We start from the raw sequence: 48,148 nt of genomic DNA, 5'->3' as shown, positions 1-48,148 counted from the left end.
CGGTGTCGACAACACGACCGCTGCTGATGGTGGTGATGGTGGCGACGGTTATGACGCTGCCTCGGATCCGGGTGCGGCTGCTGGTGCTGATGGTGGTCATGGTGGCCGCGGTGGTGACGCCGGGTCGTATGGCGATGGTGGTACCGGTGGTGCCGGTGGCAGTGGTGCTGCGGGTGCCGATGGCCTCAGCGGTGTGACTGCGGGTGAGTCCGGTCAGGACGGCCAGGTCGGTGGCGCTGGTGGTGACGGTGGTGCCGGTGGTGCCGGTGGCACGGTCTCCGGTGATGCCGGCTCCGGTGGCGCCGGTGGTCACGGTGGCGATGGTGGTCATGGTGGTGCTGGTGTGGCCGGTGCCGATGCGGTGACTGCCGGTGGTGACGGGCAGGCCGGTGGCCATGGCGGTACCGGTGGTGCCGGCGGCAACGGCGGCAACGGTGGTGCTGCGGGTGCGGTCTTCAACGGCAACGCGGGTGTCATCGGAGCCGGCGGCAACGCCGGTGACGGCGGCAACGGTGGAACCCCCGGTGACGGTGGCGACGGCGCGGACGCGTCCACGCCGGGCGGCGCCGGTGGCGACGGCGGTAACGGCGGCAACGCCGGGTTCGGTGGTGCCGGTGGCACCGGAGGCACCGGTTCGACACCGGGCGCAGACGGAGCCAACGGCCTGATGCCCACCGGCACGCACGGCAGCGGCGGCAACGGCGGTGACGGTGCGGACGCGATCACGTTCGGCAGCACCGGCGGTGCCGGTGGCCGAGGCGGCGACGCCGGCAACATCGGCAACGGCGGCCACGGCGGTGACGGCGGCAAGGGTGGTACGGGCGCGGCCGGGGTCAACCCCGCGACTGGCGGATCGAGCCCCACGGCGGCGGCCGGCGGTAACGGCAGCAACTCCGGCAACAGCGGGTCCGTCGGCACCCAGAACGGTGGGGCCGGCACCGCTGGCAGCAACGGCAACAACGCCAACAACGGTGGCCTGCAACAGGCCGGCGGCACCGGTGGCAACGGCGGAGAGGCCAGGGCCGGCGCCGGCGACACCAACGGTGGCGCCGGTGGAGCCGGCGGCACCGGCGGGATCGGGGCCGCGGGCGGCACCCGCGGCGCGGGCGGGCTTGCCTACTCGGGCACCACCAACCAGACCTCACGCGGTGGTACCGGTGGTACCGGTGGCACCGGAGGCATCGGTGCCGCTGGAAGCACAGGCGGTGCAGGCGGTGCGGGCGGTGCAGGCGGAGCCGGCGGGTCGATCTCCGGCGTCGGCGGCAACGGTGGTATCGGCGGCGTGGGTGGTAACGGCGGTGCCGGTGCCACAGGCGGACGCGGTGGCACCGGAGGCGTCGGAGGTGCCGGTACGAATATTGTCGTGTTCGGTCTCTCTGCCAGGGCTTACGGCGGAGCTGGTGGTACCGGTGGCAGAGGTGGTACTGGTGGCGCAGGTGGTGCTGGTGGTACCGGCGGCCAGGGCGGTGCTGCTGGCAACGGTGCGAGCGGCGCAGGTGTGGCCGGCACCGGCGGTGCTGGCGGCACTGGCGGCACCTCGGGCAACGGCGGCGCCGGCGGCAATGGCGGCACCGGAGGTAACGCCACCAACAACAGCAACGCCACGGTGGGCTCGGGCGGTGTGGCAGGCTCCGGTGGTGCCGCCGGGACTGCAGGCTCCGGCGGTGCCGGGGGTGCGGGCGGTCTGAACGTGGACGGCTCGTCTGCGGATTCCGGGAACTCGGGCGCCACGGGCGGCACGGGCACCGGAGGTGCGGGCGGCGTCAACGGTGGTTCGGGCTCGAAGGTCTGAGTCCTTCTCGCAGGTGCCAATCGGGGCGCTGGGGCGCGATCATGGATCGCGCGCCAGCGCCCCGCGGCCGTTCTAGCCTCGAAACATGGAAGAGCTCTCAGAAGATGTGACCGCGTTCCTGTCCGAGGGCACCCGGACCGGCAAGTTGGGCTGGGTCGCGGCCGACGGCAGACCACTCGTCGCCCCGGTGTGGTTCATCGTCGAAGGCAACCAACTGGTGTTCAACACCGGAAGGGACACCTCCAAAGGCCGTGCGCTGCAACGCGACCCGCGAGTGACACTCTGCGTTGACGACCAGGAGCCCCCGTATTCGTTCGTCCAGGTGCAGGGCATCGCCTCGATGAGCGAGGAACCGGATGACCTGCTGGGCACCGCGACCAGGATCGGTGGCCGCTACATGGGTGTCGATCGCGCGCAGGAGTACGGGCAGCGCAACGGAGTGCCCGGTGAGTTGGTCGTGCGGGTGACGCCGACGAAGGTCCTCAAGGCCTTCGATGTCGCCGAGTGAGCCTCACGCCGCGAGGCGCGCCGCCAGCACTGCGTCGTAGCGGTCGAGCACGGTGGCCGCGACCAGATTGTGCGAGCCCAACGGTTCAGCCATCACATGTCCATGCGCGGAAGCGAATTCGGCCACCCGGTCGGTGATCACACCATGTGCCAGGAACCACGGGGCGATGACGATCCGCTGCGCACCGGTGGCGGACAACCGCATTGACGCCTCGGCGAGGTTGGCCGCGGGTCCGGTCGCGAATCCGACCCGCGTGCCCGTCCACCTGGTGCCCGACCGGAGAAGACGTGCCACGGCTTCGGTGCGCGCATTGGCCCGGGGATTCGAGGAGCCGACGGCGACCACGAGCACCCCGACGTCACCGTCGTCGGCCGACACCCCGGCCTCACTCAACCGGTGCCGCAGCACGGTCAGCAGCGCCGGATCCTCACCCAGCACCGCGGCCTGCTCAACCGGAGCGGCGGAGGACGCGATCATCCCGGGGATGTCGACCCGCGCGTGATAGGCGTCGGCCAACAACAGGGGAGTGACCACGGCCGGTGCGGACAACGAGCCCAGCACCTCGGGCAGCCGCGGCGCGTTCTGCTCGCAGAAGGCCACCCGCACGTCAAGGTCCCCGCGCAGGCGCCGGATGCGCCCGGCGATCGCGTGCACGACAGCCGACGAACGCGGGTCCGCGCTGCCGTGGGCGGTCAGGACCAGCGTCACGAGGCGTGCAACCCGCATTCGGTCTTGGCCTGGCCGGCCCAGCGTCCGCTGCGCGGATCGGCGCCGGGCAGCGGTTTCGCGGTGCACGGCTTGCAGCCGATCGACGGGTAGCCCTCATCGACCAGCGGATTGACCAGGATGCCGTTGGCGTCGATGTAGGCCTGCATCTGCTCATCGGTCCAGGCGGCGATCGGGTTGATCTTCACCAGGCCGAACGCCTCGTCGAAGCTGATCAGTGGTGCGTTGGCCCGGGTGGGCGCCTCGACGCGGCGGATGCCCGTCACCCACGCCGAGTAGCCGCTCAGCGCCTTCGACAGCGGTTCGACCTTGCGCATCCGGCAGCACGCCGCGGCGTCGCGGGCGAACAGGTCCTTGCCGAACAGCGAGTCCTGTTCGGCCACCGAGGTCTCCGGCGTGACATTGACCACGTGAACGCCGTAGACGGCCTCGACCGCGTCGCGGGTGCCGATGGTCTCGGCGAAGTGGTAGCCCGTGTCCAGGAACAGCACGTCGACGCCGGGCCGCACCTTGGCGGCCATCTCGACTAGGACCCCGTCCTGCATGTTCGATGCGACCACGTAGGAACCGGCGAAGTTCGCGTCGGTCCAGCGCAGCAGATCCTCGGCGCTGGCGTCCTCGCCCAATTCCGCAGCGCCTCGTGCGGCCAGGTCTCGCAGGTCGGCTTCGGTCATCAGCACCCCTTCGGTCATCGCAGGTCGGCTTCGTCGGCTCGAACCGCCCACTGGGCGAAACGCTCGCCGTCCTCGCGTTGTTTCACGAAGTTGCGCACCACCCGCTCGATGTAGTCACCGAGTTCGTGGGAGAGCACCTTGTGCTGGCGCAGCTTGCGGCCGAAACCGCTGTCCAGGCCCAGGCTGCCGCCCAGGTGCACCTGGAAACCCTCCTCGGGACCGTTGCCCTCGTCGACCATCTGTCCCTTGAACCCGATGTCGGCGATCTGGATTCGTGCGCACGAGTTGGGGCAGCCGTTGATGTTGACCGTGACCGGCACGTCGAGGTCGGCGTTGATGTCGGCGAGGCGCTGCTCCAGATCCGGCACCAGCGACTGAGCCCGCACCCGGGTCTCCGCGAACGACAGCTTGCAGAACTCGATTCCGGTGCAGGCCATCAGGTTTCGGCGCCAGTGCGACGGAGTCGACGGCAGACCGAGCGCATCCAGGCCGGCACGCAGTTCGTCGAGCTTCTCATCGGGGACGTCCAGGATGATCAGCTTCTGGTACGGCGTGAACCGGATCCGGTCGGAACCGGCGGCCTCGGCCAGGTCGGCGACCTTGGTCAGGATGGTGCCGGACACCCGGCCCGCGATGGGGGAGACGCCGACGGCGTTCAGCCCGTTCTTCAGCTTCTGGACACCGACGTGGTCGATCGGTCGGGTGACCGGGGTGGGCGCGGGACCGTCGATCAGCGGTCGCTTGAGGTACTCGGTCTCGAGCACCTCGCGGAACTTCTGCACGCCCCAGTCCTTGATGAGGAACTTCAACCGGGCCTTGGAGCGCAGGCGGCGATAGCCGTAGTCGCGGAACACGCTGACCACGCCCTCCCACACGTCGGGCACCTCATCGAGGGGCACCCACACGCCGACCCGCTGGGCGAGCATCGGATTGGTGGACAGGCCGCCGCCGACCCACAGGTCGAATCCGGGACCGTGCTCAGGGTGCACGACGCCGATGAACGCGACGTCGTTGACCTCGTGCACCACGTCCTGCAGACCCGAGATCGCGGTCTTGAACTTGCGCGGCAGGTTGGAGTACTCGGGCTTGCCGATGTAGCGCTTGACGATCTCGTTGACGGCGGGGGTGCCGTCGATGACCTCGTCCAGCGACTCACCGGCCAGCGGCGAACCCAGCACGACGCGGGGGCAGTCGCCGCAGGCCTCAGTGGTCTGCAGACCGACCTCGTCGAGCCGACGCCAGATCTCCGGCATGTTCTCGACCTCGATCCAGTGGTACTGGACGTTCTGCCGGTCCGAGATGTCGGCGGTGTCGCGGGCGAACTCGGTGGAGATCCCGCCGAGGGTGCGCAGCGCGGCCGCGCTCAGGGCGCCGCCGTCGCTGCGGACCCGCAGCATGAAGTAGGAGTCCTCGAGCATGTCGGTGTTCTCGTCACCGGTCCAGGTGCCGTCGTACCCGGGCTTGCGCTGGGTGTAGAGGCCCCACCAGCGGAAACGGCCGCGCAGGTCGCCCTTGTCGATGGACTCGAAGCCGCCGGGGGCGTAGATGTTCTCGATCCGTGTGCGCACGTTGAGCGGGTTGTCGTCCTTCTTGGCCTGCTCATTGGCGTTGAGGGGCTCGCGATAGCCGAGCGCCCACTGACCTTCGCCGCGCGGGCGTTTTGCGGGACGAGCGGCCTTGGGTGCTGCTTCGTGGGTGTCTGTCATGGATAGCTCCTTATGGGGAGCCGGCCTGCGGAGCGCGCGTCATCACCGGGGGCTGGCCGGTGGCGCAGATCCGGGGCCAGCTGAAGTGCTTGGTGGGCAGGTCTCCGATATCAACGCATCGTCAAGGCAGACAACAACAGCTGCAGACCCGCTTGAAATCGACGTGCCGGCGTGCCACCAGGGCAACGCGGCGGGTCTCAATGCGGTCGGCAGTCACGCGGCCATTGTGCCACGGACCCCCACTGACCTCCGAATCCGGCCAGATTTGCGCTCACGATGAGCACAACTCGGGTCTGGGACACTGGGGGCATGGTGACGACGCAGGAGCGCGCGGGCGCTGAGCCCGATTTCGCGCTGACCCCCACTGGGCAGTTCGGGGTCTACGTGCACGTCCCCTTCTGTGCCTCACGGTGCGGATACTGCGACTTCAACACCTACACGCCGGGCGAGCTGGGTGGCGCCACACCCGCCGGGTGGCTCGAGGCGCTGCGCAGCGAGCTGGCCCTGGCCGCGCGGCGGCTGCCCGCCCCGACGGTCGACACGGTGTTCGTCGGGGGTGGCACCCCATCCCTGCTCGGCGGCGACGGTCTGGCCGACGTGCTCGACGCCGTCCGGTCCGAGTTCACCCTCGCTGCCGACGCGGAGGTGACCACCGAGGCCAACCCGGAGTCGACGAGTCCGGACTTCTTCACCCGCCTGCGCACCGCGGGCTACACGCGGGTGTCGCTGGGCATGCAGTCCGTCGCGCCGACGGTGCTGCGCCTGCTGGACCGGGTCCACTCCCCGGGGCGCGCCCTGGACGCGGCGCGGGAGGCGCAGGCCGCGGGCTTCGCGCACGTGAACCTCGACCTGATCTACGGGTCGCCGGGGGAGAGCGACGACGATCTGCGCCGATCGGTGGACGCCGCGGTCGGCGCCGGAGTCGACCACCTCTCGGCCTACGCGCTGGTGGTCGAGGACGGTACCGCGCTGGCTCGCCGGGTTCGCCGCGGCGAGGTCGCCGCACCCGACGAGGACGTCCTGGCGCGCCGCTACGAACTGCTCGACACCTGGCTGGCCGACGCCGGGTTCACCTGGTACGAGGTCTCCAACTGGAGCAGGCCGGGCGGCGAGTGCCGGCACAATCTGGGCTACTGGAACGGCGGCCAGTGGTGGGGTGCGGGTCCGGGCGCGCACGGCTTCGTCGGCGCCACCCGGTGGTGGAACGTCAAGCACCCCAACGCGTATGCCGCCTCGGCGGACAGGGGCGAACTGCCGATCGCCGATTTCGAGGTCCTCGCCCCGCGGGACCGGCACGTCGAGGACGTGCTGCTGCAGATCCGCCTGCGCTCGGGCCTGCCCCTTTCGCTGCTCGACGCCGACGAAAAGGACCGGGCCGAATCTGCCGTGGCCGCAGGACTTCTGGTGCACAACGGCCCCAACCTGGTGCTCACCGATCGGGGCCGGCTGCTCGCCGACGGCGTGGTGCGTGACCTGCTGGCGGACTGACCCGCCTCACACCGACGCGCCCTCCTCCTCGGCGGCAGTCGAGATCTCCTCCTCAAGCAGTTCGACGATGCGCGCGGTGACCGCGGCAGCGGTCGGGTGCTCCCACAGCAGCGTCGGCGGCAGCGCGAGGCCGGTCTGCTTCTCCAACTGACGTCGCAGTGCGACCGTCATGATCGAGTCCACCCCGATCTCCACCAGGGGCAGTCTGGTGTCGACGTCTTCGGCGGGCAGGCCCAGTTCTCCTGCCACCGCGGTGAGCACCTGCTGCGCGACCCATTCCTCGGTGTCCACGTCACCGGGGCGGGCGGGTGTCGAAACATCCTCGCAGTCAGCGGAGTTCGATGCCGTCGCGGCGACGTCGGCCAGGATCGGCACCGACACCGCGCCGGGCAGCACGGGCAGCACCACGGGGTTGGCCTCCCCGGATCGCATCGCGATGTCGAGAGCGCGCAGGGCGTCGTCGGCGCCGATGGTGTCCATCCCCAGCGCGTCCAGCTGCGCTGCGACGTAACCGGAATCCGAGCCCATACCCAGGCCCCGCCAGGCGGTCCAGGCCACGCTGGTCGTGGTGTCGCCGAGCGCGCGACGGTGCCGGGCGAGCCCGTCGAGGAACGCGTTGCCGCAGGCGTAGGCGCCCTGGCCGGGGAAGCCGGCCAGATATCCGCACGACGAGTACAGCACCATCCAGTCCAAGCGCCCGGGCGGGAACATCGCATGGAGGGTGAGCGCGCCGTCGACCTTGGGACGCATGGCCATGGCGATCTCATCGATTCCGGTGTCGGCCAGCAACACCCCGGCCTCCACGCCCGCGGCGTGCACGACGCCGCGCACCGGGGGCAGCTCCGCCAGGACCGCGCTCAGTTCCTCGGCCGCGGTGTCGGCGGCGATGTCGACGGCCGCGACGTGCACCGACACGCCCCTCTCCTCGAGTGCACACACAGCGCGGATCTGCTCCTGGTCGGCCGCGGCGGCCCAGGCCGACCGCGCCGGCAACCCGGACCGCGACACCAGGACCAGTCGCCGGGCACCCAGGTCGGCGAGGTGCTCGGCCAGGCGCAGGCCCAGCACGCCGGTGCCGCCCGTGATCAGGTAGGTGCCCGCCGGCGAGCACGCCAGGGGTGTTCCGCCCGCGTGCGCGACGGTGGATAGGCGCGCGACGAGGGCGTCCTGCCCGCGTACCACCACGACTCCGTGCCCGGGCAACTCGGAGACCACACCCAACGGCAGGCGGTCTGAATCCAGGTCGAGCACGCCGCCCCACAACAGGGGATGTTCGGCCGCCGCGATTCGGGTCAGGCCCCACAGCGGTGACCGCGCCACGTCCGCGCCTTCGTGGACGCCGCGGGTCAGTGCCCAGATTCGTCCCGAAAATCCCTGCTGTAGAGCGGTTTTGAGGGTGGTCAGGACCACCTCGACGGAGTCGAGCGGGGAGTCCGCAGCCGACGGGAGCACCAGCACGACGCTGTCGGGCCCCACGTCGGTGGGCAGCGAGTCGGGCGTGCACATCAGATGGCGAACCCCGGCGGCGTCGAGTTCGGCCCGGCACCAGGTGCGCACGGCGTCGTCGCCGCCGACCAGAACCACCGTGTCCGGACGCGCCGAGGCGTCGTAGGGCATCGCCCGCCAGTCGATCCGGTGCACCATGCGGCCGACGTCACCGCTGGTGTTCTCGAGCTCCTCGAACGTCATGCCCGTGATGGACGCCAGCGGTGTTCCGGTCAGGCCCGCGATCAGGACGTCGGTGCAGGTGCCCTCGGGGCGACGGCGGACATGCAGGAGAACCGAATCCGACGGGGCGGCGAGGATGTCGACGCGTTCGATGCGGGCGGGCATCCGCAGCTTCGGCGGTCCGTCGAACACCGCCGAGGCCACCGATGTCGCCGCGTCGAGGAGCCCCGCCCACGTCGTGGGAGTGGATCCGTCGGCTTCGGCCCGCACCTGGGCGAGGAACTCACCGTCGCCGCAGCGCAGGTCGACGACCTCCCAGCCGAATCCCATCTCGGCGACGCCGAGCGTTGCGAGCTTGTCCACCACGCTGTTCGGCGGCAACTGGTCGGTGCACCGGGCGCGCACAGCGGCCTCGTCGAGTGCGGGGACATCGAGGGCGGGGGAAGCCGCGGCGACCGCGGTGCTGTGCGTGAGCCAGCCGCCGGTGCCCGGTTCGTCGTCGACCAGGCGCGTGGAGATCGCCAGCGCGCGGTCCTGCAGCACCACCTGCACGTCCCGGGCGCGGCCCGGCGCGACGGGGGTGCGCAGATGCACATCGGCGATCGGGCCCTGGGCGGCGGTGACGAATGTGTTGAGCAGCACCGCGGCCGGAATGATCTCGGTGCCCTGCACGGGGTGGTTGGCGGGGTAGGGCCGCGTGGACATGTCCAGCCGGGTCTCCCAGACCTGGGCGGGCACCGCCCCGGTGACGTGCAGGCGGCCGCCGAGCAGTGTGTGGCTGTCGACGTCGTGCACGCCACGCCCGGCGGGCGGAGCGCTTGGCGTGCGCCAGAATTCGCGATGCTGCCACTGCGTGCCCGGCAGGTCGGCCCAGGCCGATGAGGTGGTGAATCCGTGCCGGACCGGGGCGCCGTGGCAGTGCAGTGCGGCGACCGCCGCCGCGACGGCGCGCCGCGCCGGCTGGTCCCGTCGCAGCACGCCGACCACGGCGTGCTCGTCGACGCCGAGGTGCAGCAGGGTCTCGACGATCGAGTGTGACACCACGGGGTGGGCGGAGACCTCCAGGAACAGGCGGTGGCCGTCGTCGGCGGCCGCCGTGACGGCCTCGGCGAAGCGGACCCGGTCGCGCAGGTTGGCCACCCAGTAGGCGGAGTCGCGCGGTGCCGTCGACCGCGGATCGGGCAGTGCGGTGGTGTAGAGCGGGACCTGTGCGGGCCGCGGCGGCGGCAGGGCGCCGGTCAGCCTCGCGAGGTCGGTGGTCAGGGAATCCATTGCGGGACTGTGGAATGCGACGTCGGTGCGCACCCGGCGCACCACCAGGCCGTCGGCGCTCCACCGCGCGGCCACCTCGTCGACGGCTGCGGCAACGCCGGAGATCACGGTCGATGTCGCCGATGCGCTGATCGCGGCGACGACGTCGGTGCGGTCACCCAACCGCTGCGCGACCTCGTCGAACGACCACGGCACCAGTGCCATGGCGCCCTCACCCATCACCCGCCGGAACCCGCGGGCCCGGTAGCAGGCCACGGCGGCGCCCTGCGCGAGATCGAGTACACCCGCGGTGACACAGGCCGCGACCTCGCCGACGGAGTGGCCGATCACCGCGGCCGGGGTGACACCACGGTCGCGCAGCACTGCCGCCAGGCCGACCTGCATCGCGAAGGTCAGGGCCTGCACGCGGTCGGTGCCGCCGAGCTCACCCGTGGTCAGCGCCTCGCGCGCCGAGAAGCCGAGTTCGGCACCGAAGATCGGGTCGATCACGTCGAGCACCGCCGCGAACGCGGGCTCAGAGGCCAGCAGTTCCCGGCCCATGTGCGGCCAGTGGGAACCGTGGCCGGAGAACACCCAGACCGCGCCCTGCGACGCCGCGGGCACCGGCGTGCCGCGGACCACCGCGGGGTCGCGACCCTCGGCGGCCAGCACACCGAGCCCATGACGAAGTTCGCCGGCGTCCTCGGCGATCACGGCCGCGCGCACCGGTTCGTGGCTGCGTCGAACCCACTGTGTCGCCGCGATCTCCTGCAGCGGTGGCGCCGCATCGTCGAGCCGCTCGGCCAACGCGGCGGCCTGTGCGGTCAGGCGGGCCTGCGACCGTGCCGACACCGGAATCACCGCTGGCGCGGCGGATGTGGGGGACACGTGCCCCTGGGCGGCCGGAGCCTCCTCGAGCAGCACGTGCGCGATCGTGCCGCCGTAGCCGTAGCTGCACACCGCCGCACGGCGGGGACGGTCGGTGCGGCGCGGCCACGGCTGGACCTCCACCGGTACGCGCAGGCCACTGGCCGCCCAGTCCACCGCGGGCGTGAGCGTGCGCACCCCGGCGGTTGGCGGGATGGTCTGGTGATGCAGCGCCAGCACGGCCTTGATCAGTCCGACGACACCGGCGCCACCCTCGAGGTGACCGGTGTTGGGTTTGACCGAGCCGACCAGCGCCGGATCGCCCTCCGGCCGGGCCGCGCCGTACACCTCGGACAGCGCCGCGATCTCGACGGGATCGCCTGTGGGAGTGCCTGTTCCGTGCGCTTCGAGGAAGTCGACGGTGGCCGGGTCGACACCCGAGGTACGGCACGCCAGGCGGAACAGGTCCGCCTGGGCCGCACCGTTGGGGGACATGATGCCCACGGTCCGGCCGTCCTGCGCGACGGCACCACCGCGGACCACGGCCAGCACCCGGTCGCCGTCGCGGAGCGCATCCTCGAGCCGTTTGAGCACGACCACCGCGGCACCCTCGCCGCGGCCATAGCCGTCTGCGGCGGCGTCGAAGGTCTTGCACCGGCCGTCCGGGGCGGTCGCGCCCGCCACGTCGAGCACACGGGTCAGGCCCGGGCCGATCAGCGCGCTGACCCCGCCGGCCAACGCCAGCGAGGTCTCACCGGCACGCAGCAGTTGGCAGGCCTGGTGCACCGCGACGAGCGAGGCCGCGCAGGCCGCGTCCAGGGCGACGCTGGGGCCGCGCAGGTCCAGCAGGTGCGAGACCCGGTTGGCCACACCGCACAGCGACGTGCCGATTCCGGTCCAGGCCTCGATGCCCGGGAGGTCCTCCATCAGGAGCTTGCCGTAGTCATCGGAGTTGACACCCATGAGCACCGCGGTGTCACTGCCGCCCAGCGAACGCGGGGGCACACCGGCGTGTTCGAGAGCCTCCCAGCTGACCTCGACGGCGAGTCGCTGTTGGGGGTCCATCAGTTCGGCCTCGCGGGGGGAGACCCCGAAGAACTCCGCGTCGAACCCCGCGAGGTCGTCGAGGAACGTGCCGAAGGGTGTGGTGTCCTTGAGCACCGCAGCGTTGCGCGGGTCCCGGCGCAGGTAGGGCTCCCAGCGCTGCGGGGGAACCTCGCGCACGGCGCTGCGGCCCTCGAGGAGGAAGTTCCAGAACGCCTCGGCCGTCGTGAGGTCACCGGCCAGCCTGCAGCCGATGCCGATGATCGCGATCGGCGAAAGATGTTCGCTGGAACCGTCATTCATGGTCATGTCAGTGAGATTCCCTGTGCTCTGAGTGCGTTCGATACTGGCACGTCGAGCGCCGAGTTTGGGGGCTACGTCTTGTCATGCCTGCGCCAATGTGGCCAGGATCTGCTTCTTGTCCACCTTGCCGACCGCCGTCTTCGGCAGTGATCGCAATGGGGCCAGCACATCCGGTTTGGTGTGGGCGGACACACCGCGGCCGTCCAGGAACTCGTGCAGTTCAGTCAGCGTGATCGGTGCGCCCTTGAAGACGACTGCCGCACAGATCTTCTCGCCGAGGTATTCATCGGGCAGCGCGACGGCGGCCGCGTCGGCGATCGCCGGATGCGCGTGCAGGTGCTCCTCGAGGTCCGATGCCGACACGGTCTCGCCACCCCGATGGATGACGTCCTTGATCCGTCCGGTCACCTCGACGTATCCCGCCCGCGGGCCGTCGGTGAAGATGCGCACCCGGTCGCCGCTGCGGTAGAAGCCGTCCGGACTGAACGAGCGGGCGTTGGCCTCGTCGGCCCGGTAGTAGCCGCTGAGGGTGTAGGGGCCGCGCACCAGCAGTTCACCCTCCTCGCCGGGCGCGACCTCGTCACCGAACTCGTCGACGACCTTCATCTCGTCGTGGGGTGACATGGGCCGGCCCTGCACGTTGTCGACGACGTCGATCGGGTCGCCGGGCCGGGTGAAGTTCAACATGCCCTCGGCCATCCCGAAGATCTGCTGTGTGCCCGCGGACAGGTTCTCTCGGATGAAACGGGCCTCGTCGGGCATCATGCGGGACCCGCCGACCTGGACCACGCGCAGCGACGTGGGCAGCACGGGTTCCCACTCGCAGGCCTGGGCCCAGAGCTTGGCCAGTGCGTTGACCAGCCCCGTCACGGTGACCCGGTGTTCGTCGATCAGCGCGAAGGCCGCTTCCGGGCTGGGGTCGTCGGTGAAAACCGTTGTGGCGCCGACGGTCATCGAGCCGAGCAGGCCCGGGCAGGCGAGCGGAAAGTTGTGTCCGGCGGGCAGCGCGACAAGGTAGACGTCCTCGTCGGTCATCCCGTAGGCCTGCGCGCAGGCCACGGCGTTGTAGCGGTAGTCGTCGTGCGTGCGCGGAATCAGCTTGGGCAGACCCGTGGTGCCGCCCGAGACCAGAAGCAGGGCCGGAAGGCTGGGATCAGGCACCGCGAATCGCGCGACCGGACCGTTGTAGTCGGTCACCGAGGACCAGGACTGGAAGTCCCCGGGCTCCCCGTCGACCAGCACCCGGGTCAGCCGCGGGTGGGCCCGCACCAGGTCGGCCGCCATCTCGCGGTAGTCGAAGCCGCCCGACTGATCGGTGATGATCAAGCCGACCGCACCGCTGACCTGTGCGAAATGCCCCATTTCGGCGCTGCGGTGCCCGGGCAGGCACATCACCGGCACCACCCCCGCGCGCAGCAGGCCGAACAGGGCGACCGCGAACCGGCACGAGTTGGGAAGCTGCAGCAGGACGCGATCGCCGGGCTGGAATCCGAGGTCGAGCAGCGCGGTCCCGATCCGGTCGGCGGCCGCGTCCAGTTCGGCGAACGTCAACCCCTCCCGGCGGTCCACCACGGCGCATTTGCCAGGCCAGCGCGCTGCGGCCTCCCGGAGAATCGAGTCCAGCGGCAGGCCCACCCAGTACCCGGCCTGCCGGTAGACCTCGGCGCGATCGGGCGGGCAGGCGACGAAACCCTCGGCGAGGTCGTCAATTTCGGACCGGATGCGTTCGGTGCTCGGGTCAAAACCAGTGCTCATCGCGGTACAGGCCGCCCTTCCGGGTAGATGTGTCCGGATGATCATATATAGGGTAGCCTCCACAAAGTTAGGGCAGCCTTTGTTGATTGTTGGGAGGACCGATAGTGGGTCGCGCAGCGGCGAGCTCGCCGACCGTCCAAGAACAGGTCGCTGAGCTGCTCGGCATCAGCCCGGACGCGCTGGACCCCGACGCCGACCTCATCGCCTCGGGTCTGGACTCCATCAGGATGATGTCGCTGTCCGGACGGTGGCGCCGGCAGGGAATCGACGTCAACTTCGCCGCACTGGCCGAAAACCCCACGGTCGCCGCCTGGACCCGGCTGGTCGACGAGCGCACCGCCGACTCGGAGCCGCCCCAGGCCGCCCCAGACAACCCAGACAGCCCGGACGAGGGCGACACCTTCCCGCTGGCCCCGATTCAGCACGCGCTGTGGCTGGGCCGCAACGAGGAGCAGGCGCTCGGCGGAGTGGCCCCGCACCTGTACGTCGAGTTCGACGGCGAGGGCGTCGACCCCGGCCAGCTGCGCGTCGCAGCGGCCGCCCTCGCGCGCCGCCACCCGATGCTGCGCGTGGAGATCCTGCCCGACGGCACGCAGCGGATCACCGACCGCACGCTGCCCGTCGAGATCGTCGACCTGCGCGACGCGGACGAGGCCACCGCACAGCAGCGTCTCGAGGAGATCCGCGACGCCAAATCGCACCAGATCCTGCACGGTGAGGTGCTGCAGATCGCACTCACGCTGCTGCCGCACGGACGCACCCGCCTGCATGTCGACATGGACATGTCGGCCGCCGACGCCGTGAGCTACCGCAACTTCATGGCCGACCTCGCGGTGTTCTACCGCGGTGACCAGCTGCCCGAACTCGGCTACACCTACCGCGAATACCGGGCCGCACTGACCGCGTCGACCCCCGTGTCCGACGAGGACAGGCAGTGGTGGGCCAACCGCATCCCGCATCTGCCCGAGCCGCCGTCGCCACCGCTGGTGCCGGCCCGCGAGCAGGCCAACCCGCGTCGCACCACCCGGCGCTGGCATTTCTTCGACGCCGACATCCGCGAGGCCCTGTTCGCCGCCGCCCATCGGCGGGGCGTCACGCCGGCCATGGCGATCGCCGCGTCCTACGCCGGGACGCTCGCACGCTGGTCCACCAGCGCGCATTTCCTGCTCAACCTGCCGATGTTCGGCCGCGAACCGTTCCACCCCGATGTGGACAAGCTCGTGGGCGACTTCAGTTCATCGCTGATGCTCGACGTCGACCTCACCGCCGCGCCCACCGCGGCCGACCGCGCGCGGGTCCTGCAGCAGTCGCTGCACGCCAGCGCGGGACACTCGAGCTACTCAGGGTTGTCGGTGCTGCGTGACCTCACCCGGCACCGCGGCCTGCCCACCCTCGCGCCGTTCGTGTTCACCAGCGCGATCGGCCTGGGTGACCTGTTCGCCGGTGCAGTCACCGACCAGTTCGGCGCCTGCGTGTGGCACATCTCGCAGGGTCCCCAGGTTCTGCTCGACGCGCAGGCCACCCCGTACGACGGCGGCCTGCTGATCAACTGGGACGTCCGCGAGGACGCCTTCCGGCCCGGCGTTGCCGACGCGATGTTCGCCCACCACGTCGCCGAACTCATCCGGCTTGCCCACGACGACTCCGCCTGGGACACCGTGGACCCCTGCTCGGCGCCGGAAACGCAGCGGGCGGTCCGCACCGGCGTCACCCGGCCGGTGAGCTCAGAAGCGCTGCACGACGGCTTCTTTCGCACCGCCGACCAGCAGCCCGACGCGCCCGCGGTGTACAGCGGCCTCGGCGATCTGACGTATGGCCAACTGCGCGAACATGTCCTGGCGGTGACGGCCACGTTGCGGGAGCGCGGCGTGGGCCGCGGCGACACGGTCGCGGTGATGGGCCCCAAGACCGCCGAGCAGATCCCCGCCCTGCTGGGCATCCACGCCGCCGGTGCGGCGTACCTGCCGGTCGGTGTCGACCAGCCCGCCGACCGCGCGCAGCGCATCCTGGCTGGTGCAGGCGTGCACTCGGCGCTGTTCTGCGGGCCGCGCACGCCCGCGATGGACGACCTGCCGGTGCCCGCGGTGACCGTGCGCGAGGCCGTCGCACAGGGTCGCGTCCGCGCCGCCGAGACCGCGCCCGCCGTCGTCGACCCGCACGAGGTCGCCTACGTCCTCTTCACCTCGGGCTCGACGGGGGAGCCCAAGGGCGTCGACGTCAGCCACGACGCCGCGATGAACACCGTCGAGTTCATCAACGACCACTTCGAGATCGGGCGCCACGACCGCTGTCTGGCACTGTCCACGCTGGAATGCGACATCTCCGTGCTGGACATCTTCGGCATGCTGCGCGCCGGTGGAGCGATCGTCGTGGTCGACGAGGACAGCCGCCGCGACCCCGACGCATGGGCACGGCTCATCCGCGACCACGACGTCACGGTGCTGCACTGGCTGCCGGGCTGGCTCGAGATGCTGGTCGCGGTGGGCTCCGGGCCGCTGTCGTCGGTGCGCGTGGTGCCCACCGGCGGTGACTGGGTGCGCACGGAGATGGTCCGCGCCCTGCGCGCACAGGCGCCGCACGCCCGCATCGCCGGACTCGGCGGCGCGACTGAGACCGCGATCCACAACACCTGGTATGAGGTCACCGACCTGGCCGACCTGTCTGGTCTGGCCGCGGTGCCGCTGGGCCGGCCGCTGCCCAACAACAGCTGCCGCGTCGTGGCGCCGGACGGCGTCGACTGCCCGGACTGGGTCCCCGGCGAACTCTGGGTCGGCGGCCGAGGCCTCGCCACGGGCTATCGCGGCCGGCCCGAACTCACCGCGGAGAAGTTCGTCGAGCACGACGGCACCCGGTGGTACCGCACGGGCGACCTGGTGCGACACCTGCCCGACGGCACCATCGAATTCGTCGGCCGCGCCGACCACCGCGTCAAGATCAGCGGCTACCGAGTCGAACTCGGTGAGGTCGAGGGCGCGCTGAACCGGCTGCCCGCCGTCGACGGGGCGGTCGCCGCCGTCGTGCCGGCCGGCGGCGACGCGACGCGCGAACAGTTGACCGCGCTGGTCCGCGTCACCGATCCGCAGGTCACCCCGCAGCAGCTCGCCGACGCAGTGGCCGGATTCGTTCCGCCGCACATGGTTCCGGACGTCATCGAGATCACCGACACCATTCCGTTCACCGTCGGCGGCAAGATCGATCGCCGAGCCGCGGCCGAACGGCTCGCCCAGGCCGCATCGCGGCGTGCGGTCGACACCGCCGCGACCCACGTCGCGCCGTCGACGACCCTGGAACGCGCCCTCGCCCACATCATCTCCGGACTGCTCAGCGTCGAGGCGCTCAGCGTCGACGACGACTTCTTCGCCCTCGGAGGCGATTCGGTGCTCGCCACACAGCTGGTGGCGCACATCCGGGCCTGGCTCGACACCCCGACGGTGATGGTCGCCGACATCTTCGCCGCGCGCACCGTCGGCGGACTCGCGACGCTGCTGTCCGATCGCGAGCCGGGCAGTGATCGCCTGGCGCAGGTCGCCGAGGTCTACCTCGAGGTGCTGGAGATGGAGCACAGCGAAGTGGTGTCCGCACTCGACTCGTCGGTGGTGTCATGACCTCGGACACCGGTGTGTCGTTCCCGTCCTGGATCAAGCGGTTCCCCGGCGCGGCGCCGGGTGCCACCGTGGTCTTCCCGCACGCGGGCGGTGCCGCAGCGGCCTACCGCGGGTTCGCGAAAGTTCTGTCGGACAATGGAACTCCTGCGATCATCGTGCAGTACCCACAGCGTGCCGACCGCCTCACGCATCCCGCGGCCGGCACCGTGGAGGAGATCGCGCAGCAGTTGTTCGACGCCGGTGACTGGTCCGGGGTGGCACCGCTGACGCTCTTCGGGCACTGCATGGGCGCGGTCGTGGCATTCGAGTTCGCCCGCATCGCCGAGGCCCGTGGCGTCGATGTCCGCGCCCTGTGGGCCTCGGCGGGACAGGCCCCGTCGACCGTCACGGAGGGATTCCCGCTGCCGAGCACCGACGCCGAGGTGCTCGCCGACATGATCGACCTTGGCGGGACCAATCCGGTGCTGCTCGAGGACGAGGACTTCGCCGAACTGCTGATGCGGGCAGTCAAGGCGGACTACCGCGCGCTGAGCACCTACTCCTGTGCCCCAGACGTGAGGATCCGTGCCGACATCCACGCCCTCGGCGGCAGTGCGGATCACCGCACCCGGCGGGACTGGCTGGACCGCTGGGCGGGCCACACCGAGGGCCGGTTCACCTGTGAGTTCTTCGACGGCGGGCACTTCTATCTCAACGACCACCTGAACGCGGTGGCTCGGTTGGTGGGCAGAACATGACCGACCCCGTGGTGATCGTGGGCATGGCGCTGGAGACACCCGGCGATGTCGCCACCCCGGAGGCCTTCTGGACCCTGCTGACCGAACAGCGTGAGGCCCTGGGCCCATTCCCCACCGACCGCGGCTGGGCACTGAACGACCTGTTCGAGGGATCCCGGCGGGACGGGTTCAAACAGATCCACAACCTGGGTGGATTCCTCTCCAGCGCAGCTGAATTCGATCCCGAGTTCTTCGGCATCTCACCCCGTGAAGCCGTCGCGATGGACCCGCAGCAACGAGTCGCGCTGCGCCTGGCCTGGCGCGCCGTGGAGAACAGCGGCATCAACCCCGACGACCTCGCCGGCCACGATGTGGGCTGCTACGTCGGCGCATCGACCCTCGAGTACGGGCCACCCATGGCCGAGTTCTCGCATCACAGCGGGCATCTGATCACCGGGACCTCGCTGGGCGTGATCTCGGGACGCATCGCGTATCTGCTCGACCTGGCCGGACCCGCGCTCACGGTGGACACCTCATGCTCCTCGGCCCTGGCCGCGTTCCACACCGCGGTCGCGGCCCTGCACAGCGGGGACTGCGACCTCGCGCTGGCCGGTGGCGTCACCGTGATGGGCTCACCCGGGTACTTCGTCGAGTTCTCCAAGCAGCACGCACTGTCCGACGACGGCCACTGCCGGCCCTACAGCGCACACGCCACCGGCACCGTGTGGGCCGAGGGCGCGGCGATGTACCTGCTGCAGAAGCGCTCTCGCGCCCTGGCCGACGGCAGACCGATCCTGGCCGAGGTGTCCGCCAGCGTCCTGAATTCCGACGGGCGCACCACCGGACTGACCGCACCGAGCGAGGCCGCCCAGGTGCGCCTGTTCCGCCGCGCCCTCGATGTCGCAGGACTGGCCCCCGAGCAGGTCGACGTCATCGAGGGGCACGGCACCGGCACCCGGTTGGGGGATCGCACCGAACTGCGTTCCCTGGCCGTCACCTACGGCGCCGCGGCGCCGGGCACCGGCGCTTTCCTGGGGTCGGTCAAGTCCAACCTCGGCCACACCCAGGCCGCGGCCGGTGCGCTGGGGCTGGCCAAGGTGCTGGTCGCCGCCGAGCACGGCAGCATCCTCCCGACCCTGCATGTCGACGACCCCAGCACCGAGATCGACTGGGACAGTCAGGGCCTGCGTCTGGCGGACAAGCTTCGTCCCTGGCCCGCCACCGATGGCCGGCGCGTGGCCGCGGTCTCCGCGTTCGGCATGAGCGGCACCAACACCCACGTCATCGTGTCGATGCCCGAGCAGGTCGCATCATGACGTGCGCCGGCGCATTCGGCGGCGCGACCCTTCCGGACGGGCGCATCCCCGTGCTGATCAGCGCCCATTCCCACGACCTGGTGGCGAAGGACGCCGCGGCCCTGCTGCGCTTCCTCGACACCGACTGCGGGCGCGCGGCGAGTGTCGCCGACATCGCGACCCACCTGCTGCGCACCCGACGAATCCGCAGGCACCGGAGCGTGATTCGCGCAGCCGACCGCGCGGAGCTGCGGGCCGCGCTGGACGCGGTGGCCCACGGCGCCGAACACCGGCTGGTGTCCGGCTCGTCGACGAGCCGACCGCCGAGGGTGGCGTTCGTCTTCCCCGGCCAGGGCGGTCAGCATCCCGGCATGGGAGCCGACGCCCACCGGCGCCTGCCCGGCTACCGCGCCGCGGTCGACGAATGCGCCGCGGCGTTCGCCGCCGCCGGACACGCGAGCCCGCTGCGCTACCTGACCGAGATCGACGCCCCGGAATCCTTCTCCGAGATCGAGATCCAGGGCGCCCAGTTCGCCCACGCGGTGGGGCTGGCCGCCGCGTGGCGCAGTCACGGGGTGGCCCCGGACCTCGCGGTCGGGCACAGCCTCGGGGAGATCGCCGCGGCGTATGTGGCCGGAGCGATGGGCCTCGCCGACGCCGTGACGGTCGTCGCGGTGCGCGCGGGCGTGGTCGACCGACTCACCGGCAGGTATGCTGTCGCGGCACTGGGCATCACGGCCGACGCCGCACGGGACCTGATCGAGGACATCGGCGGCTGGCTTGAACTCTCGGTGATCAACGCGAGTGCGGCCGTCGCCGTCTCGGGTGACGCCGACGCCGTCGCGGCGGCGGTCGAACGCGTGCGGGCCGACGGCCGACTCGGCACACCGATCACGGTCAACTTCCCCGTCCACACCAGCGTGCTCGAACCCCTGCGGGGCTGGGTGCAGGATCACCTGCCGGCGGCGTCGTTCGCCGAGACCGCCGTGCAGTTCATCGGCGGCACCACCGGCGCCGTCGTCGCCCCCGGCACCGGGTTCGTCGACTACTGGTATGCCAACCTGCGCAACACCGTTCGGTTCGACCGCGCCGTGCAGGCGGCGATCGACTGCGGGGCAACGATCTTCGTCGAGCTGTCCAGCCACCCGGCGCTGCTGCACGCGGTCGCCGAGCGCGCGGGCGAGGCGGTGCTGGCCGGAACCGGACATCGGGACCACCCGCTGCCGCACCAGTTGGCGGCCAACATCGCCGCGGTCGCGGTGGCCGACCCGACCTTCATCTGGCGCGAGCTGACGCCATCGACGGGCGCGGCGCTGCGGGGATTCCCCAACGCCCCGATGCGCGCCGGTGGCCTCTGGGCCCAGCGCGAGCCCCTGGCCCCCGTGACGGGTCTGACCGTCACCGCGGAGTCGTGGGTGCCGATGCCCACTCCCGCAACCCGAGGCCGACCCTCGGTGGCGGTGGTCACGCTCGGAGGAGCCACGTCGCTGGTGCACGGACTGCACACGGTGCTCGGCGACGTCATGCCCTCGGACGCCGAGATTCTCGTGGCGGTGGCCCCCGACCTGGCGGACACCGACGTGCCCGAGGCCGCCGCCGCGCTCGCCAAGCTGGTCCAGGCGGGCCTACTGCGCTACGTCGACCAGATCGGCCCGTCCTGCAGGCAGGTGTGGCTCGTCACCATCGGCGCCGAGCAGACCGGCGTCGCCGACCCGGTGCCCTCGCCCGTCGCGGCGGCGCTTGCCGCGGTGCACCGCAGTCTGGGTTTCGAACGGCCCGATCAGGCGTTCCACCATCTCGACACAGTGCCCGGCGTGGCGGCCGAGGTCGTGCTCGACGTCGTGCGGGCCTGCGGGGGAGAGCTTGCGCTTCGTCACGTCGACGGCCGCCCCCAGCTGTATCGCCGTGACCCCAAGGCGTTCACCACCTCCGGTGTCACGGCCCCGGACCTGGCCCTCGACGGCGGACTGCTCGACGATGTCGTCATCACCGGCGCCGCGGGTGCCATCGGCCTGCAGTACGCCCGCCACCTCGCCGAACGCGGCGCGCGCCGGATCGTGCTGCTGAGCCGGCGCGCGGTGGATCCCGCGGTGTGTGCGGCGCTGTCCGAAACCCACGGCACCGAGGTGGTCGCGGTGCCGTGCGATATCACCGACGCCGGACAGTTGAGTGCGGCCGCGGCGCAATTCGGCGGCCAAGGCGCATCGCTCGTCGTGCACTGCGCGGGCCTGGCACGGTTCGGCACAGCCCAAGACCTCGACACCGCGGCATTCATCCAGACGCTCAGCGCCAAGGTGGTCGGCGCCGTGCGGCTCGCGCAGATCTGGCCGCACCGCCCCGAGAGCCGGATGCTGCTGTGCTCCTCGATGTCTGGCGTGTGGGGCGGACACGGGCACGCCGCGTACGCCGCGGCCAACCGGATGCTGGACATCGTCGCGCATCAGGTGCGGGCGACGGGCCGTCGCTGCGTGTCCGTGCGCTGGGGCCTGTGGGGTGACGGCGGCATCGTCGACGCCGCCGAGATCGCCAACATCGAGCGGTCCGGGCTGCGACAGATGCCGGCCGAGGCGGCCATCGCGGCGAGCCTGCGGGATCACGCCGTGGATCCGTTGGTGCTCTCGGCCGACACCGAACGCCTCCGGATGTTCCTCGACAGCCTCGATGCGCCGGTCCCCGCGGTGGAACATGGCGCAGCAGCAGCCGATCGGAGTACGGCCGACACCGTGCGCGCCGAACTCGCCGCGGTCCTGAGCCTTCCCGATCCGGGCGTCTTGGACCTGAACGAATCGCTGTTCGACCTGGGCGTCGACTCGCTGCTCGCGCTCGACCTGCGCAAGCGGCTCCACCGCGTCATGGGGCGCACGGTCGGCCTGGCCCGCCTGCTCGGCGGGATCACCGGCGCTGAACTCGTGTCCGACCTGGAGAGAAAGTGAACCCTCACGTGACTGACACCTCCCTCGACGACCGGCGCCTGGAACTGTTGCGGCGCAGGCTCAACGAACGCGGGCTGTCGAACCCGGGCGCCGCTTCGGCCGCGGCGGACCAACCGAGCACCGGGCTGTCCGAGGGGCAGTTGCGGATGTGGTTCGTCCAGGCCGCCGATCCCAGTGGCGCACTGCTGAACGTGTCGGTGTCCTACCGGCTCACCGGTGCCCTCGACGTCGCCAGACTGCACGAGGCGGTGGACGCGGTCGCACAGCGGCACAGCGTGCTGCGCACCACGTATCACGCCGACGAGAACGGCGAACCGCACCCCCGCGTCATCGACGACCTGCGCCCGGCCTGGACCGTGCACGACCTCACCGAGCTGTCCGACCATGCCCGGCAGCTTCGACTCGAGGTGCTCGCACAGCGGGAGTTCGGCGCCCCGTTCGACCTCACCAAGGATGCCCCGCTGCGGATCACCGTGGTCCGCACCGCACCCGACGAGCACATGATGCTGTTGGTCGCCCATCACATCGCGTGGGACGACGCCTCCTGGCGGGTGTTCTTCACCGACCTCACCCATGCCTACACCGGTGCGACGCTCGAACCGGAACCGGTGCGGCGTCGATCCGCGGAGAATGCCTCCGAGGCCGCCGATCTCGCCTACTGGCGTGCGGTCATGGCCGATATGCCCGAGCCGCTGGAACTGCCCGGGCCCAACGGCTCGGCGGTCCCGAGCAGCTGGCGCTCGTCGCGCAGCACCGTGCGTCTGACCCCGGAGACCACCGAGCGCGTGGCCGCACTGGCGCGCGAGACCGGGGCCACCCCCTACATGGTGCTGCTCGCGGTGTTCGGCACCCTGATCCACCGCTACACCCACAGCGACGACTTCCTGGTCGTGACGCCCGTGGTCAACCGCGATGCCGACTCCGAGGACACCATCGGCTACTACGGCAACACCGTCGCGATGAGGCTGCGTCCGCACTCGAATCTGACGTTCCGCCAACTCCTCGACCAGGCCCGCGACACCGCGCTCGGGGCGTTCGCGCATCAGCGCGTCAATCTCGACCGGGTGGTTCGCGATCTCAACCCGGACCGCCGTCACGGTGCGGAGCGGCTGACCCGGGTGAGCTTCGGCTTCCGCGAACCCGACGGCGGCGGCTTCACCCCTCCGGGCCTGCAGTGCCGGCGCGGCGAACTGCGCGGCCACCTCACCCAGCTGCCGCTGGGATTCATGGTCGAGATGTCCTCGGCGGGTGCGCTTGTCGAGGCCGAGCACCTCATCGAGATCCTCGAACCGCGGCTGGCCGCACAACTGCTCGACCACTTCGTCGTCCTGCTCGACAGCGCCCTGGCCGCCCCGGACACCGTGCTGTCCCGGCTGGAGCTGATGGACCCGGCGTCCGCCGCGTGGCTGCGCGAGGTGTCCCACGGCGAGGTGTTCGACACCGCGCCCGCCACCCTGGCCGATCTGGTGACCGCGCAGGTCGCGCGGACCCCCGAGGCGACCGCGGTGGTCTACGAGGGCAGGCACTACAGCTACCGCGAACTCAACGAGTCCGCCAACCGCATCGCGCACTGGCTGATCGCACAGGGCATCGGTGCCGAGGACCGCGTCGCGGTGCTGCTGGACAAGTCCCCGGAACTCGTCGTCACCGCATTGGGCATCGTCAAGGCCGGCGCGGTGTACCTGCCGGTCGACCCGACCTATCCCGAGGACCGGCTGGCGTTCATCCTGGGCGACTGCGACGCCAAACTCGTTATCCGCGAACCCATCACGGGCCTCGACGACCAGCGCACCGACAATCCGACGCCCGCCGACCTGATCCGCCCGCACGGTCCGGACAACACCGCCTACCTGATCTACACCTCCGGAACCACGGGCCAGCCCAAGGGCGTCCCGGTGCCGCACCGCCCGATCGCCGAGTACTTCGTGTGGTTCCAGGGGGACTACGGAATCGACGCCAACGACCGTCTGCTGCAGGTCGCCTCACCCAGCTTCGACATCTCGATCGGTGAGGTGTTCGGCACGCTGGCCTGCGGGGCCCGCATCGTGATCCACAAACCCGGCGGCCTCAACGACATCGGATACCTGACCGATCTGCTGCGCGACGAGGGCATCACCGCGATGCACTTCGTGCCCTCGCTGCTCGGCCTGTTCCTGTCGCTGCCCGGCGTCAACCAGTGGCGCACCCTGCAGCGCGTGCCGATCGGCGGCGAACCCCTGCCCGGTGAGGTGGCCGACAAATTCCACGCCACCTTCGACGCGATGCTGCACAACTTCTACGGACCGACCGAGACCATCGTCAACGCCAGCCGGTACAAGGTCGAGGGCAAGCAGGGCACGCGGATCGTGCCGATCGGCACCCCCAAGATCAACACCACGCTGCACCTGCTCGACGAGGCGCTGCAGCCCGTCCCGGTCGGCGTGATCGGTGAGATCTACATCGGCGGCAGCCATGTCGCGCACGGCTACCACCGCAGGCCCGGCCTGACCGCCGAACGCTTCGTCGCCGACCCGTTCAACCCCGGACAGCGCATGTACCGCTCGGGCGACCTGGCCCGGCGCAACGCCGACGGCGACATCGAATTCGTCGGCCGCGCCGACGAACAGGTCAAGATCCGGGGCTTCCGCATCGAACTCGGTGACGTCGCGGCCGCCATCTCGGTGGACCCCAGCGTCGGGCAGGCCGTCGTGGTGCTGCGCGATCTGCCGCGGCTGGGCAAGAGCCTGGTCGGATACCTCACGCCCGTCGCGGGCGAACCGCTGGAATCGGTTGACGTCGACCGTATCCGCGCGCGGGTCAACGCCGCGCTGCCCGAGTACATGGTGCCCGCGGGCTACGTCGTGCTCGACGAGATCCCCATCACCACGCACGGCAAGATCGACCGAACCGCGCTGCCGGACCCGGAGATTGTGTCCGCCACCGAGTTCCGTGAGCCCGAGACCGCCACCGAGTGGCGCGTCGCTGCGCTGTTCGGTGAACTCCTCGGCCGCGACACGATCGGCGCCGACGACTCGTTCTTCGACCTGGGTGGGCATTCGCTGCTGGCCACCCGGCTAGTGGCCGCCATCCGAACCGCGTGCGACGTCGAGGTCGGGGTCCGGGAGATCTTCGAACTCGCGACGGTCGCGCAGATCGCCGCCCATGTCGACGCGCTCGCGTCGGGCAGCGTGGGACCTGTTCGGCCCCGCCTGATCCCGGTCGGCCACGACGGGCCGGCACCGCTGTCGGCGTCGCAACTCCGCACCTGGTTCACCTACCGCGTCGACGGTCCCAGTGTGATGAACAACATCCCGTTCGCCGCACGCCTGCGCGGCCCGGTCGATGTCGAGGCGTTGACCGCAGCGATCGGCGATGTCGTGGACCGGCACGAGGTGCTGCGCACCACCTACCGCGAAATCGACGGTGTGCCTTACCAGATCATCCACGAGCCCGCGGGCCTGCCGGTGCGCGTATTGGACGGTGCCGGGCAGCGGTGGGTCGCCGAACGACTGCAGAAGGAGCGCGCGCACATCTTCGACCTGGAGGCGCAGTGGCCCATCCGGGCCGCGGTGCTGCGGGCCGACGGCGAGCACGTCCTGGCCGTCACCATGCATCACATCGCGGGTGACCACTGGTCGGCGACGGTGCTGTTCACCGACCTGCTGGTGGCCTACCGCGCCCGAACCGGCGGGCAGGCCCCGCACTGGGCGCCCCTGCCCGTGCAGTACGCGGACTACGGGGTGTGGCAGTCCCAACTGCTCGCCGACGACAAGGGAATCGCTGCGCCGCAGCGCGAGTACTGGGTGTCCCAACTCGCCGGCCTGCCCGAGGAGATCGGCCTGCGGCCCGACTTCCCCCGGCCCCCGGTGCTCTCCGGGGTGGGTGAGGCACACGCCTTTGAGATCGCCGCCGACACCCGCAACCGGCTCATGGCGCTCGCGGCCGAGCTGAACGTCACCGAGTTCATGCTGCTCGAGGCCGCGGTGGCGGTCGCACTCAACAAGGCCGGCGGTGGATTCGACATCCCGATCGGCAGCCCCGTCGCGGGCCGCACCGAACCGGAACTGGACCAACTCGTCGGGTTCTTCATCAACATCCTGGTGCTGCGCAACGACCTTCGCGGCAACCCGACGGTGCGCGAGATCCTGACCCGCACCCGGGACATGGCGCTGGCCGCCTACGCGCATCAGGACCTGCCGTTCGACCAGGTCGTCGACGCCGTCAGCCCCGTGCGCTCACTGTCGCGCAACCCGCTGTTCGGGGTGGTCGTCCATGTGCGCGAACAGCTTCCGGCCGACCGGGTGATCGACCCCGACGGCCCCGTGACGTTCACGGCGCTCGAACCCGACTTCGATGCCGCACATGCGGATCTGCAGCTGAGCTTCTTCACGGGCGAGGACGGCTACCGCTGCCACGCGATCTACCGCGCCGAACTGTACGAGCGGGCCACCCTCGAGCGCTTCAGCATCTGGCTGACCCGCGTCCTGGAGGCCTTCGCGGACACGCCCGACGCCACGCTGCGCGACATCGAGGTCACCGACGCCGCCGAGCGGCAGCGACTCCTCGAGTGGGGCGGCGGCGACACCGGGGTGTATGTGCTCGACGCGGACCTCAAGCCCGCCGCGACAGGTGTCGTGGGGGAGCTGTACTTCGCGGGTGGGCCGTGGGGTGTGGGCCAGGCGGTCACCGCCGCCGACACCGCCGAGCGGTTCGTCGCGAATCCCTTCACCCCCGGTGCCCGGCTCTACCGCACCGGCGACCTCGCGCGGTGGACGGCGACGGGCACCCTGGAGATCGTCGGGCGGGCGGGCGAGGCGGCGGCACCCGCGGCCGCCGCGACAGCCGAACTGCCCGCCGAGCCGCCGAGCACCGACACCGAGCGCGCGCTCGCGACGATCCTGGCCGAGGTTCTCGACGTGCCGGTGGCCAACCGGCATGACGACTTCTTCACCCTCGGCGGGGACAGCATCCTCGCGGTGCAGGTCGCGGCCCGTGCCCGGGACGCGGGTCTGACGCTCAAGGCGCGCATGGTGTTCGAACACCCGGTGCTGCACGAGTTGGCGGCCGCGGTCGATGCCGGCCCCGCCGAGGCCGCCACGTCCTTCGAGTCCGCCGAGGACGACGCCGACACCGACGCGACCCACCATGCGCCGATGGCCGCCTCGGGTCTGTCCGCGGACGAACTCGCCGAACTCACGGCGTCCTGGGGCGGACCGCAGAACGGGGCACAGTGACCGTTTCGCAGTCCGCCGGCTCGGCGCCGGCCATCGAGGACGTCATCGCGCTGAGCCCGCTGCAGCAGGGGCTGTTCTCGATGACGATGCTCGCCGGGGCCGAATCCGATTCCGGTCCCGACCCCTACGTCATCGCGATGGCCGCCGACGTCACCGGCGTCCTCGACGTCGCGCTGCTGCGGGAGTGCGCCGAAGCCATGCTGGTGCGCCATCCCAATCTGCGGGCCAGCTTCTTCCGCGGCAACCTGAGCCGGACCGTGCAGGTCATCCCGTCGACGGTCGACCTGCCGTGGACGACGGTGCGGGCCGAGACCGCCGACGAGGCCGCCGCGATCGAGGCGACCGAGCGGGCCCGCCCGTTCGACCTCGAACACGGTCCGGCGCTTCGATTTCTGCTGATCGAACTGCCGCAGGCCCGGTGGCGTCTGGCGGTCATGGCGCACCACATCATCATCGACGGGTGGTCACTGCCGCTGTTCGTCGGCGAGCTCATCACGCTCTACCGCGCCGGCGGGGACACCGCGGCGCTGCCGCCGTCGCCGCGGCTGTACCGCGACTACATCGGCTGGCTGGCCGGTCGTGACGAGCAGGCCAGCCGCGCCGTGTGGCAACGGCATCTGGCCGGCCTCAGCGGGCCGACCCTGCTCACACCCGCGCTCACCGATGTCGAACCCGCACCGGGACTTCCGCAGCGCACCGAGGTCCGCCTCGACGCCGAGGCCACCCGCACGCTCGCCGACGCCGCCCGCGCGCACCGTGTCACCCTCAACACGCTGGTGCAGATGGCCTGGGCCACAGTGCTGTCGGTGTTCACCGACCGAGACGACGTGGTGTTCGGGATGACGGTGTCGGGGCGACCCGACGAGCTGTCCGGGGTCGAGACCATGGTCGGCCTGTTCATCAACACCGTGCCGCTGCGGATCCGGCTGGACCCGCGGCGCAGCGTCGGCGAACAGTGCGCCGAACTGCAGCGTGAAGCGGCGACCCTGCGTGAGCACAGCCACCTGTCGCACGCCGACCTGCGCGCCATCGCGGGTGTCGGCGAGATGTTCGACAGCCTGCTGGTCTATGAGAACTTCCCGCCGGGTGGGCTCGTCGGCGGGGGAGAGTTCACCGCCAACGGGGCGACCTTCGCGCCCGCGGCCTTGGAAAGCCTGTCGCATTTTCCGGTGACCATTGCCGCGCACCTGACCCACGGCGAGCTCACGGTGCTCGTCGAAATCCTCGACGGCGCACTGGGAGCCGTCGATCCCGAGGACCTGGGACGCCGCGTGATCGGCACCGCACAGGCACTGGTCGACTCGTGGGACCGGCCACTGCGCGAGATCCTGACGCTGTCGGAGCGGGAGAGCGGCCGAATCCGGCGCGCGGCGTTGCCGCCGCGCAACCCCGTGGGCGCGCACAGCATCCACGCCCGCCTCACCGAGATCGCCGCACGCACACCGGAATCGGTCGCGCTGAGTTTCGACGGCGGCCACCTGAGCTACGGCGAACTCGATGCCCTGACCGACCGGATGGCCGCCGGACTGCAGGCCCGCGGGGTGCGCGCCGAGGTCCCCGTGGCGATCAGACTGCCCCGCGGCCCGCAGTACGTCATCGCGATGTTCGCGGTGCTCAAGGCCGGCGGCATGATCGTGCCGCTGGATCCCGCCATGCCCGACGAGCGCATCGCCGACATTCTCGCGCAGAGCGGCGCCGAGGTGGTCGTCGACGAGGACTGGCCCACCCCCGACGACCTGCCGGCCGGTTGGCGGGCCGCCGACATCGCGCCCGACAGCGCGGCCTACGCCGTGTTCACCTCCGGCACCACCGGAAAGCCCAAGGGCGTCATCGGCACCCACCGTGCCGTGCTGGCCTACGCCGCCGACCACGCCGCGCACGTGCTGCGGCCCGCCGCGGCGCGGGTCGGCAGGCCGTTGCGCATCGCGCACGCCTGGTCGTTCACGTTCGACGCGGCCTGGCAGCCGCTGGCCGGGCTGCTCGAGGGGCACAGCGTCCACATCGTCGGCGACGACGTGCAGCGCGACGCCGAGGGACTGGTCGACGTCATCGACCGGCACGGGGTCGACATGATCGACACCACCCCGTCGATGTTCGCCCAGTTGGCCAACGTGGGACTGCTGTCCCGGGTGCCGCTGGTGGTGCTGGCTCTCGGCGGCGAGGCCATCGGCGTGAGCACATGGGCGCTGATCCGGGAGGCGTGCGCCCGAACCCAGATGACGGCCTTCAACTGCTACGGCCCGACCGAGACCACCGTCGAGGCCGTCGTCGCGGCGATCGCCGACCACACCCGGCCCACGATCGGCCGGCCCACCGCGGGCACCGGCATGCACATCCTGGACTCCTGGCTGCGGCCCGTGCCCGACGGTGTGCAGGGCGAGCTGTACCTGACCGGCGAGCAGCTGACCCGCGGCTACCTGGGCCGGCCCGGTGAGACCGCGAGCCGGTTCGTCGCCGACCCCGTCACCCCCGGCGCTCGGATGTACCGCACCGGAGATCTGGTGCGGCGTGCGGCGGACGGGACGCTGCAGTACCTGGGCCGCTCCGACGATCAGGTCAAGATCCGCGGGTACCGCGTCGAGCCCGGCGAGATCGTCGCGGCGCTGCTGACCCACCCCGCGGTGCAGACCGCGCATGTCGTGGTGCGCGCGCAGCGCAGTGGGCCGCGCCTGATCGCCTACGTCGGCACCGGCGGCACCGGCGGCACCGACGTGCCGGTGGCCGAGCTGCGGACCATGTTGACCGCCAGGCTGCCCCGCTATCTGGTGCCACACCACATCGTTGTGCTCGATGAGCTGCCGTTGACCTCGCACGGCAAGGTCGACGAACGGGCGCTGGCCGCCGCCGGCGGCATCACCGACACCGACACGGTCACGGCACCGGAGACCGAAACCGAGAAGGTGCTGGCGGAGGTCGTCGGCGAACTGCTCGAGACCACTGCCGTCGACGTCACCGCGGATCTGCTGGCGCTGGGCCTCGACAGCATCGTCGCACTGTCGGTGGTGCAGGCGGCGCGGCGCCGCGGTCTGTCACTGCGGGCGCGACTGATGCTGGAGTGCGGGTCCATTCGTGAACTCGCCGCCGCCGTCGACGCCGAGAGCCTGCTCGACGCCTCGCCCGACGAGGACCAGGCAACCGGACCGATTCCGGTGCTGCCCAACGTGCATTGGCTGCACCAGCACGGCAGCCCGCGCCGACTGGCGCAGACCGAGGCGATCCGGTTGCCGCCCGGCACCACCGGGGAGCAGTTGCGGGCGTCGCTGGCGGCCATCGTCGACGGCCACGAGATCCTGCGCAGCCGACTCGACCTCGACACCATGTGCTTCGTGCCCCACCAACCGGGCGAGGTCCTCGACGAGGTGACGGTGACCGGAGACCTCGTCGCGGCCGCCACCGAGTACACCCGCCGCAGCGTGGAGAGCCTGAATCCGCAACGGGGCCGGATGCTGGCCGCGGTGTGGCTGCGTGAGCCCGACGGTCCCGGGGTGCTGCTGCTGACGGCTCATGTGCTCGCGCTGGACCCGGCGTCGTGGCGGGTGCTGCTCGGTGAGCTGGACGCCGGATGGCATGCGCTGGCGGGCGGGCACCAGCCCGTGGTGGTCCGCGAGCAGACCACCTACCGGCGCTGGTCCCAGCTGCTGGCCGAGCGGGCCGCGAACCTCGACACGTGCGACTTCTGGCTGGCCCAACTGCAGGGTCCCGACCCCGACCTCGGGGCGCGGCGCGTCCGCCCGGCCACCGACCGGGCCCGCGACCTGCATGTCAGTGTCTCGGTCACCGATCCCGAGGTGAGTGCCCGGCTGCTGGCGGCGGCCCGGCCGATGCCCGAGCTGCTGGCACTGGCCGCGGCCAAGACCGTGACCTCCTGGCGGGTACGGCGGGGTCAGCCGACACCGACGCCGCTGCTCGCCGTCGAGACGCACGGGCGGGCCGAGACCGTCGTCGACCCCGGTGGGCACGTCGACACCGGCGAGACCATCGGGCTGTTCAGCGCGATCCATCCGGTCCGCGTGGACCCGGACCGGGGTCTGCCCGACATCGACGGCGACGGAATCGATTTCGGCCTGCTGCGCTATCTGCGGCCCGACACCGCCGAGCGCCTCGCTGCCCATCCGGAACCGCAGGTGATGCTCAACTACCTCGGCCGCACCGAGATCGTGGCCGGAGGCGGCGCGCTGCTGGACCGGTCGCTGCTGGTGGGCGCCTCACTGCTGCCCGAACCCGACCTGGCCGTGCTGCACGAGCTCACCATCACCGCCGCGGTCCTGCTGGACGAGGCCGGGCGGGCCGTCCTCGCTACGCAGTGGCGGGCGCTGCCCGAGATCCTGTCCGACGACGACATCTCGGCTCTGCAGGTGCTGTGGCAGAACGCGATACGAGAGGTGGCATCATGACCGGCACACTGGCGATCATCGGCGCCGGACCCAAGGCCGTCGCGGTCGCGGCCAAGGCCGCCGTGCTGCGCGACATGGGCATCGCGGCACCGCACGTGGTCGCGGTGGAGCGCACCGCGGTCGCGGCCAACTGGCAGTCGAGCGGCGGCTGGACCGACGGCAACCACAGGCTGGGCACGAGCCCCGAGAAGGACGTCGGCTTCCCCTACCGGTCGACCGTGGCGCCACGGCGCAACGCCGAACTCGACGACGTGATGCTGCGGCACAGTTGGCAGGCACACCTGGTGGCCACCGGGCAGTTCGCCGAGTGGGTGGACCGCGGTCGGCCCGCGCCCGCACACCGCAAGTGGGCGCAGTACCTGCGCTGGGTCGCCGACAACGTCGGCATGGACGTCGTCCGCGGCGAGGTCACCAGCATGGGCGTCGACCGCGGGCGCTGGGCGCTGCGCACCGAGCTGGACACCGAGACCACCACGATCGACGCCGACGCCGTCATGGTCACCGGGCCCGGTCAGGCCGAACGCTCGATCCTGCCGGGCAATCCGCGCGTGCTGTCCATCGCCCAGTTCTGGCACCGGGCGTCGGCGCACGAACGCATCACCGCCGAACGGGTGGTCGTGATCGGCGGGGGTGAGACGGCCGCAGCCATCCTCAACGAGCTGTTCGCGCACCGGGTTTCGACCATCACGGTGATCTCGCCGCAGGTGACGCTGTTCACCCGCGGCGAGGGGTTCTTCGAGAACACCCTGTTCTCCGACCCCACCCACTGGTCCGGGCTCACGCTGGCCGAACGCCGGGACGCGATCGCGCGCACCGACCGCGGCGTGTTCTCGGCGCGCGTGCAGGATGCCCTGCTGGCCGACGACCGCATCCGGCATCTGCGCGGACGGGTCGCCCACGCCGTCGCCCGCGACGAACAGATCCGGCTGACCCTGCACACCGACCGGGCCGGCGAGTCACTGGAGACCGTGCACGGGTTCGACCTCGTCATCGACGGGTCCGGGGCCGACGCGCTGTGGTTCACCGACCTGTTCACCCAGGATGCGCTCGACCTCATCGAACTGAGCCTCGGCGGTCCCATGACCGGCGAGCGACTGCAGGAGTCGATCGGCTACGACCTCGCCGTCGAGGGGCTGTCGCCGAAGCTGTTCCTGCCCAATCTGTCCGGTCTCAACCAGGGCCCGGGGTTCCCCAACCTCAGCTGCCTGGGCCTGCTCTCCGATCGAGTGCTGGGCGCGGACCTGACCGAATCCACCGATCGCAACAGCAGGAGAAGCCATGAGCACCAACCCCTTCGATGACGAGAACGGCACCTTCTATGTGCTGGTCAACGATGAGGAGCAGCACAGCCTGTGGCCCGCGTTCGTCGATGTCCCGGCAGGGTGGACGGTGGTGTTCGGCGAGGCGCCCCGCGCCGAGGCGCTGGCCTACGTCGAGCAGAACTGGGCCGACATCCGGCCGCGCAGCCTGCGGGCCGGGTAGACCCGCCCGCGGCTACCCCGTCGCCACGCTCCCGCCGCCGGTACCCCCGCCACTCCGAAAATGTGCGGAATTGCATGTATTTCGCCGAAATTCCCTGCAGATCCGCACATTATTCGGCGCAATAGGGGCGGCGGAACCGGTCACCCCGCCTGCGGCGCCAGCACGTCCATATCGAACAACCGGGCGTGCAGCACCGTGCGGTTACGCAGCGCGGCCCGCACCGCGCGGTGCAGGCCGTCCTCCAGGTAGACGATGCCCTGCCACTTGACGGCGTGCGGGAACAGATCGCCGTAGAACGTCGAATCCTCCGACAGCAGCCGGTCCAGGGCCAGCACCGTCGTCGTCGTGACCAGTTCGTCGAGCCTGATCTGCCGGGGCGGGATCTGCGACCAGTCGCGATAGGTGAGGCCGTGCTCGGGATAGGGCTTGCCGTCGCGGACACCCTTGAAGATCATCGGCAGGTCTCTCCTCGTACGGCCCCCCGGCTCGACTCGATACCGGAAGGTTAGTCGCCGCGGTCGCGCTCCTCAACGCTGTTGGCGACAGACCGTAAAATGGACTAACTGAATTGCTGGTTCGTTTGGGGAAGGACGGGTGCCAGATATGGGTAGTGCTGACGATCGCCGCTTCGAAGTGCTTCGCGCCATCGTCGCGGACTTCGTCTCCACCAAAGAGCCGATCGGTTCGAAGGCCCTCGTCGAACGGCACAACCTCGGGGTCTCGAGCGCCACGATCCGCAACGACATGGCGGTGCTGGAGGCCGAGGGGTACATCACCCAGCCGCACACCAGCTCGGGCCGGGTGCCGACCGAGAAGGGCTATCGCGAGTTCGTCGACCGCCTCGACCACGTCAAGCCGCTGTCCTCACCCGAGCGCAGCGCGATCCTGAAGTTCCTCGAGTCCGGCGTGGACCTCGACGACGTGCTGCGTCGCGCGGTGCGCCTGCTGGCGCAGCTGACCCGGCAGGTCGCCGTCGTGCAGTACCCGACCCTGTCGTCGTCCACGGTGCGTCACCTCGAGGTGGTGGCGCTCTCACCGGCACGGCTGCTGCTGGTCGTCATCACCGACTCGGGCCGCGTCGACCAGCGCATCGTGGAACTCGGCGACGCCATCGACGACCACCAGCTGGCACAGCTTCGCGAACTGCTCGGCAAGGCGCTCGACGGCAAGAAGATGGCCGCGGCCTCGGTCGCCGTGGCCGATCTGGCGTCTCAACTCGACGGTCGCGGCGGGCTGGGCGACGCGGTCGGGCGCGCCGCGACGGTGCTGCTGGAATCCCTGGTCGAGCACCGCGAGGAACGCCTGCTCACCGGCGGCACCGCCAACCTGACCACCAACACCGCCGACTTCGGCGGTTCGCTGCGCTCGGTGCTTGAGGCGCTCGAGGAACAGGTCGTCGTGCTCAAGCTGCTCGCGGCTCAGCAGGAGGCCGGCAAGGTCACGGTCCGCATCGGGCACGAGGCGCAGGTGGCCTCAGGTGCCGAACAGATGGCCGGGACGTCGGTGGTGTCGACGACATACGGCACAATGGACACCGTCTACGGCGGCATGGGCGTGTTGGGCCCCACACGGATGGATTATCCGGGAACCATCGCCAGTGTCGCCGCAGTTGCTCTTTACATCGGCGAGGTGCTGGGGGCGCGCTAGCGAACCTCCGCCCAGCCGGACACAACGAACGAGAAGTGTGGGGACAACGCGAGTGGCACGCGATTACTACGGCCTGCTCGGGGTGAGCAAGGGCGCCAGCGATGCGGAGCTCAAACGCGCCTACCGCAAGCTTGCGCGGGAGCTGCATCCCGACGTCAACCCCGACGAAGAGGCGCAGGCACGGTTCAAGGAGATCTCGGTCGCCTACGAGGTGCTCACCGACCCGGAGAAGCGGCGGATCGTCGATCTCGGCGGTGACCCGCTGGAGACCGCCGGCGCCGCGGGCAACGGCTTCGCCGGTGGTTTCGGCGGCCTCGGCGACGTGTTCGAGGCGTTCTTCGGCGGTGGCGGCGCCTCCCGCGGGCCCACTGGGCGCGTGCGCCCCGGGTCCGACTCGCTGCTGCGGATGCGGCTTGATCTCACCGAATGCGCGACGGGCGTCACCAAGCAGGTGACCGTCGAGACCGCCGTGCTGTGCGACCGCTGCCACGGCAAGGGCACCGAGGGCGACTCACAGCCCGTGGCGTGTGACACCTGCGGTGGCCGCGGCGAGGTCTCCAGCGTGCAGCGTTCGCTGCTCGGCCAGGTCATGACGTCCCGGCCCTGCCCGACCTGCCGCGGTGTCGGCGAGGTCATCCCCGACCCCTGCCATCGCTGTGGCGGTGACGGCCGGGTGCGCGCCCGCCGCGACATCAGCGTCAAGATCCCCGCCGGTGTCGGTGACGGCATGCGGGTCCGGCTGGCCGCCCAGGGCGAGGTCGGTCCCGGCGGCGGCCCCGCGGGAGACCTGTACGTCGAGGTCCACGAACAGGCTCACGACATCTTCGTCCGCGACGGCGACGACCTGCACTGCACCGTCGAGGTGCCGATGGTCGACGCCGCGCTGGGCACCACGGTCAGTGTCGACGCGATCCTCGACGGACCCACCGAGATCACCATCCCGGCCGGCACCCAGCCCGGGTCGGTCACCACGCTGCGTGGGCACGGGATGCCGCACCTGCGTTCGGGTGTGCGCGGCGACCTGCACGCCCACATCGACGTCGTGGTGCCGGAGAAGCTCGACTCGACCGACATCGATCTGCTCCGCAAGCTCAAGGAGCACCGCGGCCGTGACGTCGCCGAGGTCAGGTCCACGCACTCGGCGAGCCATTCGAGCAACGGCAGCATCTTCAGCCGCCTGCGCGAGACCTTCACCGGTCGCTAGGGGAGTGTCCGACCCGCTGTTCTACGCCGACCGCGTTCCGGGAGTCGGTGAACTGGCCGTCGTCGACGGCGACGAGGGTTTCCACGCCGCGACGGTCCGTCGGCTTCGAGTCGGGGAGCGCATCGTCGTCGGCGACGGCGCCGGCGAGTTGGCCGACTGCGAGGTCGAGGCCACCACCAAACGTGAGCTGAGCGCGCGGGTGGTGAACCGGCGCAGCGTCGCCGGCCCGGTGCCGTACGTCACCGTCGTGCAGGCGATCCCCAAGGCGGAGCGCTCCGAGCTGGCCGTCGAACTGGCCACCGAGGCCGGCGCCGACGAGTTCATCGCGTGGCAGGCCGGCCGCTGCGTGGCCCGCTGGGACGAGGCGCGCGCCGACAAGGGCCTGCGCCGCTGGCGTGCCGTCGTGCGTTCCGCGGCCCGGCAGTCCCGGCGCGCCTTCATCCCCGGCGTATCGGGTCCGGTGAGCACCAAGCAGCTCACCGAACGACTGCCCGGGTCGGGCCTGGTGTTGGTGCTGCACGAGTCGGCCACCGTGCCGCTGGCGGAACTACCCGTGGCGCAGGCGGATTCGATCACGCTGATCGTCGGCCCGGAGGGCGGCGTCAGCGATGAGGAGATCGCGGCGTTCACCGCGGCCGGCGCGCACGCGGTGCGGCTGGGGCCCACGGTCCTGCGCACGTCGACGGCCGCGGCGGTCACCCTCGGCGCCCTGGGCGTGCTGACGCAGCGCTGGGCCTAGCTCGCGTCCTCGGTGCGGTCCGGGTAGCCGTCGAGGGCCGTCGGTCGCGCGCACACCACGTACTCGGCGCGATTACCGCCGGCGCGGCGGGCCTCGTACATCGCGGTGGCCGCCAACGCGATCAACTCGTCCAGAAGGTCATACGGCGGGCACGCCGCCAGTTCACCCATGGGCGTGCTGACCACACCGATGCTTGCGCTCAGGCGCAGCGGCGTCGACCGGATCGCGCTGCGGATGCGCTCGACCAGCGCACTGGAGTCGGGCGAGACGAAGCTGTCGGCGACCAGGAACTCGCTGTCGCCGACATGGGCCACCACGGCGTCGTGGCGCGTGGTCTCCCGCAGCGTCCGGCTCACCGCCACCCGGGCCTTCTCCCCGGCCGTCAACCCGCCCGAACCGGTGAGCAGACCGAAGTGGTCGAGGCTGACCACCACGATCACCAGGTGGCGGTCGTCGAGGCGGCTCCGACTGGCGATCAGCGCGCCGGTGGCCTCGTAGAACGCATCCTTGTTCAGCAGGCCGGTCAGCGGTTCGAGGTCGGAGTCCGGGGAGGTGATGCCGATCAGGTGCACCAACGCGTACCCGCCGAGCGCCGCGACGATGAACAGCGTCAACATGGCCACCAGCTGGCACCACGCCCACACCGGATCGCCCGAATAGACCTGGCGCAGGAACGGCACCAGCGCGGTGCCCACCGCGGCCACCGCAACCGCGGGCAGGTATCGCACGGTGTGGAAGAACATGACGTAACCAGCCAGCGCGGAATACGCCGTGGCCACCGCGAGTCCCGCAACCGGATTGGCCTGCACCACGGCCACCGCGGTGATCCCGGCGGCCTCCAGGGCGACGAAGACCACCGACTGCCGTCGGCTCGGCCATCGGGCGCGCAGCCACGCCGCCCCGATGAGGAATGCGAGCACCGTTACGGCGACGACGATGGTCACATCGCGAGTGCCCTGAGCGCCGGACGGACTGAAGACCATGGCGAACGGCAGGATGCCGAGCATCGCCACGAGGAGCGCAACCACGATGGAGGTGGCTCGCTGGGCCCCGCGGGCGGTGAGCAGCGCAGTGATCCAGTGGTAGTGATCGGCCTGACGCGACACCGCATGCACGGTCGCGATCATCACAGCTGCTCTCTCAATACCAGTCCCACCCCAGGGTTTGCCTGAGGGCAGCTTACGTGGCCCAGGCTTCGAAGAGCGCAGAAACAGTAACCATTGGGCGGTCTGTCCGCACGGCGGTAGACTCGCACCACCGAGCAAACCGCCCTGACGAGCAGAAAGCAGGCACAGAACACCACGTGACGCCCCGCGAAACGAACACCGCCGCAGTATCACCGATGGCCGGAGATTCGGTGAAGAGCAGCATCAGGGTCGAGGTGCCGCCTCCTTACGTGGTCGGCCTGCTGGGATCCGCCGACGAGAATCTGCGCGTACTCGAAGAGAATCTGGCCGCCGACCTGCATGTACGCGGTAACGCCGTGACCCTGACCGGTGAACCTGCCGACGTCGCGTTGGCCGAGCGCGCGATCGCCGAACTGATCACGATCGTCGCGGGCGGACAGGCCGTGACCCCCGATGTCGTGCGGCGCAGCATGGCGATGCTCACCGGCGCCGAGGAGGAGTCCCCGGCCGAGGTCCTCACGCTCGACATCCTGTCGCGCCGCGGCAAGACCATCCGGCCCAAGACGCTGAACCAGAAGCGGTATGTGGACGCGATCGACGCCCACACCATCGTGTTCGGCATCGGCCCGGCCGGCACCGGCAAGACCTACCTGGCGATGGCCAAGGCCGTCAACGCGCTGCAGACCAAGCAGGTCAACCGCATCATCCTGACCAGGCCGGCCGTCGAGGCGGGGGAGCGGTTGGGCTTCCTTCCGGGCACCCTGACCGAGAAGATCGATCCCTACCTGCGGCCGCTGTACGACGCGCTGCACGACATGATGGATCCCGCCGCGATCCCGAATCTTCTGGCGGCCGGGGTGATCGAGGTCGCACCGCTGGCGTTCATGCGGGGCCGCAGCCTCAACGACGCGTTCATCATCCTCGACGAGGCGCAGAACACCACGCCGGAGCAGATGAAGATGTTCCTGACCCGGCTGGGGTTCAACTCGAAGATCGTGGTCACCGGCGACGTCACCCAGGTCGACCTGCCCGGGGGTTCGACGTCGGGCCTGCGCGCCGCGATCAACATCCTCGGGGACATCGACGACATCGGAGTGTGCGAGTTGACCAGCGCCGACGTGGTGCGTCACCGCCTGGTCTCCGAGATCGTCGACGCCTACGAGAGGGCCGGAGCGCATGCGGGCAGCAACCGCGGGCAGCGCCGCGCCCGGAAGTGAGCCGTACATGAGCATCGAAGTGTCGAACGAGTCCGGCGTCGACGTCTCCGAGGAGGAGTTGATCAGCGTCGCCCGATTCGTCATCAAGAAGATGGACGTCAACCCTGGGGCCGAACTGTCCATGGTGCTGCTGGACACGGACGCGATGGCCGATCTGCACATGCGCTGGATGGACCTGCCCGGCCCGACGGACGTGATGAGCTTCCCGATGGACGAGCTCGAACCGGGCGGGCGCCCCGACGCGGCCGAGCCCGGCCCGTCGATGCTGGGTGACATCGCCCTGTGCCCGCAGTTCGCCGCCGAGCAGGCCAAGGCCGCCGGCCACGATGTCGAGCACGAACTGGCGCTGCTCACGGTGCACGGAGTGCTGCACCTGCTGGGCTATGACCACGCCGAGCCCGACGAGGAGAAGGAGATGTTCGCGCTGCAGCGGCAGCTGCTCGAGGACTGGTATGACGAGCAGGCCACGCTGTACCGGCAGGCCCGTCAGGCCGAGCGCGACGCCCACCTGCTCGACAAGTCGCGCGACTTCCACCAACATCCCGAACTCGGACAGTCGTGACAGGAATTGGTCTGCTGCTCGGCGCCATCGCGCTGATCGGCCTCGGAGGACTGTTCGCTGCCCTGGACGCCGCCATCAGCACCGTCTCGATCGCACGGGTCGAGGAGTTGGTCCGAGACGAACGCCCGGGTGCGGTCCGGCTGGCCAGGGTCGTGCAGGAGCGGCCGCGCTACATCAACCTGGTGGTGCTGCTGCGCATCGCGTGCGAGGTCACGGCCACCGCCCTGCTGGTGGCCTTCCTCGACGACTTCTGGGGCGTCGGCTGGGGACTGTTCCTGGCCGCCGCGATCATGATCGTGGTCAGCTTCGTGGCCATCGGCGTCGGCCCGCGCACCGTGGGACGGCAGAACGCCTATCCGATCGCGTTGGCGTCCGCCGTTCCGCTGCATGCGCTTTCGGTCCTGCTGACGCCGCTGAGCCGGCTGTTGATCCTGCTCGGCAACGCCCTCACACCGGGGCGCGGGTTCCGCAACGGGCCCTTCGCCTCTGAGATCGAACTGCGTGAGGTCGTCGACATGGCGCAGCAGCGCGGTGTGGTCGCCGACGACGAGCGCCGGATGATCCAGTCGGTGTTCGAACTCGGGGACACCCCGGCGCGCGAGGTGATGGTGCCGCGCACCGAGATGGTGTGGATCGAAAGCGACAAGAACGCCGGGCAGGCCACCTCCCTCGCGGTGCGCAGCGGCCACTCGCGAATCCCGGTGATCGGCGAGAACGTCGACGACATCGTCGGCGTCGTCTACCTCAAAGACCTTGTGCAGCAGACCTACAGCTCCACCCGGGGTGGTGTCGACACCCAGGTGTCGGCGCTGATGCGGCCGGCGGTCTTCGTGCCGGACTCCAAGCGACTCGACGATCTGCTGCGCGAGATGCAGCGCGACCGCAACCACATGGTCCTGCTGGTCGACGAGTACGGCGCCATCGCGGGCCTGGTCACCATCGAGGACGTGCTCGAGGAGATCGTCGGCGAGATCGCCGACGAGTACGACGCCGACGAGATCGCACCGGTGGAGGACTTGGGCGACAAGAACTTCCGGGTGTCCACCCGGCTGCCGATCGAGGATCTCGGTGAGCTCTACGGTGTGGAGTTCGAGGAGGACCTCGACGTCGACACCGTCGGCGGTCTGCTCGGGCTGGAACTGGGCCGCGTGCCGCTGCCCGGAGCGCAGGTGGTGACGCATGGGCTGCTGTTGCGCGCCGAGGGCGGTCCCGATCATCGCGGCCGGGTCCGCATCGGCACCGTGTTGGTCAGCCCGGTCGAACCCCCACCATCGAATGACGAGGACACCGAAGCCGATGACTGAACTGGACGCCGAAGACGCCAAGCTCGTGACGCTGGCCCGCGGTGCGATGGCACGCGCCGAGGCCGGTGACGGCGCCGCGGTGCGCGATCTCGACGGTCGCACCTACGCCGGGGCTCCGGTCGGCCTGAGCGCGCTGACGCTGACCGGGCTGCAGGCCGCCGTGGCGGCCGCGGTGTCCAGTGGCGCAACGGGTCTGGAGGCCGCGGTGTTGGTCGGCGGCAGCGTCGACGACGCGGGCGTGGCGGCCGTGCGGGAGCTCTCCGCCGGTGCGACGATCATCGTCACCGACCGGGCGGGCAACCCGGTATGAGCGAATTCCACTCGGGTTTCGTGTGTTTCGTCGGCCGACCCAACACCGGCAAGTCGACGCTGACCAACGCGCTGGTGGGTGCCAAGGTCGCGATCACCGCCAACCAGCCCCAGACCACCCGGCACACCATCCGCGGCATCGTGCACCGCGACGACTTCCAGATCATCCTGGTCGACACCCCGGGCCTGCATCGGCCGCGCACCCTGCTCGGCAAGCGCCTCAACGATCTGGTGCGCGACACCTACTCCGAGGTCGACGTCATCGGGCTGTGCATTCCCGCCGACGAGGCGATCGGGCCCGGTGACCGCTGGATCTACCAGCAGATCCGCGATGTCGCGCCGCGCACCACGCTCATCGTGATCGTCACCAAGATCGACAAGGTGTCCAAGGAGCGGGTGGCGGCCCAGCTGGTCGCCGTCAACGAGGAGTTCGGCGAGCACGTGGCCGAGATCATCCCGGTGTCGGCGACGGCCGGCACTCAGGTCGACGATCTCATCACCCTGCTGGCGGCGCAGTTGCCCGAGGGCCCGGCGTTCTACCCGGACGGAGAGTTGACCGACGAGCCCGAAGAGACGCTGATGGCCGAGCTCATCCGGGAGGCCGCCCTCGAAGGCGTGCGCGACGAACTGCCGCACTCACTGGCGGTCGTCATCGAAGAGGTCGAACAGCGCGAGGGCCGCGACGATCTGATCGACGTGCACGCCGTGCTCTATGTCGAACGCGACAGCCAGAAGGGCATCGTGATCGGCAAGGGCGGCGCGCGACTGCGTGAGGTCGGCACCGCGGCGCGAACTCAGATCGAGAAACTGTTGGGCACCAAGGTCTTTCTGGACCTGCGGGTCAAGGTCGCCAAGAACTGGCAGCGCGACCCCAAGCAGTTGGGTCGTCTGGGGTTCTAGCCAGCCGAACGAATCACGGCTGGTTCGGCGGACGCTGGCCGAACTGCCGCGGGGGAGCGGGCACGGGGGCGGCGCCGTCGCCCTTGCCGTAGACCGCCACCACGACGCTGCGGTCGAGGAGGTTCTCCGACCACACCCCGATGTCGATGTTCGCGCAGTCATGCATGGTCGCGTGGTAGTCCGGCCGGTACCACCACTGGTTGAGGATCTCGACGCCGCTGATCGCGAGCGCCGGGTTGATCGCGGTGGTTTCGGAGACCTCGCCGGCGTAGCCGGCGTTGCGGGCCCGGTCGGCGACGGTGCTGCCGTCGGAGCCGATGTCGCCGTCGAGGGCGCGGTTGTTGAGCACGTCGTTGGTGTGCCACTGGGCCGCAAGCCGCAGCTTCGGGTTGATCCGGACCTCGGTCGTGCAGCCCGCGCGGTGCTGCATGGTGCGCACGTTGGCGACCACGCCGTCGTTGAGGCGACGGTTGTCGGCCAGCGCGGCAGGCGGAGCCATCAGCGTTGACGAGACGAGCACAGCCAGGGCCGCCGCTGCTGGAGCGGTCACCACCATCTTCATGACGAGGAAGGTTACGCCAGGGCCTGCGGCCGTACAGACGATTGGGTGCCCGGGTCAGCCGAACTGGCGCGGCGGGGTGGGCACGGGCGCGGCACCGTCACCCCGGCCGTACACCGCGACGACCACACTGCGGTCCAGGCTGTTCTCGGACCAGACGCCGATGTCGACGTTGTCGCAGTCGCTCATGATCGCATGGTAGTCGGGTCGGTAGAACCACTGCTGGATCACGTCGAGGTTGTTGATCGCGAGCGACGGGTTGATCGCGACGGTCTCGAAGACCTCGCCGGCATAGCCGGCGTTGCGGGCCCGGTCGGCGACGGTGCTGCCGTCGGAGCCGATGTCGCCGTCGAGGGCGCGGTTGTTGAGCACGTCGTTGGTGTGCCACTGGGCCGCCAGGCGCAGCTTCGGGTTCACCCGCACCATGGGCTCGATGTCGTAGTCGTCGGCGCACCCGGCGTTCATCATCATGGTGTGCACGTTGGCGACCACGCCGTCGTTGAGCCGCTTGTTGTCGGCACCCGCGACCGGAGCGGTGGTCAGCAGCAGTGCTGCTGCGGCGGCGCCGGCGGCGATCCGCGGCAGTGTGTTCAAGATCATTTTCGAGATATTAGTGTGCCCGCACCCACCAGGCTTCGGGATGCCGGGTCGTCCAGTCGCTGACCGCCTCGAGTTCCGCGGCCAGCGAGACCAGCAGGGGCTCACTGCCTTCTGGGCCCATCAGCTGCACCCCGATGGGCAGGCCGTCGCTGGTGAATCCCGCGGGCACGTTGATCGACGGCCAGCCCAGGATGTTCCACGGCCAGGTCAGCGGGCACGCGGCGATCATGGCGCGGTCGGTGGCCGTGCTGCCCAGGCCCTCGAATGCGTCGATCCGCGGCGGCGGGGCCGCGGTCGTAGGTGCCACGACGACGTCGACGGTCTTGAAGATCGCTCCCACCCGCCGATGCGATTCGGCCTCGTGGCGGCGGGCGCGGTGCAGCACCCGCTGCGACAGCAGGCGTCCCATCCGCAGGTTCGACGTGGTGCGCGGGTCCAGGGACACTCCGGTGCCGACCCGGTCGGCCCACTCGAGCAGGCCCGCCGTCGAACGCGACAGGAAGCTCCACGACAGCCGCAGTCCGTAGTCGGGGTTGCCGTCCATGACCGTGTGCCCCAGATCGCTCAACCGGTCGGCGACACTGCGCAGCGCGGTGTGGATCTGCGGGTTCAGCCGGGCCGGGAATCCGGTGAAGGGGAAGCGCGTGGACACCGCGATGCGCAGGGGGCCCGGTGCGGTGCGCACGGCGTCGAACGCCGACACCGGGGCGGGCTTGTGCAGGTCACCGTCGGCGTTGCCGGACGCGGCGTCGAGCACCAGTGCGGCATCGGCGACGGTGCGGGCCAGGACGCCGTTGACCGTGATGCCGTTGAAGGCCTCGGGCAGCGGCCAGGTCGAGATGCGGCCGCGCTGCGGTTTGATGCCGACGAGGTTGGTCCAGGACGCGGGGATCCGTACGCTGCCCGCGCCGTCGGAGCCGATGGCCGCGGCGACCAGGCCCGCGGCCACGGCGGCGGCACTGCCACCCGACGAGCCGCCCGGAGTGTGCCTGGCCGACCACGGGTTTCGGGTGTGGCCGAACTCGGTGCCGCTGGTGAACGGCCATTGGCCGAACTCGCACGTGTTGGTCTTGCCGACGATCACCGCCCCGGCGGCGCGCAGGCGGCGCACCACCTCGGCGTCCGCGGTGGCCGGGGTGATCCAGCCTGAGGTGCCGAATGCGGTTGGCACACCGGCGATGTCGACGTCGTCCTTGACCGCGATCGGCACCCCGAGCAGGGGGGCGTGCTGACCTGCGGCGCGGCGGCGGTCGGCCTCGGCGGCCGCGCGCAGCGCCGAGTCGGCGAGCACGACGCGGAACGCGTTGAGGCTGTGCTGGCTGGCCTCGATGTCGCGCAGTGACCGGCGGGTGAGCTCCACGGAGGTCACCGCGCCACTGGCCAGCTGATACAGCTGGTCGATCACAGTGGGGAAGTGCCGGGCGGTCGGTGAGGGCATTGTGGTCGAGAGTAATCCGCTTCGGCGCGCGTCCCGAGGGCTGTCAGCGTGGGATGCGACACTGGGTCGATGCGGCTGTATCGGGACCGAGCGGTGGTGCTGCGCCAGCACAAGCTCGGCGAGGCCGATCGCATCGTGACCCTGCTGACGCGGGACCACGGTCTGGTGCGTGCTGTCGCCAAGGGCGTGCGCCGCACCCGCAGCAAGTTCGGGTCGCGGCTTGAGCCGTTCGCGCACATCGACGTCCAACTGCATCCCGGTCGCAACCTCGACATCGTCACCCAGGTCGTCTCGATCGACGCGTTCGCCACCGACATCGTCAACGACTACGGGCGCTACACCAGCGCGTGTGCGGTGCTCGAGACAGCCGAGCGGCTGGCCGGTGAGGAGCGGGCCCCGGTGCCCGCGCTGCACCGCCTCACGGTCGGCGCGCTGCGGGCCGTGGCCGACGGCAGTCGCCCACGGGAACTGGTGCTCGACGCCTATCTGCTGCGCGCGATGGGGATCGCGGGTTGGGCGCCCGCGCTGACTGAATGCGCGCGGTGCGCCGCTCCGGGGCCGCATCGCGCGTTCCACGTCGCGGCGGGAGGCAGTGTGTGCGTGCACTGCCGTCCCGCGGGGTCCAGCACCCCGCCGCAGGGCGTGCTGGACCTGATGGCGGCCCTGCACGACGGGGACTGGCAGCACGCGGAGGCCTCTCCGGCGTCGTACCGCAGCCAGGCCAGCGGCCTGGTGGCCGCGCATCTGCAGTGGCATCTCGAACGTCAGCTGCGCACGCTGCCCCTGGTCGAGCGCGAGTACCGCCGTGTCGATCGGGTGGTCCCCGCGCACCGGCTCGCGGTGGTCGGGCAGGATGTGGCACATGGCTTTGACACGGGAAGGGAAACAGGCCAAGAAGGCCTCCCCTCAGCTGCCTCCAGCGCCTGACGACTACCCGACGTTCCCGGACGTCTCGAGTTGGCCCGTGAAGTTTCCGGAACTGCCGCCGAACACCAACGGCCGGTTCGCGCGTCCGCCGCAGCACACCTCCAAGGCGTCGGCACCCGAGATTCCCGCCGATCAGCTGCCCAACCACGTCGCGGTGGTGATGGACGGCAACGGCCGCTGGGCCAAACAGCGTGGCCTGGCCCGCACCGAGGGGCACAAGATGGGCGAGGCCGTGCTCATCGACATCACGTGCGGGGCCATCGAGCTGGGCATCAAGCATCTGTCGGTGTACGCGTTCTCCACCGAGAACTGGAAGCGCAGCACCGAGGAGGTGCGCTTCCTGATGGGCTTCAACCGCGAGGTGGTGCGGCGCCGGCGCGAGTCCCTGGACATCATGGGCGTGAACATGCGCTGGGTGGGGTCGCGGCCGCGGATGTGGCGCAGCGTCATCAAGGAGTTCGACATCGCCGAGGAGATGACCGTCGACAACGACGTCATCACCGTCAACTACTGCGTGAACTACGGCGGGCGGACCGAGATCGCCGAGGCCACCAAGGAGATCGCGCGCAAAGTCGCGCAGGGCAAGCTCAACCCGGAGCGGATCACCGAGGAGACCATCGCCCGCAATCTGCATCGCCCCGACATCCCGGACGTGGATCTGTTCATCCGCACGTCGGGGGAGCAGCGCGCCAGCAACTTCATGCTGTGGCAGTCGGCCTACGCCGAGTTCGTCTTCCAGGACAAACTCTGGCCGGACTACGACCGGCGGGATCTGTGGGCGGCCTGCGAGGAGTACGTGTCACGCAACCGCCGGTTCGGCAGAGCCTGATGCCCTCGGCCCTGCTGCAGCGACTGGCGACGGTGCTGACGCCGGTGGCCGGGGTCGTCGAGGAGCCCGACGACGCGTTGACGGTCACCGTCGCCGGTTCGGTCGCATCGCTGCGGGTGGTGGCTGTCGCCGAGGGGCTGGAGATGGTGTCGCTGACCCAGCCGCTGGCCTGGGATCTGCCGTTGACCGCCAAGACCCGGGAACGCGTCGCCGCGCACGCCTCGGCGACGCTGCTGGGCACCGTCGCGCTGGTGGAGAAGCCCGTCTCGGTGCCCACCAACGGTGCGTCGCCGCAGGCCGCGACGCGGAAGTCGCCGGCCAAGAAGGTCGCCGACGTGATGCTGCGCTACAACTTCCCGGGCGCCGGCCTCACCGACGACGCGCTGCGCACCCTCATTCTTCTGGTGCTCGCCGGTGGCGCGGATGTGCGCGCCACGCTGCTCGGCAACTGAGCTCAGGCGCGACAGCCGCTGCACGTCCCGAAGATCTCGATGGTGTGGCTGACGTCGGAGAAACCATGTGCCACAGCCATTTCCGCGGCCCAGGCCTCGACTTCGGCGCCGGCCACCTCGACCGTCGCACCACAGTCGCGGCACACCAGGTGGTGATGATGGTGCTCCGAGCAGCGCCGGTAGACCGATTCCCCGGTGTCGGTGCGCAGTGTGTCGACCAGGCCCGCGGCGGCCATCGTCTGCAGGGTGCGGTACACCGTGGTCAGGCCGATGTTGTCGCCGCGGCGGCGCAGTTCGTCGTGCAGTTCCTGCGCCGAGCGGAACTCGTCGACGGTCTCGAGCAGTTCGGTGATCGCGGCGCGCTGCCGGGTGGATCGAGTGGCCGTCATGCGCGGTGGTCCTCCTCGGCGTGGGCCACGGCGTCGACGACGATGTGCGCGAGGTGGTCGTCGACGAGTCGGTACAGCACTTCGCGGCCCGAGCGTTCGCCGGCCACCACGCCGGCCGACTTCAGGATGCGCAGGTGCTGGCTGACCAGGGGCTGGGGCACGCCCAGGGTGTCGACCAGCTCGTGGACGCAGCGGGTGGACTCGCGCAGTTGCAGCACGATCGCGATGCGCACCGGGGCGGCCAGGGCGCGCAGGATGTCGCCGGCCGCGTCGAGGGTTTCCCGTTCCGGCAGGGGAGTGGGGGGCTTTTCGTGCTGATGGGCGTGCCCGCTCTCAGCCGCAGCGCGCATGGGCGGCACCTCCCGGCTAATGGAAATCGTTTTCAGTACTCTTACATGCGCACACATGCATGTCAAAAGGTTCTACCGTCTGAAGGTATGCAGCCTCTGGAGATCGTGGTCCGCGGCCGAGCGCGCGGACGCTACCCGGCCGAGCGGGCGACCGTCGTGCTCGCCGCGCAGTTCG

The 48,148-nt window shown here is 70.5% G+C and carries 37 protein-coding genes; 24 read left to right on the top strand and 13 right to left on the bottom strand.

Going from position 1 to position 48,148, the window contains the following annotated elements; translation table 11 throughout:
• The 4 genes from A5727_RS27935 to A5727_RS23385 form a co-directional block, all read left to right on the top strand.
• Positions 1 to 197, top strand: a 197-nt coding sequence (locus tag A5727_RS27935; RefSeq protein WP_197507736.1) for a hypothetical protein, incomplete at its 5' end; no start/stop codon positions are given.
• Positions 198 to 203: 6 nt separating this feature from the next.
• A complete protein-coding gene (locus tag A5727_RS27665) occupies positions 204 to 365 on the top strand; it encodes a hypothetical protein (protein ID WP_157521536.1) in 162 nt (53 codons plus the stop codon).
• Entirely contained in the window at positions 344 to 1,792 is a 1,449-nt protein-coding gene (locus A5727_RS27660; protein WP_068255933.1) for a hypothetical protein, read from the top strand. The genes A5727_RS27665 and A5727_RS27660 overlap by 22 nt, the downstream gene beginning before the upstream one ends.
• Before the next feature lie 85 nt (positions 1,793 to 1,877).
• Positions 1,878 to 2,300: a PPOX class F420-dependent oxidoreductase gene (locus A5727_RS23385; protein WP_068255930.1), complete on the top strand. Its 423-nt coding sequence runs from the start codon at positions 1,878 to 1,880 to the stop codon at positions 2,298 to 2,300.
• Between the two features lie 3 nt (positions 2,301 to 2,303).
• Here the strand turns inward: A5727_RS23385 and A5727_RS23380 are convergent, their stop codons facing one another.
• From A5727_RS23380 to A5727_RS28500, 4 genes are all read right to left on the bottom strand, one after another.
• Positions 2,304 to 3,026, bottom strand: coding sequence for a sirohydrochlorin chelatase (locus A5727_RS23380; protein ID WP_068255925.1), 723 nt, complete (start codon positions 3,024 to 3,026; stop codon positions 2,304 to 2,306).
• Entirely contained in the window at positions 3,005 to 3,700 is a 696-nt protein-coding gene (locus tag A5727_RS23375) for a phosphoadenylyl-sulfate reductase (RefSeq protein ID WP_502687706.1), read from the bottom strand. The genes A5727_RS23380 and A5727_RS23375 overlap by 22 nt, the downstream gene beginning before the upstream one ends.
• A 14-nt stretch (positions 3,701 to 3,714) precedes the next feature.
• On the bottom strand, positions 3,715 to 5,406 hold the full coding sequence (locus A5727_RS23370; RefSeq protein WP_068255921.1) for a nitrite/sulfite reductase: 1,692 nt from the start codon (positions 5,404 to 5,406) through the stop codon (positions 3,715 to 3,717).
• Positions 5,407 to 5,527: 121 nt separating this feature from the next.
• Entirely contained in the window at positions 5,528 to 5,584 is a 57-nt protein-coding gene (locus A5727_RS28500) for an Ms4527A family Cys-rich leader peptide (RefSeq protein ID WP_353612280.1), read from the bottom strand.
• A 131-nt stretch (positions 5,585 to 5,715) separates the two neighbouring features.
• Here A5727_RS28500 and hemW point away from each other — a divergent pair, with 131 nt between their 5' ends.
• Positions 5,716 to 6,894 (top strand): radical SAM family heme chaperone HemW, encoded by a 1,179-nt coding sequence (gene hemW / locus A5727_RS23365; RefSeq protein WP_197507735.1) that lies wholly within the window; start codon positions 5,716 to 5,718, stop codon positions 6,892 to 6,894.
• Positions 6,895 to 6,900: 6 nt separating this feature from the next.
• On the opposite strand, the gene A5727_RS23360 is transcribed toward hemW, so the two are convergent.
• A complete protein-coding gene (locus tag A5727_RS23360) occupies positions 6,901 to 12,027 on the bottom strand; it encodes a type I polyketide synthase (protein ID WP_502687707.1) in 5,127 nt (1,708 codons plus the stop codon).
• 81 nt (positions 12,028 to 12,108) lie between these two features.
• Positions 12,109 to 13,782: a (2,3-dihydroxybenzoyl)adenylate synthase gene (locus A5727_RS23355; protein WP_068255914.1), complete on the bottom strand. Its 1,674-nt coding sequence runs from the start codon at positions 13,780 to 13,782 to the stop codon at positions 12,109 to 12,111.
• 104 nt (positions 13,783 to 13,886) lie between these two features.
• On the opposite strand from A5727_RS23355, the gene A5727_RS23350 reads away from it, so the two are divergent.
• The 8 genes from A5727_RS23350 to A5727_RS23315 are packed head-to-tail and all read left to right on the top strand — an operon-like array spanning position 13,887 to position 33,420.
• Positions 13,887 to 17,387 carry a non-ribosomal peptide synthetase gene (locus A5727_RS23350; protein ID WP_068255911.1) on the top strand — a complete coding sequence of 1,167 codons (3,501 nt, stop codon included), beginning with the start codon at positions 13,887 to 13,889 and terminating at the stop codon, positions 17,385 to 17,387.
• On the top strand, positions 17,384 to 18,124 hold the full coding sequence (locus tag A5727_RS23345; RefSeq protein ID WP_068255906.1) for a thioesterase II family protein: 741 nt from the start codon (positions 17,384 to 17,386) through the stop codon (positions 18,122 to 18,124). The genes A5727_RS23350 and A5727_RS23345 overlap by 4 nt, the downstream gene beginning before the upstream one ends.
• Positions 18,121 to 19,419 (top strand): beta-ketoacyl [acyl carrier protein] synthase domain-containing protein, encoded by a 1,299-nt coding sequence (locus tag A5727_RS23340; RefSeq protein ID WP_068255903.1) that lies wholly within the window; start codon positions 18,121 to 18,123, stop codon positions 19,417 to 19,419. The genes A5727_RS23345 and A5727_RS23340 overlap by 4 nt, the downstream gene beginning before the upstream one ends.
• Positions 19,416 to 22,331: a mycobactin polyketide synthase MbtD gene (gene mbtD, locus A5727_RS23335; protein ID WP_068255900.1), complete on the top strand. Its 2,916-nt coding sequence runs from the start codon at positions 19,416 to 19,418 to the stop codon at positions 22,329 to 22,331. The genes A5727_RS23340 and mbtD overlap by 4 nt, the downstream gene beginning before the upstream one ends.
• Before the next feature lie 8 nt (positions 22,332 to 22,339).
• Positions 22,340 to 27,544, top strand: a complete 5,205-nt coding sequence (locus tag A5727_RS23330; RefSeq protein WP_068255898.1) for a non-ribosomal peptide synthetase — start codon at positions 22,340 to 22,342, stop codon at positions 27,542 to 27,544.
• The gene (locus A5727_RS23325; RefSeq protein ID WP_068255895.1) at positions 27,541 to 31,938 is read left to right on the top strand and encodes a non-ribosomal peptide synthetase; all 4,398 of its coding nucleotides are present in this window, start codon (positions 27,541 to 27,543) and stop codon (positions 31,936 to 31,938) included. The genes A5727_RS23330 and A5727_RS23325 overlap by 4 nt, the downstream gene beginning before the upstream one ends.
• Positions 31,935 to 33,239 (top strand): NADPH-dependent L-lysine N(6)-monooxygenase MbtG, encoded by a 1,305-nt coding sequence (gene mbtG / locus A5727_RS23320; protein WP_068255892.1) that lies wholly within the window; start codon positions 31,935 to 31,937, stop codon positions 33,237 to 33,239. Before A5727_RS23325 ends, mbtG begins: the two co-directional genes overlap by 4 nt.
• A complete protein-coding gene (locus A5727_RS23315) occupies positions 33,217 to 33,420 on the top strand; it encodes an MbtH family protein (RefSeq protein ID WP_068255886.1) in 204 nt (67 codons plus the stop codon). The genes mbtG and A5727_RS23315 overlap by 23 nt, the downstream gene beginning before the upstream one ends.
• A 140-nt stretch (positions 33,421 to 33,560) precedes the next feature.
• Here A5727_RS23315 and A5727_RS23310 read toward each other — a convergent pair whose 3' ends face one another.
• A complete protein-coding gene (locus A5727_RS23310) occupies positions 33,561 to 33,875 on the bottom strand; it encodes a type II toxin-antitoxin system VapB family antitoxin (protein ID WP_068255883.1) in 315 nt (104 codons plus the stop codon).
• Positions 33,876 to 34,023: 148 nt separating this feature from the next.
• Between A5727_RS23310 and hrcA the strand changes: the two genes are divergently transcribed.
• From hrcA to A5727_RS23295, 3 genes are read left to right on the top strand one after another with little or no spacing between them, the layout of a single operon-like run.
• The gene (gene hrcA, locus A5727_RS23305; protein ID WP_068255877.1) at positions 34,024 to 35,067 is read left to right on the top strand and encodes a heat-inducible transcriptional repressor HrcA; all 1,044 of its coding nucleotides are present in this window, start codon (positions 34,024 to 34,026) and stop codon (positions 35,065 to 35,067) included.
• Positions 35,068 to 35,119: 52 nt separating this feature from the next.
• Positions 35,120 to 36,271, top strand: coding sequence for a molecular chaperone DnaJ (gene dnaJ / locus A5727_RS23300; RefSeq protein WP_068255871.1), 1,152 nt, complete (start codon positions 35,120 to 35,122; stop codon positions 36,269 to 36,271).
• Positions 36,272 to 36,275: 4 nt separating this feature from the next.
• Complete coding sequence (locus A5727_RS23295) at positions 36,276 to 37,010, top strand: 16S rRNA (uracil(1498)-N(3))-methyltransferase (RefSeq protein ID WP_068255869.1); 735 nt, start codon at positions 36,276 to 36,278, stop codon at positions 37,008 to 37,010.
• On the opposite strand, the gene A5727_RS23290 is transcribed toward A5727_RS23295, so the two are convergent.
• On the bottom strand, positions 37,007 to 38,137 hold the full coding sequence (locus A5727_RS23290; RefSeq protein WP_068255864.1) for a GGDEF domain-containing protein: 1,131 nt from the start codon (positions 38,135 to 38,137) through the stop codon (positions 37,007 to 37,009). The two genes, A5727_RS23295 and A5727_RS23290, sit on opposite strands and share 4 nt — an antisense overlap.
• A 176-nt stretch (positions 38,138 to 38,313) precedes the next feature.
• On the opposite strand from A5727_RS23290, the gene A5727_RS23285 reads away from it, so the two are divergent.
• The 5 genes from A5727_RS23285 to era are packed head-to-tail and all read left to right on the top strand — an operon-like array spanning position 38,314 to position 42,429.
• Positions 38,314 to 39,354 carry a PhoH family protein gene (locus tag A5727_RS23285; RefSeq protein WP_068255861.1) on the top strand — a complete coding sequence of 347 codons (1,041 nt, stop codon included), beginning with the start codon at positions 38,314 to 38,316 and terminating at the stop codon, positions 39,352 to 39,354.
• A gap of 7 nt (positions 39,355 to 39,361) precedes the next feature.
• Positions 39,362 to 39,916 (top strand): rRNA maturation RNase YbeY, encoded by a 555-nt coding sequence (gene ybeY, locus A5727_RS23280; protein WP_068255935.1) that lies wholly within the window; start codon positions 39,362 to 39,364, stop codon positions 39,914 to 39,916.
• Positions 39,913 to 41,220: a hemolysin family protein gene (locus A5727_RS23275; RefSeq protein WP_068255858.1), complete on the top strand. Its 1,308-nt coding sequence runs from the start codon at positions 39,913 to 39,915 to the stop codon at positions 41,218 to 41,220. Before ybeY ends, A5727_RS23275 begins: the two co-directional genes overlap by 4 nt.
• On the top strand, positions 41,213 to 41,530 hold the full coding sequence (locus A5727_RS23270) for a cytidine deaminase-like protein (protein ID WP_068255856.1): 318 nt from the start codon (positions 41,213 to 41,215) through the stop codon (positions 41,528 to 41,530). Before A5727_RS23275 ends, A5727_RS23270 begins: the two co-directional genes overlap by 8 nt.
• On the top strand, positions 41,527 to 42,429 hold the full coding sequence (gene era, locus A5727_RS23265; RefSeq protein WP_068255854.1) for a GTPase Era: 903 nt from the start codon (positions 41,527 to 41,529) through the stop codon (positions 42,427 to 42,429). Before A5727_RS23270 ends, era begins: the two co-directional genes overlap by 4 nt.
• A 13-nt stretch (positions 42,430 to 42,442) precedes the next feature.
• Here the strand turns inward: era and A5727_RS23260 are convergent, their stop codons facing one another.
• The 3 genes from A5727_RS23260 to A5727_RS23250 are packed head-to-tail and all read right to left on the bottom strand — an operon-like array spanning position 42,443 to position 45,026.
• Positions 42,443 to 42,991 carry a CAP domain-containing protein gene (locus tag A5727_RS23260; protein WP_068255852.1) on the bottom strand — a complete coding sequence of 183 codons (549 nt, stop codon included), beginning with the start codon at positions 42,989 to 42,991 and terminating at the stop codon, positions 42,443 to 42,445.
• Positions 42,992 to 43,045: 54 nt separating this feature from the next.
• A complete protein-coding gene (locus A5727_RS23255) occupies positions 43,046 to 43,588 on the bottom strand; it encodes a CAP domain-containing protein (protein WP_068255848.1) in 543 nt (180 codons plus the stop codon).
• Positions 43,589 to 43,598: 10 nt separating this feature from the next.
• Positions 43,599 to 45,026 (bottom strand): amidase, encoded by a 1,428-nt coding sequence (locus tag A5727_RS23250; protein WP_068255846.1) that lies wholly within the window; start codon positions 45,024 to 45,026, stop codon positions 43,599 to 43,601.
• 69 nt (positions 45,027 to 45,095) lie between these two features.
• Between A5727_RS23250 and recO the strand changes: the two genes are divergently transcribed.
• The 3 genes from recO to A5727_RS23235 are packed head-to-tail and all read left to right on the top strand — an operon-like array spanning position 45,096 to position 47,234.
• The gene (gene recO / locus A5727_RS23245; RefSeq protein ID WP_068255843.1) at positions 45,096 to 45,953 is read left to right on the top strand and encodes a DNA repair protein RecO; all 858 of its coding nucleotides are present in this window, start codon (positions 45,096 to 45,098) and stop codon (positions 45,951 to 45,953) included.
• On the top strand, positions 45,889 to 46,782 hold the full coding sequence (locus A5727_RS23240; protein ID WP_068255840.1) for a decaprenyl diphosphate synthase: 894 nt from the start codon (positions 45,889 to 45,891) through the stop codon (positions 46,780 to 46,782). Before recO ends, A5727_RS23240 begins: the two co-directional genes overlap by 65 nt.
• Positions 46,782 to 47,234 carry a hypothetical protein gene (locus A5727_RS23235; RefSeq protein WP_068255836.1) on the top strand — a complete coding sequence of 151 codons (453 nt, stop codon included), beginning with the start codon at positions 46,782 to 46,784 and terminating at the stop codon, positions 47,232 to 47,234. Before A5727_RS23240 ends, A5727_RS23235 begins: the two co-directional genes overlap by 1 nt.
• Positions 47,235 to 47,236: 2 nt before the next feature.
• Here A5727_RS23235 and A5727_RS23230 read toward each other — a convergent pair whose 3' ends face one another.
• Together A5727_RS23230 and A5727_RS23225 are read right to left on the bottom strand one after the other, a co-directional pair.
• On the bottom strand, positions 47,237 to 47,623 hold the full coding sequence (locus tag A5727_RS23230) for a Fur family transcriptional regulator (RefSeq protein ID WP_068255835.1): 387 nt from the start codon (positions 47,621 to 47,623) through the stop codon (positions 47,237 to 47,239).
• Entirely contained in the window at positions 47,620 to 47,973 is a 354-nt protein-coding gene (locus tag A5727_RS23225; protein WP_068255828.1) for an ArsR/SmtB family transcription factor, read from the bottom strand. The genes A5727_RS23230 and A5727_RS23225 overlap by 4 nt, the downstream gene beginning before the upstream one ends.
• Positions 47,974 to 48,148 lie beyond the last annotated feature (175 nt).

Source organism: Mycobacterium sp. ACS4331 (genome assembly GCF_001667265.1).
Taxonomy (GTDB): domain Bacteria; phylum Actinomycetota; class Actinomycetes; order Mycobacteriales; family Mycobacteriaceae; genus Mycobacterium.
The sequence above is the reverse complement of the archived record's forward strand: the minus strand, read 5'-3'. Positions and strand labels throughout refer to the sequence as shown.

Excerpts from the sequence above, each read along its gene's own strand:
- ybeY (WP_068255935.1), top strand. The coding sequence starts at position 39,362 with ATGAGCATCGAAGTGTCGAACGAGTCCGGCGTCGACGTCTCCGAGGAG.
- A5727_RS23225 (WP_068255828.1), bottom strand. The coding sequence starts at position 47,973 with ATGCGCGCTGCGGCTGAGAGCGGGCACGCCCATCAGCACGAAAAGCCC.
- A5727_RS23270 (WP_068255856.1), top strand. The coding sequence starts at position 41,213 with ATGACTGAACTGGACGCCGAAGACGCCAAGCTCGTGACGCTGGCCCGC.
- A5727_RS23375 (WP_502687706.1), bottom strand. The coding sequence starts at position 3,700 with ATGACCGAAGCCGACCTGCGAGACCTGGCCGCACGAGGCGCTGCGGAA.
- A5727_RS23385 (WP_068255930.1), top strand. The coding sequence starts at position 1,878 with ATGGAAGAGCTCTCAGAAGATGTGACCGCGTTCCTGTCCGAGGGCACC.
- era (WP_068255854.1), top strand. The coding sequence starts at position 41,527 with ATGAGCGAATTCCACTCGGGTTTCGTGTGTTTCGTCGGCCGACCCAAC.
- A5727_RS23255 (WP_068255848.1), bottom strand. The coding sequence starts at position 43,588 with ATGATCTTGAACACACTGCCGCGGATCGCCGCCGGCGCCGCCGCAGCA.
- A5727_RS23235 (WP_068255836.1), top strand. The coding sequence starts at position 46,782 with ATGCCCTCGGCCCTGCTGCAGCGACTGGCGACGGTGCTGACGCCGGTG.
- hemW (WP_197507735.1), top strand. The coding sequence starts at position 5,716 with ATGGTGACGACGCAGGAGCGCGCGGGCGCTGAGCCCGATTTCGCGCTG.
- hrcA (WP_068255877.1), top strand. The coding sequence starts at position 34,024 with ATGGGTAGTGCTGACGATCGCCGCTTCGAAGTGCTTCGCGCCATCGTC.
- recO (WP_068255843.1), top strand. The coding sequence starts at position 45,096 with ATGCGGCTGTATCGGGACCGAGCGGTGGTGCTGCGCCAGCACAAGCTC.
- A5727_RS23240 (WP_068255840.1), top strand. The coding sequence starts at position 45,889 with ATGGCTTTGACACGGGAAGGGAAACAGGCCAAGAAGGCCTCCCCTCAG.
- A5727_RS23360 (WP_502687707.1), bottom strand. The coding sequence starts at position 12,027 with ATGAATGACGGTTCCAGCGAACATCTTTCGCCGATCGCGATCATCGGC.
- A5727_RS23310 (WP_068255883.1), bottom strand. The coding sequence starts at position 33,875 with ATGATCTTCAAGGGTGTCCGCGACGGCAAGCCCTATCCCGAGCACGGC.
- mbtD (WP_068255900.1), top strand. The coding sequence starts at position 19,416 with ATGACGTGCGCCGGCGCATTCGGCGGCGCGACCCTTCCGGACGGGCGC.
- A5727_RS23370 (WP_068255921.1), bottom strand. The coding sequence starts at position 5,406 with ATGACAGACACCCACGAAGCAGCACCCAAGGCCGCTCGTCCCGCAAAA.
- A5727_RS23290 (WP_068255864.1), bottom strand. The coding sequence starts at position 38,137 with ATGATCGCGACCGTGCATGCGGTGTCGCGTCAGGCCGATCACTACCAC.
- A5727_RS23380 (WP_068255925.1), bottom strand. The coding sequence starts at position 3,026 with ATGCGGGTTGCACGCCTCGTGACGCTGGTCCTGACCGCCCACGGCAGC.
- mbtG (WP_068255892.1), top strand. The coding sequence starts at position 31,935 with ATGACCGGCACACTGGCGATCATCGGCGCCGGACCCAAGGCCGTCGCG.
- A5727_RS23345 (WP_068255906.1), top strand. The coding sequence starts at position 17,384 with ATGACCTCGGACACCGGTGTGTCGTTCCCGTCCTGGATCAAGCGGTTC.
- A5727_RS23340 (WP_068255903.1), top strand. The coding sequence starts at position 18,121 with ATGACCGACCCCGTGGTGATCGTGGGCATGGCGCTGGAGACACCCGGC.
- A5727_RS23315 (WP_068255886.1), top strand. The coding sequence starts at position 33,217 with ATGAGCACCAACCCCTTCGATGACGAGAACGGCACCTTCTATGTGCTG.
- A5727_RS23355 (WP_068255914.1), bottom strand. The coding sequence starts at position 13,782 with ATGAGCACTGGTTTTGACCCGAGCACCGAACGCATCCGGTCCGAAATT.
- A5727_RS23250 (WP_068255846.1), bottom strand. The coding sequence starts at position 45,026 with ATGCCCTCACCGACCGCCCGGCACTTCCCCACTGTGATCGACCAGCTG.
- A5727_RS23230 (WP_068255835.1), bottom strand. The coding sequence starts at position 47,623 with ATGACGGCCACTCGATCCACCCGGCAGCGCGCCGCGATCACCGAACTG.
- A5727_RS23260 (WP_068255852.1), bottom strand. The coding sequence starts at position 42,991 with ATGAAGATGGTGGTGACCGCTCCAGCAGCGGCGGCCCTGGCTGTGCTC.